Origin of the sequence: Streptomyces panaciradicis, assembly GCF_023516615.1 — a bacterium.
Taxonomy (GTDB): Bacteria; Actinomycetota; Actinomycetes; order Streptomycetales; family Streptomycetaceae; genus Streptomyces; species Streptomyces panaciradicis.
Genome location: NZ_JAMGBF010000054.1, coordinates 1 through 57,671 on the forward strand (window position 1 = coordinate 1; position 57,671 = coordinate 57,671).

At 71.1% G+C, this 57,671-nt stretch carries 43 protein-coding genes and 1 pseudogene (1 of these 44 running past the window's edge); 20 read left to right on the top strand and 24 right to left on the bottom strand.

Annotation, left to right across the window (positions count from 1 at the left end):
• A partial coding sequence (locus tag M8J74_RS19990; RefSeq protein WP_249837732.1) for an ATP-binding cassette domain-containing protein occupies positions 1-489 on the bottom strand: 489 nt, incomplete at its 3' end.
• A 211-nt stretch (positions 490-700) separates the two neighbouring features.
• Complete coding sequence (panB, locus tag M8J74_RS19995) at positions 701-1,576, bottom strand: 3-methyl-2-oxobutanoate hydroxymethyltransferase (RefSeq protein WP_058925680.1); 876 nt, start codon at positions 1,574-1,576, stop codon at positions 701-703.
• 182 nt (positions 1,577-1,758) lie between these two features.
• On the opposite strand from panB, the gene M8J74_RS20000 reads away from it, so the two are divergent.
• From M8J74_RS20000 to M8J74_RS20015, 4 genes and pseudogenes are all read left to right on the top strand, one after another.
• A complete protein-coding gene (locus tag M8J74_RS20000; protein WP_249837733.1) occupies positions 1,759-3,348 on the top strand; it encodes an MFS transporter in 1,590 nt (529 codons plus the stop codon).
• A gap of 63 nt (positions 3,349-3,411) precedes the next feature.
• Positions 3,412-4,053 carry a TetR/AcrR family transcriptional regulator gene (locus tag M8J74_RS20005; RefSeq protein WP_249837734.1) on the top strand — a complete coding sequence of 214 codons (642 nt, stop codon included), beginning with the start codon at positions 3,412-3,414 and terminating at the stop codon, positions 4,051-4,053.
• 268 nt (positions 4,054-4,321) lie between these two features.
• A pseudogene (locus tag M8J74_RS20010) lies at positions 4,322-5,303 on the top strand (endonuclease/exonuclease/phosphatase family protein).
• Between the two features lie 106 nt (positions 5,304-5,409).
• Positions 5,410-6,627 (top strand): MFS transporter, encoded by a 1,218-nt coding sequence (locus tag M8J74_RS20015; protein WP_249837736.1) that lies wholly within the window; start codon positions 5,410-5,412, stop codon positions 6,625-6,627.
• Positions 6,628-6,777: 150 nt separating this feature from the next.
• Here the strand turns inward: M8J74_RS20015 and M8J74_RS20020 are convergent, their stop codons facing one another.
• The 6 genes from M8J74_RS20020 to M8J74_RS20045 form a co-directional block, all read right to left on the bottom strand.
• Positions 6,778-8,820, bottom strand: coding sequence for an NAD(+) synthase (locus tag M8J74_RS20020; protein ID WP_249837737.1), 2,043 nt, complete (start codon positions 8,818-8,820; stop codon positions 6,778-6,780).
• Positions 8,821-8,941: 121 nt separating this feature from the next.
• The gene (locus M8J74_RS20025) at positions 8,942-10,558 is read right to left on the bottom strand and encodes a multicopper oxidase family protein (RefSeq protein ID WP_249837738.1); all 1,617 of its coding nucleotides are present in this window, start codon (positions 10,556-10,558) and stop codon (positions 8,942-8,944) included.
• 110 nt (positions 10,559-10,668) lie between these two features.
• Entirely contained in the window at positions 10,669-10,842 is a 174-nt protein-coding gene (locus tag M8J74_RS20030) for a hypothetical protein (protein WP_249837739.1), read from the bottom strand.
• A gap of 86 nt (positions 10,843-10,928) precedes the next feature.
• A complete protein-coding gene (locus M8J74_RS20035; RefSeq protein WP_249837740.1) occupies positions 10,929-12,866 on the bottom strand; it encodes a S53 family peptidase in 1,938 nt (645 codons plus the stop codon).
• A gap of 225 nt (positions 12,867-13,091) precedes the next feature.
• Complete coding sequence (locus M8J74_RS20040; protein ID WP_249837741.1) at positions 13,092-13,718, bottom strand: DUF305 domain-containing protein; 627 nt, start codon at positions 13,716-13,718, stop codon at positions 13,092-13,094.
• A gap of 1 nt (position 13,719) precedes the next feature.
• Positions 13,720-14,406, bottom strand: a complete 687-nt coding sequence (locus tag M8J74_RS20045) for a thioredoxin-like domain-containing protein (RefSeq protein ID WP_249837742.1) — start codon at positions 14,404-14,406, stop codon at positions 13,720-13,722.
• Between the two features lie 161 nt (positions 14,407-14,567).
• Between M8J74_RS20045 and M8J74_RS20050 the strand changes: the two genes are divergently transcribed.
• Complete coding sequence (locus tag M8J74_RS20050; RefSeq protein WP_249837743.1) at positions 14,568-15,002, top strand: RrF2 family transcriptional regulator; 435 nt, start codon at positions 14,568-14,570, stop codon at positions 15,000-15,002.
• 223 nt (positions 15,003-15,225) lie between these two features.
• Here the strand turns inward: M8J74_RS20050 and M8J74_RS20055 are convergent, their stop codons facing one another.
• Positions 15,226-16,413: a globin domain-containing protein gene (locus M8J74_RS20055; RefSeq protein WP_249837744.1), complete on the bottom strand. Its 1,188-nt coding sequence runs from the start codon at positions 16,411-16,413 to the stop codon at positions 15,226-15,228.
• 333 nt (positions 16,414-16,746) lie between these two features.
• On the opposite strand from M8J74_RS20055, the gene glnA2 reads away from it, so the two are divergent.
• Both glnA2 and M8J74_RS20065 read left to right on the top strand, forming a co-directional pair.
• On the top strand, positions 16,747-18,108 hold the full coding sequence (gene glnA2 / locus M8J74_RS20060) for a gamma-glutamylpolyamine synthetase GlnA2 (RefSeq protein ID WP_249837745.1): 1,362 nt from the start codon (positions 16,747-16,749) through the stop codon (positions 18,106-18,108).
• Positions 18,109-18,357: 249 nt separating this feature from the next.
• A complete protein-coding gene (locus tag M8J74_RS20065) occupies positions 18,358-19,119 on the top strand; it encodes a hypothetical protein (protein WP_249837746.1) in 762 nt (253 codons plus the stop codon).
• 15 nt (positions 19,120-19,134) lie between these two features.
• Here the strand turns inward: M8J74_RS20065 and M8J74_RS20070 are convergent, their stop codons facing one another.
• From M8J74_RS20070 to M8J74_RS20085, 4 genes are all read right to left on the bottom strand, one after another.
• Positions 19,135-20,157, bottom strand: a complete 1,023-nt coding sequence (locus M8J74_RS20070) for a TolB family protein (RefSeq protein ID WP_249837747.1) — start codon at positions 20,155-20,157, stop codon at positions 19,135-19,137.
• 82 nt (positions 20,158-20,239) lie between these two features.
• Positions 20,240-21,532: an MFS transporter gene (locus M8J74_RS20075; RefSeq protein WP_249837748.1), complete on the bottom strand. Its 1,293-nt coding sequence runs from the start codon at positions 21,530-21,532 to the stop codon at positions 20,240-20,242.
• 1 nt (position 21,533) lies between these two features.
• The gene (locus M8J74_RS20080) at positions 21,534-22,436 is read right to left on the bottom strand and encodes an alkaline phosphatase family protein (RefSeq protein ID WP_249837749.1); all 903 of its coding nucleotides are present in this window, start codon (positions 22,434-22,436) and stop codon (positions 21,534-21,536) included.
• A gap of 110 nt (positions 22,437-22,546) precedes the next feature.
• The gene (locus M8J74_RS20085; RefSeq protein ID WP_058925693.1) at positions 22,547-22,987 is read right to left on the bottom strand and encodes a VOC family protein; all 441 of its coding nucleotides are present in this window, start codon (positions 22,985-22,987) and stop codon (positions 22,547-22,549) included.
• Positions 22,988-23,285: 298 nt separating this feature from the next.
• On the opposite strand from M8J74_RS20085, the gene M8J74_RS20090 reads away from it, so the two are divergent.
• A complete protein-coding gene (locus tag M8J74_RS20090) occupies positions 23,286-26,282 on the top strand; it encodes a bifunctional [glutamine synthetase] adenylyltransferase/[glutamine synthetase]-adenylyl-L-tyrosine phosphorylase (protein WP_249837750.1) in 2,997 nt (998 codons plus the stop codon).
• Positions 26,283-26,322: 40 nt separating this feature from the next.
• Here M8J74_RS20090 and M8J74_RS20095 read toward each other — a convergent pair whose 3' ends face one another.
• Entirely contained in the window at positions 26,323-26,931 is a 609-nt protein-coding gene (locus M8J74_RS20095) for a TetR/AcrR family transcriptional regulator (RefSeq protein WP_249837751.1), read from the bottom strand.
• A gap of 171 nt (positions 26,932-27,102) precedes the next feature.
• Here M8J74_RS20095 and M8J74_RS20100 point away from each other — a divergent pair, with 171 nt between their 5' ends.
• Both M8J74_RS20100 and M8J74_RS20105 read left to right on the top strand, forming a co-directional pair.
• The gene (locus M8J74_RS20100; RefSeq protein ID WP_249837752.1) at positions 27,103-28,644 is read left to right on the top strand and encodes an APC family permease; all 1,542 of its coding nucleotides are present in this window, start codon (positions 27,103-27,105) and stop codon (positions 28,642-28,644) included.
• Between the two features lie 30 nt (positions 28,645-28,674).
• The gene (locus tag M8J74_RS20105) at positions 28,675-30,249 is read left to right on the top strand and encodes an amidohydrolase (RefSeq protein ID WP_249837753.1); all 1,575 of its coding nucleotides are present in this window, start codon (positions 28,675-28,677) and stop codon (positions 30,247-30,249) included.
• A 1-nt stretch (position 30,250) separates the two neighbouring features.
• Here the strand turns inward: M8J74_RS20105 and M8J74_RS20110 are convergent, their stop codons facing one another.
• Together M8J74_RS20110 and M8J74_RS20115 are read right to left on the bottom strand one after the other, a co-directional pair.
• On the bottom strand, positions 30,251-31,126 hold the full coding sequence (locus M8J74_RS20110) for a phosphatase PAP2 family protein (protein ID WP_249837754.1): 876 nt from the start codon (positions 31,124-31,126) through the stop codon (positions 30,251-30,253).
• A gap of 131 nt (positions 31,127-31,257) precedes the next feature.
• A complete protein-coding gene (locus M8J74_RS20115) occupies positions 31,258-32,292 on the bottom strand; it encodes a LacI family DNA-binding transcriptional regulator (RefSeq protein WP_058928455.1) in 1,035 nt (344 codons plus the stop codon).
• A 363-nt stretch (positions 32,293-32,655) separates the two neighbouring features.
• Between M8J74_RS20115 and M8J74_RS20120 the strand changes: the two genes are divergently transcribed.
• The 6 genes from M8J74_RS20120 to M8J74_RS20145 all read left to right on the top strand — a co-directional run bounded on the left by M8J74_RS20120 (position 32,656) and on the right by M8J74_RS20145 (position 39,873).
• Complete coding sequence (locus tag M8J74_RS20120) at positions 32,656-33,930, top strand: extracellular solute-binding protein (protein WP_058925699.1); 1,275 nt, start codon at positions 32,656-32,658, stop codon at positions 33,928-33,930.
• A 104-nt stretch (positions 33,931-34,034) separates the two neighbouring features.
• Positions 34,035-35,042 (top strand): carbohydrate ABC transporter permease, encoded by a 1,008-nt coding sequence (locus tag M8J74_RS20125; RefSeq protein WP_249837755.1) that lies wholly within the window; start codon positions 34,035-34,037, stop codon positions 35,040-35,042.
• A 13-nt stretch (positions 35,043-35,055) separates the two neighbouring features.
• Complete coding sequence (locus tag M8J74_RS20130) at positions 35,056-35,967, top strand: sugar ABC transporter permease (protein WP_249837756.1); 912 nt, start codon at positions 35,056-35,058, stop codon at positions 35,965-35,967.
• 139 nt (positions 35,968-36,106) lie between these two features.
• Complete coding sequence (locus M8J74_RS20135) at positions 36,107-37,792, top strand: glycoside hydrolase family 13 protein (RefSeq protein WP_249837757.1); 1,686 nt, start codon at positions 36,107-36,109, stop codon at positions 37,790-37,792.
• Between the two features lie 63 nt (positions 37,793-37,855).
• A complete protein-coding gene (locus M8J74_RS20140; RefSeq protein WP_249837758.1) occupies positions 37,856-38,374 on the top strand; it encodes a GNAT family N-acetyltransferase in 519 nt (172 codons plus the stop codon).
• A gap of 122 nt (positions 38,375-38,496) precedes the next feature.
• Positions 38,497-39,873, top strand: a complete 1,377-nt coding sequence (locus M8J74_RS20145; RefSeq protein ID WP_249837759.1) for an alpha-amylase — start codon at positions 38,497-38,499, stop codon at positions 39,871-39,873.
• 95 nt (positions 39,874-39,968) lie between these two features.
• Here M8J74_RS20145 and M8J74_RS20150 read toward each other — a convergent pair whose 3' ends face one another.
• The gene (locus tag M8J74_RS20150; protein ID WP_249837760.1) at positions 39,969-42,047 is read right to left on the bottom strand and encodes a carbohydrate-binding module family 20 domain-containing protein; all 2,079 of its coding nucleotides are present in this window, start codon (positions 42,045-42,047) and stop codon (positions 39,969-39,971) included.
• Between the two features lie 191 nt (positions 42,048-42,238).
• Here M8J74_RS20150 and pulA point away from each other — a divergent pair, with 191 nt between their 5' ends.
• The 3 genes from pulA (at position 42,239) to M8J74_RS20165 (ending at position 49,706) form a co-directional block, all read left to right on the top strand.
• The gene (gene pulA, locus M8J74_RS20155; protein WP_249837761.1) at positions 42,239-47,617 is read left to right on the top strand and encodes a pullulanase-type alpha-1,6-glucosidase; all 5,379 of its coding nucleotides are present in this window, start codon (positions 42,239-42,241) and stop codon (positions 47,615-47,617) included.
• Between the two features lie 71 nt (positions 47,618-47,688).
• A complete protein-coding gene (locus M8J74_RS20160) occupies positions 47,689-49,311 on the top strand; it encodes a fused response regulator/phosphatase (protein ID WP_249837762.1) in 1,623 nt (540 codons plus the stop codon).
• A gap of 35 nt (positions 49,312-49,346) precedes the next feature.
• A complete protein-coding gene (locus M8J74_RS20165) occupies positions 49,347-49,706 on the top strand; it encodes a 5-carboxymethyl-2-hydroxymuconate Delta-isomerase (RefSeq protein WP_249837763.1) in 360 nt (119 codons plus the stop codon).
• A 15-nt stretch (positions 49,707-49,721) separates the two neighbouring features.
• Here M8J74_RS20165 and M8J74_RS20170 read toward each other — a convergent pair whose 3' ends face one another.
• The 5 genes from M8J74_RS20170 to M8J74_RS20190 form a co-directional block, all read right to left on the bottom strand.
• Entirely contained in the window at positions 49,722-50,411 is a 690-nt protein-coding gene (locus tag M8J74_RS20170; protein WP_107416165.1) for a TetR/AcrR family transcriptional regulator, read from the bottom strand.
• Between the two features lie 56 nt (positions 50,412-50,467).
• The gene (locus tag M8J74_RS20175) at positions 50,468-51,484 is read right to left on the bottom strand and encodes a PDR/VanB family oxidoreductase (protein WP_249837764.1); all 1,017 of its coding nucleotides are present in this window, start codon (positions 51,482-51,484) and stop codon (positions 50,468-50,470) included.
• Entirely contained in the window at positions 51,484-52,368 is an 885-nt protein-coding gene (locus M8J74_RS20180; protein ID WP_249837765.1) for a metal-dependent hydrolase, read from the bottom strand. Before M8J74_RS20180 ends, M8J74_RS20175 begins: the two co-directional genes overlap by 1 nt.
• A gap of 88 nt (positions 52,369-52,456) precedes the next feature.
• Entirely contained in the window at positions 52,457-54,379 is a 1,923-nt protein-coding gene (locus tag M8J74_RS20185; RefSeq protein WP_249837766.1) for a hypothetical protein, read from the bottom strand.
• A gap of 51 nt (positions 54,380-54,430) precedes the next feature.
• Positions 54,431-54,970: a tetratricopeptide repeat protein gene (locus tag M8J74_RS20190; RefSeq protein WP_249837767.1), complete on the bottom strand. Its 540-nt coding sequence runs from the start codon at positions 54,968-54,970 to the stop codon at positions 54,431-54,433.
• A 92-nt stretch (positions 54,971-55,062) separates the two neighbouring features.
• Here M8J74_RS20190 and M8J74_RS20195 point away from each other — a divergent pair, with 92 nt between their 5' ends.
• The gene (locus M8J74_RS20195) at positions 55,063-55,482 is read left to right on the top strand and encodes a hypothetical protein (protein ID WP_249837768.1); all 420 of its coding nucleotides are present in this window, start codon (positions 55,063-55,065) and stop codon (positions 55,480-55,482) included.
• Positions 55,483-55,557: 75 nt separating this feature from the next.
• Here M8J74_RS20195 and M8J74_RS20200 read toward each other — a convergent pair whose 3' ends face one another.
• Both M8J74_RS20200 and M8J74_RS20205 read right to left on the bottom strand, forming a co-directional pair.
• A complete protein-coding gene (locus tag M8J74_RS20200) occupies positions 55,558-57,105 on the bottom strand; it encodes a DUF1996 domain-containing protein (protein WP_249837769.1) in 1,548 nt (515 codons plus the stop codon).
• A gap of 189 nt (positions 57,106-57,294) precedes the next feature.
• Positions 57,295-57,671, bottom strand: partial view of a LuxR C-terminal-related transcriptional regulator gene (locus tag M8J74_RS20205; protein ID WP_249837770.1) — the 3' portion only. Its footprint extends 277 nt past the window's final position; 377 of the gene's 654 nt are visible here — the last part of the coding sequence; its start codon lies beyond the right edge, outside the window; it ends in the stop codon at positions 57,295-57,297.

The following is a 57,671-nucleotide window of genomic DNA, read 5'->3' on the forward strand; positions in this document are numbered from 1 at the left end:
GCGCCCGATCATCGAGGCGGCGAGGTCGAGCCGCCGCCGCATGCCGCCGGAGTAGGTGCTCGCGGGCCGCTTGGCGGCGTCCGTCAGCGAGAACCGCTCCAGCAGTTCGTCGGCGCGGGCGCGGGCATCCTTGCGGGGCAGGTCGAGCAGCCGCCCGATCATGTACAGGTTCTCCCAGCCCGGCAGCTTCTCGTCGACCGAGGCGTACTGCCCGGTGAGGCCGATCACCCGGCGCAGCTGGCGGGGCTGGCGCAGGACGTCGTAACCGGCGACGGTCGCCTCGCCGGCGTCGGGGGAGAGCAGCGTGGAAAGGATCCGCACGAGGGTGGTCTTGCCGGCCCCGTTCGGCCCGAGCACACCCATCACGGTGCCCTCGCGCACGTCCAGGTCGACGCCGTCCAGCGCCTTGGTCTCGCCGTAGTGCTTGACCATCCCCCGCACGGTGACGGCGTTGCCGCCGCCGCTGGAGTTCTTGTCGATTCGCGTCATGAACAAGACGCTCCCAGCCCCCACCGACAAACGACCGACAGCCCACCGACAGCACCGACAGACCACCGACAGCGGTGAAATCCAGCCCGTCCGGCGCAGCCCCCAGGGGCGGTCACCCCCACAAAGCCAGCAGCCCGCCGACGGGGGAAGATCGGCGGGCTGCCTCTGTGCCGCAGTGGCTCAAGTGGACGCTGTGGCCCTGGTGAACGCCCTAGTGAACGCTGTGCTCCTCCAGCGGGAAGCCCCCGCCGACCACGTCCTGCGCGAACTCCTTCACCGCGTCGCCCATGACCTCACGCAGGTTCGCGTACTTCTTGACGAACTTCGGCACCCGGCCCGAGGTCAGGCCCAGCATGTCCGTCCACACCAGCACCTGCGCGTCCGTCTCCGGCCCCGCGCCGATGCCGACGGTGGGGATGTGCAGCACGCGCGTGACCTCGGCCGCCAGCTCCGCCGGGACCAGCTCCAGCACCACGGCGAAGGCGCCCGCGTCCTGGACGGCCTTGGCGTCCCGCAGCAGCTGCTGGGCCGCCTCCTCGCCGCGCCCCTGGACGCGGTAGCCCATGGCGTTCACGGACTGCGGGGTCAGCCCGATGTGGGCCATGACCGGGATGCCGGACTCCACGAGCAGCCGGATCTGCTCGTGCGAGCGCTCGCCGCCCTCCAGCTTCACGGCGCCCACCCCGGCGTCCTTCACCAGCCGGGTCGCCGAGCGCAGCGCCTGCACCGGCCCCTCCTGGTAGGAGCCGAAGGGCAGGTCGCCGACGATCAGGGCGCGCCGGGTGCCGCGCACCACGGCGGCCGACAGCATCGTCATCTCGTCCATGGTGACGGGCACGGTCGTCTCGTAGCCGAGGTGACAGTTGCCCGCCGAGTCGCCGACGAGGAGCACAGGGATGCCGGCCTCGTCGAAGACGGAGGCGGTCATGGCGTCGTACGCGGTGAGCATGGGCCACTTCTCGCCCCGCTCCTTGGCGAGGGCGATGTCGCGGACGGTGATGCGGCGGGTGCTCTTTCCCCCGTACAGCGCCTTGCTGCCGTCGGAGGGGGCGTTCTGCGCGGTCTGGGCAGCCGAGAGCTGCGTCATGGCAACGGCTCCTTCAGTCATCTCGAGGCGCCCTGACGGCGTCCCCGGATCACCCCCATGGTGGCACCTCGTGCCAGGCGCGGCCAAGAGGACCTGCGTCACGTGAGAACAATGAGTAAGGGGTGGGTAAAAACATTTTCGATACGGCACCGTCTCGTATCGATATTGCTTACGGTAGGGGCATGACCTCTCCTGCCGTCCCAGCTCCTCGCATACCCGAAGCGGTGCACCGGCGCCGCTGGGCGATCCTCGGCGTGCTGATGCTGAGCCTGCTGATCGTCGTCCTGGACAACTCGATCCTGAACGTCGCCATCAAGACCATCTCCACTCCGGCCCCCACCGGCCTGGGCGCCACGCAGAGCGAGCTGGAGTGGGCGATCAACGCCTACACCCTCGTCTTCGCGGGCCTGCTGTTCACCGCGGGGCTCATCGGCGACCGGATCGGCCGCAAGAAGGTGCTGCTCGGCGGTCTCGTCGTGTTCGGCATCGGCTCCGCGCTCGCCGCCGAGTCCGGCTCACCCGCACAGCTCATCGCCTACCGCGCGGTGATGGCGCTGGGCGCCGCGTTCGTCATGCCGGCCACCCTCGCCGTCCTGATGAACGTCTTCGAGCGCGAGGAGCAGCCCAAGGCCATCGGCATCTGGGCCGGCGGAGTCGGCCTCGCCATCGCCATCGGCCCGATCACCGGCGGTGTGCTCCTGGACCACTTCTGGTGGGGCTCGGTCTTCCTGATCAACGTGCCGATCGTGCTCCTCGCCCTCGCGCTGATGGTCTGGCTGGTGCCGGACTCCCGCGACCCGAAGCCCGGCCGCGTCGACCCGATCGGCGTGGTGCTCTCCGTCGTCGGTCTCGTCCTGCTCGTCTACGGCATCATCAAGGGCGGCGAGCTCGCCGACTTCACCGACCCGCAGGTGCTGGCCACCATCGGCGCCGGTGTGGTGATCCTCGCCGCGTTCGTGCTGTTCGAGAAGCGCAGCGACCACCCGTCCCTGGACGTCAGCTACTTCAAGAACAAGGTGTTCTCGGCCGCCATGGCCGCCATCGCGCTGGTCTTCTTCGCGCTGATGGGCGTGACCTTCTTCTCGGTCTTCTACACCCAGAGCGTGCGCGGCTACTCCCCGCTGCAGTCCGGCCTGCTGATGCTGCCGCTGGCCGCCGCGCAGATGATCTTCGCCCCGCGGGCCCGGCTCGTCGTCGACCGGTTCGGCCACAAGGCCACGACCGGCGGCGGCCTGCTGCTGCTCGCGGGCATGCTGGCCGCGTTCGCCGGGTTCGAGGCGGACACCCCGATCTGGGTCCTGGAGGTCGTGTTCTTCCTCATGGGCACCGGCATGGCCCACGTCATGACCCCGACGTCCGTCGTCATCATGCAGGCCCTGCCGCGCGAGAAGGCCGGCTCCGCGTCCGCGCTGAGCAACACCTTCCGCCAGGTCGGCGGCGCCCTCGGCATCGCCGTCCTCGGCTCGGTGCTGTCCACGGCGTACCGCAACGGCATCGAGGGCAAGCTCTCCCTCCTGCCGGCCGGCCTCAGGGACGCGGCCGGCGAGTCCATCGAGGCCACGCTCGGCGTCGCCGCCAAGCTCGGCCCGCGCGGCAAAGGGCTCGTCGGCTCCGCCAACGACGCCTTCCTGCACGCCATGCACGTCACCGCCCTGTGCGGCACGGTCGTGGCCCTGATCGGTGCGGTGGTGGTGTTCCTGTTCCTGCCCGGCAAGCCGCCCGCCCGCCAGGAGGGCGAGGAGCAGCAGCAGTTGGTGGCAGCGGCGGAATAACCCCTTCCGCTCCACCGGGTGGCAGCGGGGACAATCGCTCCAGTACGAGGAAGGGACGCAGCAGTGAGCCTTGCCGACAGCCCAGCCGCTTCCGGGGCCCCCGCACGGGGACGCCCCCGCAGCGAGGCGGTCGAACGCGCCGTCATAGAGGGCGTGCTGAAGCTCCTGGAGGACGGCGTGCCCCTCGCCGACCTCTCCATCGAGCGCATCGCCCGCACGGCCGGGGTCGGCAAGGCCACCATCTACCGCCGCTGGAGCGGCAAGGAGGAGCTCTTCGTCGACGTCGTACGCGCCGCCGAGCCGCCGGACCCCGAACTGCCCGGCACCTCCATGCGCGACGACCTGGTGGCCCTGCTGGAGCCGCTGCGCCAGCGCGGTGTCATGACCCGCAGCTCGGCGCTGCTGCACAACGTGTTCGCCCAGATGAAGAGCAGTCCGAAGATCTGGGCCGCCTACCACTCCTCCGTGGTCGCGCCGCGGCGCAAGTTGCAGATCGAGATCCTGCGCCGCGGACAGCAGACCGGCGAACTGCGCGACGACGTCGACATCGACCTGCTGCACGACCTGCTCGTCGCCCCGATGCTGGTGCGCACCGTGATGCGGCCGCACGCCGCCGTCGAGCCCGACCTCTCCGAGGGCCTGTCGGAGCAGATCGTGGACACGCTCCTCGAAGGACTACGGCCCGTCAGTTCGCCGTCCGCGTAACCCGAATGTGCGCGTTGTGTCACAGAGCGCGCTTTCCGCCCGCACCCACGGAACCCGTGACGGCGGCCCCCACGTCCCACTGCCCGTACGGCCGCCGCACGGCGGCAGGATCGACGCCGATCATCCCCTAGGGTCTTAGGAGGGCGTGCCCCTCCTCGGGGGACGAACGGTGTGCACGGCAGGCAGTGAGGCGACGCGGTATGGCGCAGCAGGCATACATGACGGAGACGGACAACGGCGGCTCGGGGCCCGAGCGTCCGGGAGCCCGATTCCGGCGCCTGATGAAGCGTCTGCTCTCCGGCTGGCGCGGCGACCCGAGAATCTGGCGCCGCGGCATCGTCCTCGCCGCCCTCGCGGTGGTCCTGGCCCTGGTCATGCTGCTGCACGCGAGGGTCCCCAACACCATCGGCAACCTGGGCAGTCTCACCGAGACCTTCCTGCCCTGGCTGGGCCTGCTGATCCCGGTCCTGCTCCTGCCGGCCCTGGTGCGCAAATCCGCCACGGCGCTGATCGCCCTGATCCTGCCGGTCGCCGTGTGGCTGAACCTGTTCGGCGGCCTGCTCACCGACAAGACAGGCAGCGGCGGCGACCTCACCGTGGCCACGCACAACGTCAACGCCGACAACCCCGATCCGGCGGGCACCGCCCGGGACGTGGCCGCCTCCGGCGCGGACGTGCTGGCCCTGGAGGAGCTGAAGGCCTCGGTCGTCCCGGTCTACGAGAAGGCGCTCGCGTCGACGTACAGGTACCACTCCGTGCAGGGCACCGTCGGCCTGTGGAGCAAGTACCCGATGAGCGGCGTCAGGGCCGTCGACATCAAGCTGGGCTGGACCCGCGCCATGCGGGCCACCGTCACCACCCCGCAGGGCCCGGTCGCCTTCTACGTCGCCCACATGCCGTCGGTCCGCGTGAAGCTGAAGGCCGGATTCACCGCCCGCCAGCGCGACACCAGCGCCGACGCCCTCGGCGAGGCCATCGCCGACGAGACGCTGCCGCGCAAGGTGCTGCTCGGCGACCTCAACGGCACCATGAACGACCGCTCCCTCAACGGCGTCACCTCCCAGATGCGCTCCACCCAGGGCGCGGCGGGCAACGGCTTCGGGTTCAGCTGGCCGGCCTCGTTCCCGATGGCGCGGATCGACCAGATCATGGTCCAGGGCGTCGAGCCGGTGAGCTCCTGGACGCTGCCGGCGACCGGGAGCGACCACCTGCCGGTGGCGGCCCGTGTGAACCTCGACACCCGCTCTTAACCTGCCGGAATAGTGGGCCTGAGAGACTTTGTTCCGCCAGTGAACATAGACTGGCGGAACACCCGTCCCTCTGACTTCCCGATCTCGGAAAGGAACAGGCCCCTTCATGCCCCTGGCCCTGCTCGCTCTGGCCGTCGGCGCTTTCGGTATAGGCACCACCGAGTTCGTGATGATGGGCCTGCTGCCCGACGTCGCGACCGACCTGCACGTCTCCATCCCCACCGCCGGTCATCTGGTCTCGGCGTACGCGCTGGGCGTGGTGATCGGCGCCCCGCTGCTCGCCGCGCTGACCGCGCGGATGTCCCGGCGCACGGTCCTGATCGGCCTGATGGCGCTGTTCGTGGCAGGCAACGCCCTCTCCGCGTTCGCCCCGGGCTACGACTCCCTGCTCGCCGCCCGCTTCCTCAGCGGCCTGCCGCACGGCGCCTTCTTCGGCGTGGGCGCGGTCGTCGCCACGAACATGGTCGCCCCCGAGCGCAAGGCACGCTCCGTCTCGCTGATGTTCCTCGGCCTGACGGTCGCCAACATCGCGGGCGTACCGGTCGCCACGCTCATGGGCCAGCACCTGGGCTGGCGGGCCACCTTCCTCGGCGTCAGCGCGATCGGCCTCGCGGCCATCGCCGCACTGGCCCTGCTCATCCCGCACGACCACACCCAGGCGCCGGCCGCCGGACTGCGCCGCGAGCTGACCGCCCTGAAGTCGCTGCCGGTGTGGCTGGCCCTGGGCACCACGGTCGCCGGCTTCGGCGCGCTGTTCTCCGCCTACAGCTACATCACCCCGATGCTGACGGACGCCGCCGGATACGCCGACACCAGCGTCACCCTGCTCCTCGCCCTCTTCGGCGTAGGCGCGACGATCGGCAACCTGCTCGGCGGACGCCTGGCGGACCACTCCCTGCGCGGCACCCTCTTCGGCGGCCTCGTCTCCCTGGCCGCCGTCCTGGCCCTCTTCCCGCTGCTGATGTCCGCCCAGTGGAGCGCGGCGATCGCGGTCACCCTGCTCGGCGCGGCGGCCTTCGTCACCGGCTCCCCGCTGCAGCTGATGGTCATGGAGAAGGCGTCGGCGGCCCCGTCGCTCGCCTCCTCGGCCAACCAGGCCGCCTTCAACCTGGCGAACGCCGGCGGAGCCTGGATCGGCGGCGTCGCCCTGGCCGCGGGCTTCGGGGTCACGTCCCCGGCCCCGGCGGGCGCGATGCTGGCGGTGCTGGGACTCGGCGTCGCGGCGGTGGCGTACGCGGTGGACCGGCGCCGGGTTCCGCAGAGCGGCAGGCAGCGTCTCGTCGCCGTCCATCTGCCGGAGGCCTCGGAAGTCCTGCACCGCTAGACGCCGTCGGGCATGCTCAGCCCGTCCGGCGTGTGAGGACGAGGCCCGAAGGGCCGACGGGGGGTCTGGGGGCGCAGCCCCCAGGGCCGCGCACCCCCACCCACCCGCACCCGCACCGACCCGACCCGCCCCGCACCGCCCCGCACAGACCTACTCGGCGGCCAACTCCTCGAACCGCTCCAGATCCCGCAGCCACGCCCGCGCCGAACTGTCGCTCGGCGCCCGCCAGTCGCCCCGCGGCGACAGCGAACCGCCCGCCGACACCTTCGGCCCGTTCGGCATCGCGGACCGTTTGAACTGCGCGAACCCGAAGAACCGCCGGCAGAACACGTCCAGCCAGCGCCGGATCTCCGGCAGGTCGTAGGCGACCCGCTTGGCGTCGGGGAAGCCCGGCGGCCAGTCGCCGGCCTCCGCGTCGTGCCAGGCGTGCCAGGCCAGGAACGCGATCTTCGACGGCCGGAAGCCGTAGCGCAGCACGTGGAAGAGCGTGAAGTCGTGCAGCGCGTACGGCCCGATCTTCGACTCCGTCGACTGCATCTCCTCGCCGGGCACCAGCTCCGGGCTGATCTCGGTGTCGAGGATCGCGGCGAGGGTCTTGCCGGTCTCCTCGTCGAACTGGCCGCTGCTGATGACCCACCGGATCAGATGCTGGATCAGCGTCTTCGGCACACCGCCGTTGACGTTGTAGTGGCTCATCTGGTCGCCCACGCCGTACGTCGACCAGCCGAGCGCCAGCTCGGAGAGGTCACCGGTGCCGAGCACGATGCCGCCGCGCTGGTTGGCCAGCCGGAACAGGTAGTCGGTGCGCAGACCGGCCTGCACGTTCTCGAAGGTGACGTCGTAGACCGGCTCACCGGCGGCGAACGGGTGGTCCATCTCCTTCAGCATCAGCCGCGCGGTCGGCGTGATGTCCAGCTCGGCGGAGGTGACGCCGAGGGAGTTCATCAGCTTGTGGGCGTTGTCCTTGGTGTGGTCGCTGGTGGCGAACCCGGGCAGGGTCCAGGCCAGGATGTCGCTGCGCGGCCGCCCCGCGCGGTCCATGGCGCGGGCGGCGACGATCAGCGCGTGCGTGGAGTCCAGGCCGCCGGACACCCCGATGACGACCTTCGGGCCGCCGATCGACACCAGGCGCTGCTGGAGGCCCGCGACCTGGATGTTGTACGCCTCGTAGCAGTCCTGGGCGAGCCGCTCGGCGTCGGCCGGCACGAACGGGAAGCGTTCGAGACGGCGCCTGAGACCCAGGTCGCCCAGGGGCGGCTCCAGTTCGAACGCCACCGTACGGAAGTCACCGGTGCGGTCCTGGTGCGTACGGCGGTTCTCGTCGAACGTGCCCATCCGCAGCCGCTCCTGCCGCAGCAGGTCGAGGTCCACGTCGGCCACCGCGTACTCGTCGCCCAGCGGGAAGCGCTCGGTCTCGGCCAGCAGCACGCCGTTCTCGTAGACCATGGCCTGGCCGTCCCAGGACAGGTCGGTGGTCGACTCGCCGAGACCGGCCGCGGCGTAGACGTACGCGGCCAGACAGCGGGAGGACGCCGAGCGGCACAGCAGCTTGCGGTCCTCGGCGCGGCCCACCGTGATCGGGCTGCCCGAGAGGTTGACCAGGACGGTCGCACCGGCCAGGGCCGCCTCCGCGCTGGGCGGCACCGGCACCCACATGTCCTCGCAGATCTCCGCGTGCAGCACCAGACCGGGCACGTCCTCTGCCGCGAACAGCAGGTCCACGCCGAACGGCACCGTCTCGCCGGCGACCCGGATCGTCCCACCGCGCTCGTCGGCGCCGTCGCCGATCTGCCGCCGCTCGTAGAACTCGCGGTAGTTCGGCGGGTACGACTTCGGCACCACGCCCAGGACGCGGCCGCGGTGCACGACCACCGCGCAGTTGTAGACCCGGTTGCGGTGGCGCAGGGGGGCGCCGACGACCAGGACCGGCAGCAGCCCGGCCGAGCCGGCCACCACGTCCCGCAGCGCGCCCTCGACCTCGTCGAGCAGGGCGTCCTGCAGCAGCAGGTCCTCGATCGAGTAGCCGCACAGCACCATCTCCGGGAAGACGGCGACCGCGACGCCCTCCTCGGCGCACCTGCGCGCGTGACGCAGCACCGCCTCGGCGTTGGCGGGCGGGTCGGCGATGACGGTGTGGCCCGTGCAGGCGGCGACCCGCGCGAAACCGTGCTGATAGATCGACCAGAAGTTCAACGGTGCTTCCTCGGGTGAAGGCGGAGTCGAGGCAGGCGCCCAGTGTAATCGTCAGAGCGACGCGATGGGGGTGCGGGGGGCGGCTCGCACCCCGTCCCGCGCCCCCGGGCGCCTGGCGTCCTCAGCTCTGGTACCCCACCACCGTCATCATTCCCGCCTCCGCGTGGTAGACGTTGTGGCAGTGCAGCATCCACAGGCCCGGGTTGTCGGCGTCGAAGTCGACCGAGAGCGTGCCCTTGGGCAGCACCAGCGCCGTGTCCTTGCGCACCCCGTCCTGGTCCCCCGCGGCCAGCGCGAAGGTGTGGCCGTGCAGATGGATCGGGTGCCACATGGACGTCCGGTTGGTGAAGCGCAGCCTGACCCGTTCCCCGGCGCGCACGGGGTGCCGCTGCGAGGCGTCGTAGGGCTTGCGGTCGAAGGCCCAGTCGTAGCGCGTCATCGTGCCGGTCAGCGACAGGTCGATTGTCCGGTCCGGCGCCTTCCGCTCCAGCGCGACCGACTCGTCGACCGTGAGCTTGTGCGCGGCCAGGAGCCTTCCGTCGAGCTCCTGCGGGCGGGCCTCGGCGGTGGGCGCCGCGCCGCCGCCGGTGCGCAGGACGGCCATCGTGGAGGCGTTCTTGCCCTCGGCCAGCGCGGTCAGCGGGAAGGCGCCGTCGCCGGCCGTCACGATCACGTCGTACCGCTCGCCCATGCCGATGAGCAGCGCGTCCCCCTGCGCGTGCCGCACCGGGTAGCCGTCGGTGTGCGTCACCGTCAGCTCATGGCCGCCGAGGGCGACGCGGAAGGCGGTGTCCCCGCCGGCGTTGATCAACCGGATCCGGATCCGGTCCCCCGGATCGGCCCGGAAGACCGAAGGAGCCTCCGCCGTACGCCCGTTGACGAGGTAGTACGGATACGCCACATCGCCGGGGTCGCCGCCCAGCAGGTCGCTGCGGGCACCCACCAGCCTCCGGGAGGGGCCGGACCCGTCCGAGGACGCCGACGCCGGACCCGGCGTCCGCATCGACATGCCGGACATGCCCTGGCCGGCGGACCCGGACCCGGACCCGGAGCCCGAGCCGTCCATGTCCATGCCGCGCATCCCGCCGCCCAGTTCGGCGAGCACGGCGTCCGGGGTGGAGCCGTCCACCCCGTCGACCCAGTCGTCCAGCAGCACGACCCACTCCCTGTCGTACGACAGGGGCTCCCTCGGGTCGTCGACGATCAGCGGGGCGTACAGCCCCCGGTCCAGCTGGACCCCGGTGTGCGGGTGGAACCAGAACGTGCCCGGATACGGGACGGTGAAGCGGTAGTCGAACGCCGCCCCCGACTCGATCGGGCCCTGGGTCAGGCCGGGCACGCCGTCCATGTCGTTGCGCAGGGCGATGCCGTGCCAGTGCAGGGAGGTGGTGTCGGGGAGGTGGTTGGCCAGGGTCAGGGCGAGGGTGTCGCCCGCGGTGACCCGGATCTCCTCGCCGGGCAGATCACCGCCGTACGACCAGGACCTGACGGTGTGTTCGCCGAGGTCCAGCCGGCTCTCGGTGGCGGTGAGGCGGTGCTGCCGGACGGTGCCGCCGCTCGCGGCGCGCCGCTGCTCGGCGGCGGCCACCTCCGCGCCGCCCGGACTCACATAGCCCGTGGGGGAGTTCGGGGTGGAGCCGCCTGACGTGCTCGCGGCCGCGTCCGGGGACGCGGCCAGGGCTCCCGCCCAGGCGAGGACGGACGCGCCGAGGACCGAACGGCGGGTGGGAAGGGGCATGATGTGCTGACACCTCGTCTGAGTGGTGCTGGGCAAAAGGCCGTACCGTACGGGTCTGCCGCTTCGGGGTGCCCCTCCGTGAGGGCGGGCCGAGGCGGCCGGTGCGAGGCCTATATGTGCAGCACCGACAGGCCGTCGAACGACGGTCTGCCGGGAGGTGGGGTCAGCCACGGGGCCCGCGGGGCGCGGGCGGGGCGGGACGGAACGCGCGCGATGACGAGGCCGAGGAGCAGGACGGCGAGCGGCAGCGGCCGCCGGTCCGTCGCGCTCCTCGATCCGGTCATGTGCGCACCCTACCCCCGCCGGGTATGCGAACGCCCGCTCCCCGGAGGGAACGGGCGCACGCTGTTTCGCCGGTGTCGCGAGGACCTCAGTGGCGCTTGTACGAGTCCACGTAGCCGTTCGCGGGCGAGCCCACGCCGGTCACGTCGTCGTAGCCCTTGACCGCGGACAGCGAGCTGTCCTTGCCGAGGCTGCGGACCGAGGTGACGAGACCGCCGGTGGCGTCGTAGCCGTTGGCGAAGTCCACGCGGGCGACCGCGAGGTCCTTGCCGGTCGGCTTGTCGGTCACGTCGTGGTACACGCCCTTGCCGTAACGGGCGTAGATCTCCGGGTTGGCGAAGCCGATCGCCTTGCCGCGCGCCTCCTGGGCCAGGGCCTGGACGGCGGCGATGACCGGGGCCGCGAGCGAGGTGCCGCCGATGCGGTACTCGTCGTAGGCCTGGGTCTTGCCGTCGGGCATGGTCTGCGTCTGGCCGACCAGGAAGCCGGTGTTGGGGTCGGCGATGGCCGCGATGTCCGGGACGACACGGTTGCCCTCGGCGTTGTTGGCCGTGGCCAGCGCGTTCGGGACGACGCCCTTCTGGTAGTACGGCTCGGCGACCGTCTTGCTGGTGCCGCCGCCCGCGCCCGAGGTGAAGGCGCCGGGGAAGTTGGTCCAGCTCTTGCCGTCGGCCGACAGCAGGGCCTTCTCGGTGCCCCAGCCGGTCTCCCACTGGTAGGCGTCGCTCTTGCCCACCGCGAGGGAGGTACCGCCGACCGCCGTCACCCAGGCCGAGTTGGCCGGGGTGTCGACCTGCTTCGTACCGGTGTTGGCGACCTCGTCGCCGTTGTCACCGGAGGAGAAGTAGAAGCCGATGCCCTCGACCGCGCCGAACTGGAACACCTGGTCGTAGGCGGCCGCGAGGTCCGGCGTCTGGTTGGCCTCGATGTCGCCCCACGAGTTGGAGACGATGTCGGCGAGGTGGTTGTCGACCACCTTGCTCAGCGAGTCCAGCAGGTCGTTGTCCATGCAGGACGCCGAGCCCACGTAGGTGACGTCCGCGGCCGGCGCGACCGCGTGCACGGCCTCGACGTCGAGGGTCTCCTCGCCGTACCAGCCCGCGGCCCCGCAGTCCTTGGTGTTCGTGTACTTCGCGGGCAGCACCTGGTGCAGCTGACCGGTCGTCCACTTGGCGTCGCCGTGCTTCGTCGCGTACGTCTGCGCGTCGAGGGCGATGGTCGGCGAGGCGTAGGCGTCCGTGATGGCGACGCGGACGCCCTTGCCGGTGTAGCTGCCCGCGCCGTACGCGGCGCGCAGCTGCTTGCCGGTGTAGCCCTTGATGGCGTACGGGATCTTCGAACCGTACGCGTCCGGCAGCGTGCTCGCGATGTTCGAGCCGTAGTACGAGGAGAACGGCCCGGAGTTGCGGAACACGGTCTCCGGCGGCGGCAGCTGGTCGTCGTGGGTCGCCTTGTGCGGGGCGTTGTCCAGGCCGGTGACGGTCAGGACGGCACCCTTGAGGCTGTCGGGCACCGAGGCCGTCTTCGACGGCGCGCGGTAGGTCTTCGAGCCCTTGGCGAAGTTGTGCAGCTGGGTGCCGAACGCCTTCTCGGCGGCGGCCACGTCACCGGAGACGGAGACGTAGTGCCGGGTGACGCCGGTGACCTTCAGGCCGTTCGACTTCAGCCACGACGTGACCGCGGCCACCTGGGCCTTGGTCGCGCCGAAACGTGTCTGCGCCTTCTTGGAGCTGAGGTACTTGCCGTAGAGCGGCGAGCTCGGGTCGGACACGGCCCTTGCGTAGGCCGCGAGGCCCGCCGCGTCCTTGCCGGCCAGGTAGACCCGGAGGGAGACCTGGGCGCCGTTGGAGGCATCGCCCTTGTCCGCCTTGGCCGTCGCCCACGCGGGCTTGGTGCCCGCGAGCGCGTCCCTGGCCGGGTTGTCCGCGGCGTGCGCCGCGGGTATGCCGAGCGCCAACGCGCCGGCGAGCATGGGCAGAGTTGCCGCCATGCTCGTGGCACGCAGTCTGGCGCGGTTGGATCTCATAGAACCCCCTGCGATGCGGTTCTTCGCATGTGTGGTCGTCTCGTCGCAGTGATCCGCGTAGACATCCCGCTCCGCGGCGGAGGGGCGGGGTGTGGATCAAGCGATGGGGGCCACTCTTTCGATGAACCGTTCATGCCAGGGGAAATCGCAGGCCAAGAGAACCCCAAGGAACGGTCAGGACGGGCGATTTGGGGTTTTCGTCCCTACGCTCGCAAGCCCGAAATGCTAGGAACGCGCTTTCGCGCCCCGCTCCTTGAGCATGTCCGCCATCAGCTGGATCTCCGACCGCTGCGCCTCGACCATGCCCTGCGCGAGCCGCTTCTCCACGCCCACCGTGCATTTGGCGACGCAGCCCTCGGCCATGTGGACGCCGCCCTTGTGATGCTCCGTCATGAGCTGCAGGTACAGCACCTCGGCCTGCTTGCCGCCGAGGGCCGACAGCTTCTTCAGCTCGGTGTTGGTGGCCATCCCCGGCATCAGCGCGCCGTCCTTGCCGGACGCCATGCCGCCCATGCCCATCCAGGTCATCGGCGGGTCCGCCGACACCTTCGGCAGCCCCCACAGGTCCAGCCAGCCCAGCAGCATGCCGCGCTGGTTGGCCTGCGTCTGGGCGATGTCGTAGGCGAGCCGCCGTACTTCCTCGTTCTTCGTGCGGTCCCGCACGATGTACGACATCTCCACGGCCTGCTGGTGATGCACCGCCATGTCCCGCGCGAACCCGGCGTCCGCGGAGTCGGCGGACGGCGTGCCCGGGCCGGAGCCGTCGTCCTCGGCGACCGCGTACGTGACCGCGCCGGCCGCGACCAGCACCGCCGCGGCGGCCCCCGTGATCCAGCCGATGTGCCGCTTCACGTCACATCGTCCCGCCGGTGCACGAGGCGCCCGGCTCGGGCGTCTGCTTGCCCTGCACGTACGTCTCGAAGAACTTCGCGACCTTCGGGTCGCTCGCGCTCGTCACCCCGAGCTGGTGCCCCCAGGCCGACAGCTCGATCGGCGAGGTCTGGTTCTCGTACGGGCTCATCAGCGAGTACGGCGTCTGCTTCACCTTCGCCGCGAGCGTGTCGACGTCCGCCTTCTTCGCCTTGCTCGTGTACGTCACCCACACGGCGCCGTGCTCCAGCGCGTGCACGGCGTTCTCGTCGTGCACGGCCTTGGTGTAGACGTCGCCGTTGCAGTTGAGCCACACCTGGTTGTGGTTGCCGCCGACCGGCGGGTGCATCGGGTAGTCCACGGTCCCGGTGACATGCGTGCGCGCCAGCTTGCCCGTCCAGGTCCGCACGCCGTCCTTGCCGGTGACGAAGTGGCCGGAGTCCCCGGAGTTGCCGCCCTTGGAATCGCTCGCGGTGTCGTTCTTCTTGCCGTCGTCGCCGCTCTGGGACTTCACGACGAAGACGCCGCCGACGACCAGACCGGCGACCACGACCACGCTCGCCGCGATGGTCAGGATCCGGTTGCGCCGCTCGCGGGCCTGCTCGGCGCGCCGCATCTCCTCTACGCGCGCTCTGCGTGCCGCGCTGCTGCTCTTGTTGCCGGAAGCCATCGCGGTGTCCTTCTGGGGAAAAGAGACGATCGGGTGGCCTGATCGTAGTGGGGCGGGGGAGTGATCCAGCAGACGGGTCACAGCCAATCGATTCCGACCGGCGCACGACCGATGCCGACCGATAATTTGAACCGCAGATGCGCATTATCTACGCTGGCTTCATGCGGCTGCTGCGCTCCACCGACCTCGCCCTGCGCGTCCTGATGCGGCTCGCCGTCGCGGGCGACTCCAGCCCCACGACCCGCGAGGTCGCCGCCGGCGTGGACGTGCCCTACACCCACGCGGCGAAGGTCGTCGCCGAACTGCAGCACATGGGGCTCGTCGACGCCCGGCGCGGCCGCGGCGGCGGACTCTCCCTCACCGACCGGGGGCGTACGGCGTCCGTCGGCGCCGTCGTGCGCGCCTTCGAGGGCGACGGCGACGTGGTCGACTGCGAGGGGGCGACGCCCTGCCCGCTGAACTCCGCCTGCCGTCTGCGCGGCGCGCTGCGGCGGGCCCAGGAGGCGTTCTTCGCCGCCCTGGACCCGCTCACCGTGGCGGACATCGTCGCGGAACCGACGGGGCCCCTGCTGCTCGGGATCTCCCGGGCGTCCTGAGTCGGGGCCGGACTTTCGCACCCTTGGGGCGGGAGCTCGGACGGTCCGAGCCGGATGGGCCACTGGGTGCCTGAAGCGGGCGCGGAGCCGCAGCGGGTCCCGACATGGGCCCGGGGCGGGCGGTATCCGCTCTCCCGGGCCGTGTCCCGCACCGCGGACCGGACCCGCTCCGCGGGCGTCCTGGATCAGGCCCGGGCCTGGCCGGGCGCGGCTCAGGCGCGGCTCAGGCCCGGCTAAGCCACAGGTCGGGGCCGAAGACCTCGTAGTGGATGTCGGCCGGGGCGACCCCCCTGTCGATCAGCTGGGCGCGCACCGCCCGCATGAAGGGCAGCGGTCCGCACAGGTACGCGCGCGTGCCCGCCGCCACGTCGACGGCGTCGAGGTCGACCAGGCCGGTGCGGGCGCCCGGGGTCGCGTCCCGCTCGTACCAGAAGTGCACGGCCGCGTCCGGGAGCTTGCCGGCGTAGGCCTCGTGGTCGGCGCGCAGGGCGTGGTCGGCGGGGGAGCGGTCACCGTGGACGACCGTGACCGGGGCGCGGTGGCCGGTCTCCGCGAGGCGCGCCAGCATGGCGACCATCGGCGTCACGCCGATGCCGGCGGAGGCGAGCAGCAGGGGGGTGCCGGCGGCGTCGTCCAGGACGAGGTCGCCGTACGGGGCGGACAGCTCCAGGACGTCGCCCTCGCGCACGCGCGCGTGCAGATGGTTCGACACCTCGCCGTCGGGCGCGTCGCCGTCGTCCCGGACCCGCTTGACGCTGATCTGCCGCAGGGTCGAACCGGGTGCCCCGGACAGGCTGTACTGGCGTATCTGGCGGGCGCCGTCCGGCAGCTCGGCGCGCACGGAGACGTACTGGCCGGCGCGGAAGTCGGCGACCGGCCCGCCGTCGGCCGGGCGCAGCCGGAAGGTGACCACGTCCGCGGTCTCGGCGACGCGCTCGACCACCTCCCAGTTCCGCCGGCCCGGTTCGCCGGACTCCTCGTACAGGCGCTTCTCGATCGCGACGAGGGCGTTCGCCATCAGCCAGTAGACCTCGTCCCAGGCGGCCGCGACCTCGGGGGTGACGGCCTCGCCGAGGACGCCGGCGATGGCGGCGAAGAGGTGCTCGTGGACGAGCGCGTACTGCTCGGGTGTGATGCCCAGGGAGGCGTGCTTGTGGGCGATGCGGGCCAGCATCGCGTCCGGACGCGACTCCGGGTGCTCCAGGAGGTGCGTGGCGAAGGCCGCGATCGAACCGGCGAGCGCCTGGCGCTGTGTGCCGGCCGCCTGGTTGCCGCGGTTGAACAGGTCGCGCAGCAGCTCGGGGCGGGCGGTGAACAGGCCGGCGTAGAAGCGCTCGGTGATCTCGTCGAGGTGCGCGCCGACGGCGGGGAGGGTGGCGCGGACGGTGACGGCGGCTGACTCGGACAGCATCGGGACTCCTCTTGGTCCTCCGAGCCCGGTCCTGCGAACTCGGCTGATCGGAACCGTAGTTAAACTTGCATCTGAGATGCAAATTATCGAGGAGTGGCGTCGCTCACGGACGAAGCGGGTCCGGGCGTTACGGATGTCGGTCCGAGCAGGCAAGATGGGCTGCGGAGCCGTACACCCGCCGCCGTGCGTGAGGCGTTCAGCCCGAGGCCGTTTCGACGATCAAGGTCGGCAACGCGCATGAAATGCTGTTGTGGTGTGATGCTCAGGTGCCCGACCGCCTCCTGCGGGACACGGAGACAGGCGGCCTGACCAGCAAGGATGGGGAAGCGGAAGATGGACAAGCAGCAGGAGTTCGTGCTCCGGACCTTGGAGGAGCGCGACATCCGGTTCGTACGCCTGTGGTTCACGGACGTGCTGGGCTTCCTCAAGTCCGTCGCCGTGGCCCCGGCCGAGCTGGAACAGGCCTTCGACGAGGGCATCGGCTTCGACGGCTCGGCCATCGAGGGCTTCGCCCGCGTATACGAGTCCGACATGATCGCCAAGCCGGACCCGTCCACCTTCCAGATCCTGCCCTGGCGCGCCGAGGCCCCCGGCACCGCCCGCATGTTCTGCGACATCCTCATGCCGGACGGCTCCCCGTCCTTCGCGGACCCGCGCTACGTCCTCAAGCGCGCCCTCACGCGCGGCTCCGACCTGGGCTTCACCTTCTACACCCACCCCGAGATCGAGTTCTTCCTGCTGAAGGACCGCCCCCTCGACGGCACCCGCCCCACCCCCGCCGACAACTCCGGCTACTTCGACCACACCCCGCAGAACATCGGCATGGACTTCCGCCGCCAGGCGATCACCATGCTGGAGTCGATGGGCATCTCGGTCGAGTTCTCCCACCACGAGGGCGCCCCCGGCCAGCAGGAGATCGACCTGCGCTACGCCGACGCCCTCTCGACGGCCGACAACATCATGACCTTCCGCCTGGTCATGAAGCAGGTGGCGCTGGAGCAGGGCGTCCAGGCGACGTTCATGCCGAAGCCGTTCTCGGAGCACCCCGGCTCCGGCATGCACACCCACCTCTCCCTCTTCGAGGGCGACCGCAACGCGTTCTACGAGTCCGGCTCGGAGTACCAGCTCTCCAAGGTCGGCCGCTCCTTCATCGCCGGCCTGCTCCGCCACGCGGCGGAGATCTCCGCGGTCACCAACCAGTGGGTCAACTCCTACAAGCGCATCTGGGGCGGTTCCGAGCGCACCGCCGGCGCCGGCGGCGAGGCCCCCTCCTACATCTGCTGGGGCCACAACAACCGCAGCGCCCTGGTCCGCGTCCCCATGTACAAGCCCGGCAAGACCGGCTCCGCGCGCGTGGAGGTCCGCTCCATCGACTCCGGCGCCAACCCCTACCTCACCTACGCCGTCCTCCTGGCCGCGGGCCTGAAGGGCATCGAGGAGGGCTACGAACTCCCGCCGGGCGCCGAGGACGACGTCTGGGCCCTCTCCGACGCCGAACGCCGCGCGATGGGCATCGAGCCGCTCCCCCAGAACCTGGGCGAGGCCCTGACCCTGATGGAACGCAGCGACCTGGTCGCGGAGACCCTGGGCGAACACGTCTTCGACTTCTTCCTGCGCAACAAGCGGCAGGAGTGGGAGGAGTACCGCTCCGAGGTGACGGCCTTCGAGCTGCGGAAGAACCTGCCCGTGCTGTAGGGCGGTTGAGTGAGCGGGTGGGGTCGGCGGTCATGGACCGTCGGCCCTTCTTCGTCTTCGGGCGGTGGGGTGGCGGGGTGTGCAAGGGGCCGCATGGTGCTGATGTGCGGCTTTCGTGCCCTTCCTGGTGGTGGGGCGTGGCCGAACGCTGGAAGGGCCGGGGTTCGACTTGCGTGCGGGCGGGGCGTCCTCGTTCCGGCGGGTTCGGATGTCACGGCTGAGGGTTCACCCGAGAGAAGGTGTTCGAGCATGGCGACAGCTGTGGAGCGGGCCTCGTCGAGGAGGAGCAAGAGTCTCGCGGTTCCCCTCGCGTGGCTTTTCGAGGCGCTCGGAGTGCTGAACCAGGGGTCGAGCCGGGCGCCGGCCAACCCGTCCCCGGAGGAGGCGGCCAGGACCGTCGGCGTGAGCACGAACACGCTGAACGTCACGCGGGTGCTGGGGCTGGGGGCGTTCATCACCGTAACGGGCGCCGCCGCTCTGGGACTCTTCGCCGTCGACAAGAAGACGGACGCGGCGTCTGTCGTGGTCGCGGCCTATGCCAGTGTCGGTGTCATCGTCGCCGCGGCCCTGCTGACGGCGGCGATCATCGTCAGCGCCGACATCCGGGCCCGCGTGGCCGTGAACGCCCCCACCGCGCTGACCGCTCTCGGCAGGAGGTCCGCGGTACAGGGTGTTTCCGCCGGGGTCAGCGACACCCAGGCGTTTGTCGCGGCCTGGCACGACGCGCTGGACGTCCTCAGGGGTGCCCTGAAGGAGTCCGAGCAGTACGTCGACGATCAACTCACGGCCTGGCTCGACGCCTGCGCCAGCACCCACCGCACGGCGCAGTTGCAGCCGGCGGAGGAGCAGCGGGCCATGCACGCCCGGCTCCAGGCCAGTCAGCGGCTCGTCCTGGGCAGGTTCGAGAGCCTGATCGGGGAAGAGGACGCGAGGGCACGGATGAGGTCGCGGGCCGAGATCGCGTACGTGCTCGAGGCCATGGACCGGAGCATTCACCTGCTCAAGGTGTAGCCGCCGCGCGGGTGGCTACGGGCCGGTGTACGCCGGGGACACCGCCGCGGTGCTGATGCGTCGGGGCTTTCCGCCGCCGTCCGCCGGGATCGTGTACAGGTCCGCGCCGTAGTCGCCGGGCAGGGCGTAGACCAGGGTGTGGTCGTCGCGCCAGACCGCCTGGTCGTCGACGCTGCGGGGTTCGGCCAGGGGGGTTTCCCGCATGGTGCGCAGGTCCAGGACGTACAGACGCCAGGGGGCGTCCTTGGGGAGGCCCTTCACCCGTTTCTTGAAGGCGATCCGGGTGCCGTCGGGGGACAGGGACGGGCACTCCACGTCGGTGTGGAGCGTGGTGAGCGTGCGGGCGCGCAGGTCGCCCCGGACCAGGTAGGTTTGGCCCTTCGTCGCCATCGTCGCGTAGAACGTGCGGTCGTCCGAAGCGAACGTCACGCCCCAGAAGTTCAGGTCCGCCGCGCGATAGGGGCGGCCGTCCTTCAGCACCCGGTAGGCCTCCAGGGACGGGGTCAGCTTCCCGGAGCGGACGTCCACGATCGCCGCGCGGGTCGAGAAGTTCGTGCCGGCGTACGAGTCGCCGCCCACGAAGGCCGTCCACGCGGCGAAGTGGCCCGTCGGGGAGACGCGGGCGCGGGACGGGATGCCCGGCACGTCGTACCTCGACCGCTCCTTCAGGTGGGCGTCGAGGACGACCGCCCGGTAGGTGTCGGAGACGGCGCCGTGCACCGCCTGCAGGCACACTCCGGTGCCCGAGGCGGCGTAGAAGCGCAGGCACTTGACGCCGGAGGCGGTGCGCGGGCCGGAAGGGTCGGTCGCCCGGACCGTCGTCAGCTCGTCGCGGTGCGGGCCCCAGGCCATGTTCCGGAAGACCATGCGGCCGGGGGTGGTCAGGGTGACCGTTCCGGAGGTCACCCGGGGGCCGCCGGGCTGGGCCTGGTCACGGCGTTCCGCGCGGGCCGAGGCGTGCAGGAGCGAGGCCACGGCGACCGCCGCGAGCGCGACCAGGGCCGCCAGCAGGACGAGGATGCGGTTGCGCAGGGTCATGCGGGGACCTTCCGGGCGGCGGCACGGCGCGAGACGGTGAGGGGCGGGAGCGCGGGCGGGGTCGGGGTCGGGGCCGGGGTCATCATGCGGCCGCCCCCGTTGCCTTAGGTCCCGCAGGTGCTCCAGGGCGCAGAAGGGCCAGGGACACCGCCGCGCACAGCGCCAGCGTCACCGTCGACGCCAGCAGCGCCGTACGGTCGCCCCACAGCGACCACGCGGCGCCGAACCCCAGCGAGCAGGCGAACCGGGCGAGTGCCTGGCCGGTCTGCACGACCGCGAGGCCCGACGACCGCAGGTGCTCCGGCACGCCGTCCGAGGCCGCCGCCATCAGCACGCCGTCGGTGGCCGCGTAGAACGCGCCGTGCAGGAGGAGGACGGCGCAGGGGAGCGCGGGGCCGTGCCAGGCGGTGAGCAGCAGCGCGTACGCGGTCAGCAGGGCGCCGTGGCCGGCGAGGAAGACCCGCCACCGGCCCACCCGGTCCGCCAGCCTGCCGAGCGGCACCGCGAGCAGCAGGAACGCCGCCGCCGTGCCCAGCGGGAGCAGCGCGAACCAGCGGTCGGGGACGCCGAGGCGGTGTTGCAGGAGCAGGTACACGAAGGAGTCGCTCACGGTCGCCAGGCCCAGCAGGAGCGCGCAGACCGTGACGCGGCGGACGTCGCGGCGGCGCAGCAGGCCGACCGCGGCGCGCAGCGTGGGGCGTACGGCGGCCTCGAGCGCCGGTGCCGTCGACGACCCCGGCACGAACAGCACCAGGACCAGCACCCCGAGCGCGGCCACGCAGAAGCTGACCGTGAACACCGCGTCGTAGCCGTCCACCGTCGCCCGCAGGATCAGGAAGGCCACCAGCGGGCCCAGCAGCGCGCCCGCCGTGTCCATCGCCCGGTGCACGCCGAAGGAGCGGCCCCGGGTCTCGGGTGTCGACGACAGGGAGATGAGCGCGTCCCGCGGGGCCGTGCGCAGGCCCTTGCCCGTGCGGTCGGCGGCCAGGACCAGGCCGATGGGGGTGAGGGAGTGGGCCAGCAGCAGGAGGGGCTTGCAGAGGGCCGAGATGCCGTAGCCCAGGCCCGCCACCGCCTTGTGGCGGCCGCCGCCCCGGTCGGCGAGATGGCCCCCGGCCAGGCGTACGAGCGCCGAGAAGCCGTTGTAGACGCCGTCCAGGAGCCCGAAGCCCAGCGGGGACAGGCCGAGGCTCGTGACGAGGTACAGGGGGAGCACCGCCGTCACCATCTCCGACGAGACGTCGGTGATCAGGCTGACGGTGCCGAGCGCGAGGACGGTGGGCGCGACCGCGGTGCGGCGCCACCCGGCCCGTGCGGGCCGGGCGGCGCCTTCCGCGGACGCCGGCGGGGCCGCGCGGCTGTCCGCTACGTACACGTCAGGACGCCCAGATGCCCGTGATGTCCGTCGCGGAGGCCGCGTTGCCCGCGTGCGTGGACAGGCCCTGCGTGTCCTCCAGGGTGCGCAGCAGGTCGTAGTGGTTGTAGGTGGCCGAGGACGAGGAGCCCGCCGTCACCGGCTGGCCGTACAGGACCGTCGGGATGCGGTTGCCCGACAGCCGGTTGTCCTCGTCGAAGGTGACGACGAGCAGGCTGTTGTGGGTCTTGGCCCAGGTGGCGTAGCCGCCCAGGTTGTTCTTCAGCCAGGTGTCGCCGGTGGACACCGAGCAGTCGTGCATGTCGCTGCACAGGTTGGGGGTGACGAAGGAGATCTGCGGCAGCGTCGAGTAGTCGGTGGGGAACTGCGCGAACGTCTTCGCGGTCGACGTCGGCACGTTCTTGAAGCCGAACCACGGGTCGTGCTTCTGTGCGTAGTTGCCGCTGCTGCACGTGGTCGAGCCCTGGCTGGGCAGCGACTCGTTGTAGCTGGCCCAGGTGCGGCCGGCCGCGATGGCCTCCGAGGCGAGGTTGGCGGCCGAGGAGAAGCCCGGGGTGACGCAGCTGTCGTCGGTGACGCCCTGGGTGGAGCCGGAGAACAGGGCGTAGTAGTTCGGCTGGCTCGGGTGGGTGATGCCGTACGACTGGGTCAGGTTCGCCCCGCCGGTCTTCAGCGAGTTGATGTACGGCGCGCTGGAGGAGCCGATGACCTGGCTGTAGGCGTGGTTCTCCATGACCACGACGACCACGTGGTCCGGGGTCGGCACGGCCGAGGCCGCGGACGAGGAGCCGCCGAGGCCGGTCCACAGACCGACGGCCGCGGCCGTGAAGGCGAGCGTGGACGCGAGTGCGGCGCGGCCGCGGCGGGCCCTCGGACGGGCAGGACTTGCGGTACTGCCGGACACATCAACCTCCGGAGGGGGGAAGGGCGGGGCTGGCGGTGCGGACAGAGCATGCACACGCCAACATGCCCGCGCCCCACCGTGCCCAACCGGAGGGATGAAGAGCGGGTGAACTACTGCCGCTCGGCGGCCTGCCGCGCCAGCACCTCGTGCAGCGGCTCGGTCGCGCGGCGGCGGTACTCCTGGATCGCCCATCCGTTGCCGTCCGGGTCCTTGAAGTACAGGAAGGTGGCCCCGTCCTGGTCGGTGAACCGCTGCGGCTCGCTCACCTCGAGACCGCGCGCGGTCAGCTCGTCGTACGCGGCCTTCGCGTCGCTCACACAGAGCTGCATCCCGTGGTACGTACCAGGCTGCGGCATGCCGGTCGGCACCTGCAACCCGTCGACCAGCGCGATGGAACAGCCGGAGCCGGGCGGGGTGAGCTGGACGATCCGCACGCCCTCCATCACCTCGCCGTCGAGGTCCACGTGGAAGCCGACCTTGTCCCGGTAGAACTCCTTGGCGCGGTCCACGTCGGAGACCGGCAGCAGGATCACTTCGAGGCTCATGTCCATGAAAACGACTCCCTCGTCGTCGTACGGCTCCTCAACACCGAAGCGCGAAAACCGTCCCGGGCGCCACCGAATACCGTCCGGCGCGCCGCCGACCGACCCCCCGGCGCGCCGCCGACTGACCTCCGGCGCGCCGCCGACCGACCTCCGGGGCACGACCGATCCACGTCCGGCACGCCACCGATCGACGTCCGGCGCGCCACCGAACAGCGCGAAGGCGAGGGGCTCCGCCCGGGCGCCCGTGTCGGTGGCTGCGGTTAGGCTCGGGCCAGTACGACCTTGATCCGAGGGGAGGCCGCGGATGACGGCGCCGGGGCGCAGGAGCAGTACCTTCACACGACTGCTTCGGCACGGCTTCACCGATGCCTCGGCCGCCGAGCGGCTGCTGGACAGCGACGAGCTGATGCCCGTGCGCAATGACCCGGTGCTGCTGGAGGCGCTGGGCGCCACCGCCGACCCGGACCAGGCGCTGCTCGGTCTCGTCCGGCTGCTGGAGGCGCAGCCCGACCCCACCGCGCGCCGCGAGCTGCTCGACACCCTGATAGCGGCCAAGCCGCTGCGCGACCGCCTCCTCGGCGTGCTCGGCGCCTCCGCCGCGCTCGCCGACCACCTCGCCCGGCACCCCAGGGACTGGCACGCCCTGGTCACGTACGAGCCGCGGGACCTGCACCCGGGGGTGGAGGAGTTCGAGCGGGGCCTCGCCGAGGCCGACGACCCGGTCTCCCTGCGGGTCGCCTACCGCCGCTGTCTGCTGTCCATCGCCGCCCGTGACGTCTGCGGCACCACGAACGTCGCCGAGACCGCCGCCGAGCTCGCCGACCTCGCCACCGCGACCCTGCGCGCCGCCCTCGCCATCGCGCGCGCCGCCGCGCCCGAGGACGCCGCGCTGTGCCGGCTCGCGGTGATCGCGATGGGCAAGTGCGGCGGCCACGAACTGAACTACGTCTCCGACGTCGACGTCATCTTCGTCGGCGAGGCCGTGGACGGCGCCGACGAGGGCAAGGCGCTCCGGGCCGCCACGAAGCTGGCCTCGCACATGATGCGGGTCTGCTCGGAGACCGCGGTCGAGGGCTCGATCTGGCCCGTCGACGCCAACCTCCGCCCGGAGGGCAGGAACGGCCCCCTGGTGCGCACCCTCTCCAGCCATCTCGCCTACTACCAGCGCTGGGCCAAGACCTGGGAGTTCCAGGCGCTGCTCAAGGCCCGCCCGGTGGCCGGCGACATCGAGCTCGGCGAGGAGTACGTCATTGCCCTGGAACCCCTGGTCTGGCAGGCCGCCGAGCGCGAGAACTTCGTCGCGGACGTGCAGAAGATGCGCCGCCGGGTCGTCGAGAACATCCCCGCCGCCGAGGTCGACCGCGAGCTGAAGCTCGGCCCCGGAGGGCTCAGGGACGTCGAATTCGCCGTCCAGCTGCTGCAGTTGGTGCACGGGCGGGCGGACGCGTCGCTGCGCAGCGGGACGACGCTCGACGCCCTCCAGGCGCTCGCCGCCGGCGGGTACGTGGGACGGCAGGACGCCGTGCAGCTCGACGACGCCTACCGCTTCCTGCGGTCCATGGAGCACCGCATCCAGCTGTACCGGCTGCGGCGCACGCACCTCGTCCCCGAGGACGACGCCGACCTGCGCCGCATCGGCCGCTCCCTCGGCCTGCGCGCCGACCCCGTCGCCGAGCTGACCCGTGAGTGGCGGCGCCACACGGCCGTCGTACGCCGTCTGCACGAGAAGCTCTTCTACCGGCCGCTGCTCGACGCCGTGGCCCAACTCGCGCCCGGTGAGGCCAGGTTGAGCCCCGAGGCGGCGCGGGAGCGGCTGGTCGCGCTCGGGTACGCCGACCCGGCCGCCGCGCTGCGCCACCTGGAGGCGCTGGCGTCGGGGGTGACGCGCAAGGCCGCGATCCAGCGGACCCTGCTGCCCGTGCTGCTGGGCTGGTTCGCGGACTCCGCCGACCCGGACGCGGGCCTGCTGAACTTCCGCAAGGTGTCGGACGCGCTCGGCAAGACGCCCTGGTACCTGCGGCTGCTGCGGGACGAGGGCGCCGCCGCGGAGAACCTCGCGCGCGTGCTGTCCGCCGGCCGGCTCGCCCCCGATCTGCTGATGCGGGCGCCCGAAGCGGTGGCGCTGCTCGGCGACGGCGACGCCGGGGGGCTGGGCCCGCGTGGCCGGGACCATCTGGAGCAGGAGATACTCGCCGCGGTCGGCCGCGCGGAGGGCGCGGTCCAGGCGGTCACGGCGGCGCGCGGCGTCCGGCGCCGGGAGCTGTTCCGCACGGCCGCCGCGGACATCGTGGGCTCGTACGGCACCGAGACGCACCCCGCCGAGGCCGATCCGGGCGCCCTGGTGGACCGGGTGGGCGCCGCGGTGTCCGACCTGACCGCGGCCACCCTCGCGGGCACCCTGCGCGCGGTGGTGCGGGACGGCTGGGGCGAGGAGCTGCCGACCCGGTTCGCCGTCATCGGTATGGGCCGCTTCGGCGGCCACGAACTGGGCTACGGCTCCGACGCCGACGTCGTCTTCGTGCACGAGCCGCGCGAGGGCGTGGGCGAGCGGGAGGCCGCCGACGCGGCGAACAAGGTCGTCTCCGAGATGCGGCGGCTGCTGCAGATCCCGAGCGCGGACCCGCCGCTGCTGATCGACGCGGACCTGCGGCCCGAGGGCAAGTCGGGCCCGCTGGTGCGGACCCTGAACTCGTACGAGGCGTACTACCGCCGCTGGTCGCTGGTGTGGGAGTCGCAGGCGCTGCTGCGGGCCGAACCGGTCGCGGGCGACGAGGACCTCGGCCGCCGCTTCGTGGAGCTGATCGACCCGCTGCGCTACCCGGCGCGGGGGCTCGGGGACGAGGCGGTGCGCGACATCCGGCGGCTGAAGGCCCGTATGGAGGCCGAGCGGCTGCCGCGCGGCGCCGACCCCAAGCTGCACACCAAGCTCGGGCCCGGCGGGCTGTCCGATGTGGAGTGGACCGTGCAGCTGATGCAGTTGCGGCACGGCCACGCGGAGCCGGGACTGCGGACGACCCGGACGCGCGCGGCCCTGGCGGCGGCGCGTGCCGCCGGGCTGATCCGGGCCGAGGACGCGGAGACCCTGGACGAGGCGTGGGTGCTGGCCACGCGCGTGCGCAACGCCGTGATGCTGGTGCGCGGCCGGGCCGGCGACACCTTCCCCTCGGACGGCCGCGAGGTGGCCGCCGTGGGCCGCTACCTGGGCTACGGCGACGGAATGGTCGGCGACATGCTGGACGCCTACCGCCGCACGGCACGCAGGGCGCGGTCGGTGGTGGAGGAGCTGTTCTACGGGGGCTGACTCCATGGGGGCTGAGCGAGGTCCCGCCCGGGGCGCGGGCTCAGTCCCCGGCCAGCAGCGCCCGCGCGTGCCCCAGGAACCCCGCCAGCCCCACCTCGAAGGCCCGGTCCGCCCGCCCCTCGCCCACCGCCGCGAGCGCCTCCGCCAGCCGGGGCGTCGGGGTGTGCTCGGTCAGCTCCCACATCGTCTCCGGCGCCGCGAGGTCCAGGGCCGAGCCCAGGACCAGGTTCTCCAGGGCGATGATCAGCGGCATCACCTCGCCCGGTGCGAAGCCCGCGGCCAGCAGGAGGGTCACCGCGCGCTCGTACTGCTCCAGAACCCGGGGCGCCCGCACGGGTGAGGTCATGAGCAGCGGGATCGCCTTCGGGTGGGCGGCGAAGGCCGCGCGGTAGGAGCGGGCCCAGGCCTCCAGCGCCGTGTCCCAGGGGACGAGGTCCAGCGTCCCGGGGTCGATCGCCTCGGCCACCCGCTCCCGCAGCAGCTCCACGATCCCCTCGCGGCCGTCCACATGGTGATACACCGAGCCGGTCTGCGCCCCCAGCCGCCTGGCGATCTGCGGCACGCTGAAATCCCCCTGCTCGTCGACCAGTTGCAGAGCCGTCGTCGTGATGCGCTCGCGGTCGAGGAGCGGTGTGCGCGGCCGTCCCATGGTCTGCGGTCCCCCTTGAGGTCTTCCCGGATGCCCAGGAGGAGGCTACATTGCCGAAACCGAAAGCCTTTAGGTTTACGGCCCCGGGGTCGCCATCCCCGTGCCCGGGGGCCGTCGACCGACCCGCACGTCCGGAACCCTCCCCGTCCGCCGCGCCCGAAGGGCTTGCCCATGTCCGTCACCACCCCCGAGGAGAGAACGCCGACCGCCCCGGCGACTCTGCGCTCCGGTTCCCTCGGCACCGCCGACATCGCCTTCTTCGTGGTGTCCGCCGCCGCCCCGCTCACCGTCATGGCCGGCGTCGCGCCGCTCGCGATCCTGCTCGGCGGCATCGGCGCCCCGGCCGGCTACCTCATCGCCGGCATCACCCTCGCCGTCTTCGCCGTCGGCTTCACCACCATGAGCCGCCACGTGAAGAGCGGCGGCGCCTTCTACGCGTACATCACCCGCGGCCTCGGCCGCCCCGCCGGCATCGGCGCCGCCCTGCTCGCCCTGATCGGCTACAACGGCATGGAGATCGGCGTCTACGGCCTCCTCGCCTCCGCCACCAGGGACACCCTGCACGCCCTGTTCGGCACCGGCGTCCCCTGGCTGCCGATCTCCCTGGCCGGCCTGCTCCTCATCGGCTACGGCGGCTTCCGCTCGATCGACTTCGGTGCCAAGGTGCTGGGCGTCCTGCTCCTCGCCGAGACCGGCATCCTGGTGCTCCTCGCGGGAGGGGTGCTGCTCAAGGGCGGCGCGCACGGACTGTCGGGCGCCTCCCTCGCCCCGGGCCACGTCCTGGTCCCCGGCACGGCCGTCGTCCTGGCCTTCGCCTTCGCCGCGTTCACCGGTTTCGAGTCCACCGTCATCTACCGCCGCGAGGCCCGCGACCCCGACCGCACCATCCCGCGGGCCACCTACGTGGCCGTCGCCTTCCTCGGCCTCTTCTACGCCTTCATCGTCTGGATCGTCATCCAGGCCTTCGGCGACGCCGACGTGATCGCCGCGGCCGCCAAGGACCCCGGCGGCCTGTTCTTCGCCGCGATCACCACCTACGTCGGCGGCTGGGCGGCCGACCTGATGCACGTCTTCATCGTCACCAGCGTCATCGCCTCCCTCCTCGCCTTCCACAACGCGATCAACCGCTACGCCCTCGCCCTCGCCGAGGAGGGCGTCCTGCCGAAGCCGCTGGGCCGCGTGCACGCCCGCCACCGCTCCCCGTACGTCGCCGGGATCGCCCAGACCGTCCTCGGCGCGGCCGTCGTCGTCGCCTTCTGGGCGGCCGGCGCCGACCCCTACCAGCAGCTCCTGCTGTGGGTGAACACCCCCGGAATGATCGGCCTGTTCCTGCTCCAGCTGCTCGCCGCGATCGCCGTGCCCTGCTACTTCCGGCGGGTGCGCCACCAGGAGGGCGCCCTGCGCACGATCGTCGCGCCGGTGGCCGCGGCGGTGCTGCTCGCCACCGCCATAGGGCTCGTCATCACCCACATCGACCTGTTCACCGGCGCCTCGCCGACCGTCAACACCGTCCTGATCACCACGGCCCCCGCCGTGTTCGCCGCCGGCCTGGTGCTGGCCTGGTGGCTGCGCCGCGAACGGCCCGAGGTGTACCGGGACTTCGCCGCCGAGCCCGCCGAAACGGCCGAGCCCGCGGAGACACCCGAGCCCGCCGAGACACCCGAGCCGACCGGGCCCGCCAAGGCCGCCGAGCCGGCCGGGCCCGCCGTATAGACCTACGAGACAAGGGAGTTCACCCCACTCATGCACGCCCCCGACTTGATCCTCACCGGCGCCGAGATCCGCACCCTCGACCCCGAACGTCCCTACGCAGGCGCCGTCGCCGTGAGCGACGGGGTGATCGCGGCGGTCGGCGACGAGGCGGACGTACCCGCCTGGCGCGGACCCGGCACCGAGGTCGTGGCCCTGGAGGGGGCGCACCTCGTGCCCGGGCTCGTGGACGCGCACAGCCATCCCGTGTGGGGGCTGGACATGGCCACCGGGGTCGACCTGTCGGGCGTGCGGGACCTGGCCGGACTGCGGTCCGCGCTCGCCGGGGCCGAGCGGATCGACGGGTGGGTCGTCGGGTTCGGCCTCGACCACAACGCCTTCGAGGGGCGGCCGATCGACCGCGCGCTCGTGGAGGACGCGATCGGGGCGGGAACCCCCGCCTTCCTCCGCCTCTACGACGGCCACTCCGCCCTCGCGACCGGTGCCGCGCTGGCCGTGGCGGGCGTGACCGGGCCCCGCGTCTTCGCCCAGCGCTCGGAGGTGGTCTGCGACGCCTCCGGGCGCCCCACCGGGCACCTTGTCGAGCACGCGGCGATGGATCTGCTCACGCGGGTGCTGCCGCGGCCCTCCCACGCGGTCCGCCGGGCCCGCCTCGTCGATCTGCTCACGGCGATGGCCGCGACCGGCCTGACCGGGGCGCACGTCATGGACGCGGGGGACATGGAGCTGGTCGGTTCGATCGCCCGGGAGACCGTGCTGCCGGTGCGGCTGCGGTTCGCGCCCTGGTGCATGCCCGGCGCGGACACCGCCGCGCTGGAGGAGCTGATCGCGGTGCAGGGGCGCGGGGGCCGGCACTGGCGGGTCGGCGGGGTGAAGTTCTTCATGGACGGCACCGTGGAGGGCGGCACCGCCTGGCTGGAGCACGCCGACTGCCACGGTCAGGGGACCGAGGCCTTCTGGCCGGAACCGGAGGCCTACGAGGTCGCCGTGCGGCACCTGCACGCCGCCGGTGTCCGCACCGCCACGCACGCCATCGGGGACGCCGCGGTACGGCACGTCCTGGACGTGGTGGCCGGGCTCGGCCCCGACGCCCGGGGCCGGCACCGCGTCGAGCACATCGAGACGGCGCCCGACGCGCTGCTGCCGCGGTTCGCCGAGCTCGGGGTGGCGGCCGGCATGCAGCCGCCGCACACCGCGTACACCCGGGCCGACGGCACCGACGAGTGGTCCCGCCGCCTGGGCACCGCCCGCGCCGGGCACGCCTGGCGGCTGCGGGACCTGCGGGACGCGGGCGCGACGGTCGCCCTGGGCTCCGACTGGCCGATCGCCCACTACGACGTGCGGGCCGTCCTGGCGACGGCACGGGCGCCCAGAGGGGCGGCCTCCGCGCGGGCCGGGCTGACGGGCCTGGAAGCTCTGGAGGGCTGCACCAGCCATGCGGCGCGCGCGGCGGGGGAGGAGCGTGCGGCGGGGCGGATCGCCGTCGGGTACCGGGCCGACCTCACGGCCCTGGGCCTGGACCCCGTGAAGGCCCCGGCGGACGAGGTGGCCGAGGCGCCGGTACGGCTGACGGTGACCGGAGGCCACGTGGTGCACCGGGCGTGCTGAACTACGCCTTCGCCGGCCGCGACTCGCTCTTCTCGCGTTTCTCCGGCACCGTCCTCGGCAGGGCGTACGGCAGCCTGCCGTACCAGGCCCACGCGACCGCGAACCCGAACGCCAGGCACAGCAGGCCGCCCACCGCGTCGAGCCAGAAGTGGTTGGCCGTCGCGACGATCACGATCAGCGTGGCCACCGGGTACAGCAGGCCCAGCACCCGCACCCACGGCACGCTCGCCAGCGCGAAGACCGTCAGTCCGCACCACAGGGACCAGCCGATGTGCATGGACGGCATCGCGGCGTACTGGTTGGACATGTGCTTGAGGTCGCCGGAGGCCATCGAACCCCAGGTCCGGTGGATCAGGACGGTGTCGATGAAGTGGCTGCCGCGCATCAACCGCGGGGGAGCGAGCGGGTACAGGTAGTAGCCGACCAGGGCCACGCCCGTCGCCGCGAACAGCACCAGCCGGGTCGCCGCGTAGCGGCCGGGATGACTGCGGAACAGCCACACCAGCACACTCAGGGTCACGATGAAGTGCAGTGTGGCGTAGTAGTAGTTCATGCCGACGATCAGCCAGGACACCGAGTTCACCGTGTGGTTGACCGACTGCTCGACGGCGATGCCCAGTCGGTGCTCGGTCCTCCAGATCCAGTCGGCGTTGCGCAGCGCCTCGACACGCTGCTCGGGGACCGCGTTGCGGACGATGGAGTACGTCCAGTAACTCACCGCGATCAGAAGGATCTCGAACCACAGACGGGGACGGCGGGGGGTGCGCAGCCGGCGCAGATGACGCGGGCTTCCGGCCTTCCCCTCCACGGCCGTGGGGGAGTCCGGAACGGCCGCCTGCTCACGGTCTCCCAGACTGGTCACGGTCGAGTCACCCATGGGCACAGAGTCTGCCAGAAATGCCTTCCGCCACCGATCATCCCCCGGTTGGGTTCAGGTCGCATTTCCTACAACGCACGGACCCCCGCGCCTACTCCCGGCGCACTGCCGAAACCCCCGGATTCTCCGCCCTAGGGACGATGGCGGTCCCCAGGGGCCGAAGCGGTCGAACCCCGTACCACCAGTTCCGGCATGAACACGAACTCACTGTGGGGCGCGGGCGTTCCGCCGATCTCCTCCAGCAACGTGCGTACCGCCGCCTGCCCCATGGCCGGGACCGGCTTGCGGATCGTGGTCAGCGGCGGGTCGGTGAACGCGATCAGCGGGGAGTCGTCGAAGCCGACCACCGAGATGTCCTTGGGGACGTCCAGGCCCTGCTGCCGCGCCGCGCGTATCGCGCCGAGCGCCATCATGTCGCTCGCGCACACGATCGCCGTGCAGTCGCGGGCCATCAGCGCGGTGGCGGCGGCCTGACCGCCCTCCAGGGTGTACAGCGAGTGCTGGACGAGGTCGTTCTCGACGGTCTCCGCGCTCAGGCCGAGCTGGTCCTGCATCGCGCGCACGAACCCCTCGATCTTGCGCTGCACGGGCACGAACCGCTTCGGGCCGAGGGCGAGGCCGATGCGCGTGTGCCCCAGGGACGCCAGATGCGTCACCGCCAGCGTCATCGCCGCGCGGTCGTCGGGGGAGATGAACGGCGCCTGCACCTTCGGCGAGAACCCGTCCACCAGGACGTAGGGGACGCCCTGCGCGCGCAGGCGCTCGTAGCGCTCCATGTCGGCGGTGGTGTCGGCGTGCAGCCCGGAGACGTAGATGATGCCGGCGACCCCCCGGTCGACGAGCATCTCGGTCAGCTCGTCCTCGGTCGAGCCGCCCGGCGTCTGCGTGGCCAGCACCGGGGTGTAGCCCTGCCGCGTCAGCGCCTGCCCGATCACCTGGGCCAGAGCCGGGAATATCGGGTTCTCCAGCTCGGGGGTTATCAGCCCCACCAGGCCCTCGCTGCGTTGGCGCAGCCGCACGGGACGCTCGTATCCGAGCACGTCCAGTGCGGCCAGCACGGACTGGCGGGTGGTGGCGGCGACGCCCGGCTTGCCGTTGAGGACGCGGCTGACGGTCGCTTCGCTCACCCCCGCCTGAGCGGCGATGTCGGCAAGCCGTGTGGTCACGGCACCGGACTGTACCGGCCGTATCGTCATCGCGGTCCCTCTGTTCTGGTCGGTGCCCCTTGTCCCGCAAGGGGATGATTCCCGCGCCGGAGCCGGATGGCAAGAGCTTGCAGAGTCTTGCACAACCCGGCCGTATCCCGCTCAGGCCTGGCGAGCAAGGGTCTCGTGACGGTCGACAGGCGGTCACGGCGACGTAACTTCCGCAGCCTCTTGCACTTTTTTGCTGCAAGGTCTTTCGCAACGCTTTCAACGCTGTTACGTTCCCTGACGCCCGGCCGCCGCAACGGCGCAGTCGGCAACACAGCGGGAACGGCGGACGGGGCCGCTCCCGCACCACACGGGCTTAACCCTCAAGGAGAACTCATGCGGCGTGGCATAGCGGCCACCGCGCTGGTGGCGTCCCTCGCCCTCGCGGCGACGGCCTGCGGCGGAAGCGACAGCGGCAGCGACAAGAGCAGCGGGCCGGTCACCATCACCTGGTGGGACACCTCCAACGCCACCAACGAGGCGCCGACGTACCAGGCCCTGATCAAGCAGTTCGAGGCCGCCAACAAGAACATCAAGGTCAAGTACGTCAACGTCCCCTTCGACCAGGCGCAGAACAAGTTCGACACCGCCGCCGGTTCCAAGGGCGCCCCGGACATCCTGCGTTCCGAGGTCGGCTGGACCCCCGCCTTCGCCAAGAAGGGCTACTTCCTGCCGCTGGACGGCACCGAGGCCCTCGCCGACAAGGACAAGTTCCAGTCCAGCCTGATCACGCAGGCGCAGTACCAGGGCAAGACCTACGGCGTCCCGCTGGTCACCGACACCCTCGCCCTCGTCTACAACAAGGCCCTGTTCAAGAAGGCCGGCATCACCGAGGCCCCCAAGACCTGGGACGAGCTGAAGGCCGACGCCGCCAAGGTCCAGGACAAGGCCAAGGTCGACGGTTACTGGGGCTCCACCCAGGCGTACTACGCCCAGAGCTTCCTCTACGGCGAGGGCACCGACACGGTCGACGCCACCGCCAAGAAGATCACGGTCAACTCGCCCGCCGCGAAGAAGGCCTACGGCACCTGGCTGAGCCTCTTCTCCGGCAAGGGCCTGCACAAGGCCGACACCACCGCCGACGCCTACGCCCACATCCAGGACGCGTTCGTCAACGGCAAGGTCGCCTCGATCATCCAGGGCCCGTGGGAGATCACGAACTTCTACAAGGGCTCGGCCTTCAAGGACAAGTCCAACCTCGGCATCGCCACCGTCCCGGCCGGCTCCACCGGCAAGGCGGGCGCCCCGACCGGCGGCCACAACCTGTCCGTCTACGCGGGCTCGGACTCGGCGCACCAGAAGGCGGCCCTGAAGTTCGTCAACTTCATGACCTCCGCCAAGTCGCAGACGGAGATCGCGCTGAAGAACTCCACGCTGCCCACCCGCGCCGACGCCTACACCGCCGAGGTCAAGGGCGACCCGGGCATCGCCGGCTACCAGGGCGTGCTGTCCGCCGCCCAGCCGCGGCCCGCGCTGCCCGAGTACAGCTCCCTGTGGGGCCCGCTGGACACCGAACTGCCGAAGATCGCCGGTGGCAAGGAGTCCCTGGACAAGGGCCTGAGCAACGCCGAACTGGCCATCGCCAAGCTCGTGCCGGACTTCAGCAAGTAAACCCGAGCGGCCGTCGGGTCCGCCCTGACAAGGACGGACCCGACGGCCACCGGTCTGCGCCCAGCCTCTTCTCAGAGCCGTAGAACTTCCAGAAGGTGTCGAACATGACAGTCGCCATCGACCGCGCCACCGGCAAACGCCGTGGCGAGCGCGGGCCGCGGCCCGGGCTGGGCCAGCGCCTCAAGCACAGCTACCAGAAGTACTGGTACGCGTACGCGATGATCACCCCGGTGGTGATCGTCCTCGGCGTCCTCGTGCTCTATCCCCTGGTGTACGGGCTCTACCTGACGCTCACGGACGCCAACAGCCTCAACACCGCGCGCACGATCGGCGTCAACCACATCGACGCCACCTACAAGTTCATCGGCCTGGACAACTACAAGGACATCCTGTTCGGCCCGCTGTCCTACGACCGCTTCTGGTCGCACTTCATCTGGACGGTCGCCTGGACCGCCCTGTGCGTCGCGCTGCACTACTCGATCGGCCTCGGCTTCGCGCTCCTGCTCAACCAGAAGCTGCGCGGCCGCACCCTGTACCGGCTGCTGCTCATCGTGCCGTGGGCCGTGCCGACCTTCGTCACCGTCTTCGGCTGGCGGATCATGCTCTCCGACGGCGGCATCATCAACACCGCCCTGCACGCCCTGCACCTGCCACAGCCGTCCTGGCTGGAGGACACCTTCTGGCAGCGGTTCGCCGCCATCATGGTCAACACCTGGTGCGGTGTGCCGTTCATGATGGTCTCGCTGCTCGGCGGCCTGCAGTCCATCGACGCCTCGCTGTACGAGGCCGCCGAGATGGACGGCGCGAGCGCCTGGCAGCGCTTCCGCTACGTCACCCTGCCGGGGCTGCGCTCGGTCAGCTCCACGGTCGTCCTGCTCGGCATCATCTGGACCTTCAACCAGTTCGCCGTGATCTTCCTGCTGTTCGGCGCGACCTCCGCCCCGGACGCCCAGATCCTGGTCACCTGGGCCTACTACCTCGGCTTCGGACAGCAGCCGCGCGACTTCGCGCAGTCGGCCGCCTACGGCATCCTGCTGCTGGCCATCCTGATCGTCTTCACCTCGTTCTACCGCCGCTGGCTGAACCGCAATGAGCAGCAGCTCGCGATCTGAGGCAGGAGTTCCCATGAGTACGACCACTGTCCAGACCTCGTCCGCGGCGACCGACGACCGTCCGGCGCCGGCGGCCTCCGGCAAGGCGCGCGGGCGCGGCCAGCGCGGCCTCGGCGCCTCGCTCGCCTCCCACGGCATCCTGATCGCCGGAAGCGTCGTCGCGCTGTTCCCGATCGCCTGGCTCGTCTTCCTCTCCCTCGGCCCGGACAAGGACGACTACCTCCACCCGGGTGGCATCTGGAAGAAGATGACGTTCGACAACTACTCGTTCGTCCTGAACCACACGAGCTTCTTCGACTGGCTGAAGAGCTCCCTGATCGTCTCGCTCGGCACCACCGTGCTCGGTGTGATGGTCGCCGCCACCACCGGATACGCGGTCTCCCGCATGCGTTTCCCGGGCTACCGCAAGTTCATGTGGGTGCTCCTGGTCACCCAGATGTTCCCGGTCGCCGTCCTCATGGTGCCGATGTACCAGATCCTGGGCGACCTGGGCCTCATCGACAGCTACCTCGGACTCGTCCTCGTCTACTGCTCGACGGCGGTGCCGTACTGCGCCTGGCTGCTCAAGGGCTACTTCGACACGATCCCGTTCGAGATCGACGAGGCCGGCCGCGTCGACGGGCTGAGCCCCTTCGGCACCTTCGCCCGGCTGATCCTGCCGCTGGCCAAGCCCGGCCTGGCGGTCGCCGCGTTCTACAGCTTCATCACCGCCTTCGGCGAGGTCGCCTTCGCCACGACGTTCATGCTGGACGACCAGAAGTACACGCTCGCCGTCGGTCTGCAGACCTTCATCAGCGAACACGACGCCCAGCGCAACCTGATGGCCGCGACCGCGGTACTGATCGCCGTACCGGTCTCCGCCTTCTTCTACCTCGTGCAGAAGAACCTGGTGACCGGCCTCACCGCGGGCGGCACCAAGGGCTGACGCCCTGCGCGGGCCCAGGACCCGAGGCGGTCGCGGTCGCCATCCGACCCCGCTGCGACCGCGGCCGCCTCGCCGCCCGACCCGCCGCCGTACCGCACCACAGCCCATGACCCCACCCCAGTCACGTATCAAGGACGCCATGAGCCAGCAGCACACTGCCGCCGACCCGGCCCCGACCTCCGCCGTAGCCACCGTCGCCGAGCGCCGGGACTGGTGGCGCGACGCGGTGATCTACCAGGTCTACCCGCGCAGCTTCGCCGACAGCAACGGCGACGGCATGGGTGACCTGGAGGGCATCCGCTCCCGACTCCCGTACCTGCGCGACCTCGGCGTGGACGCCGTGTGGCTGAGCCCCTTCTACGCCTCCCCGCAGGCCGACGCCGGCTACGACGTGGCCGACTACCGTGCCGTGGACCCCATGTTCGGCAACCTCCTGGACGCCGACGCGCTGATCCGCGACGCCCGTGAGCTGGGTCTGCGGATCATCGTCGACCTGGTCCCCAACCACTCCTCCGACCAGCACGAGTGGTTCAAGCGGGCCCTGCGCGAGGGCCCCGGTTCCCCGCTGCGGGAGCGCTACCACTTCCGTCCCGGCAAGGGCGAGAACGGCGAACTGCCGCCCAACGACTGGGAGTCCATCTTCGGCGGCCCGGCGTGGACCCGGGTCACCGAGCCCGACGGCACCCCCGGCGAGTGGTACCTGCACCTCTTCGCCCCCGAGCAGCCCGACTTCAACTGGGAACACCCGGCGGTCGGCGACGAGTTCCGCTCCATCCTGCGGTTCTGGCTCGACATGGGCGTCGACGGCTTCCGCATCGACGTCGCGCACGGCCTGGTCAAGGCCGCGGGCCTGCCCGACCTCGGCGCCCACGACCAGCTGAAGCTGTTGGGCAACGATGTCATGCCGTTCTTCGACCAGGACGGCGTGCACGAGATCTACCGCCAGTGGCGGCTGATCCTCGACGAGTACAGCGGCGAGCGGATCTTCGTCGCCGAGGCCTGGACGCCGACCGTCGAGCGCACCGCCAACTACGTCCGCCCCGACGAGCTGCACCAGGCCTTCAACTTCCAGTACCTGTCGACCGCCTGGGACGCGGCCGAGCTCCGCGAGGTCATCGACCGCACGCTGGAGGCGATGCGGCCGGTGGGCGCGCCGTCCACCTGGGTGCTGTCCAACCACGACGTCACCCGGCACGCCACCCGCTTCGCCAACCCGCCCGGCCTCGGTACCCAGATCCGTCTGGCCGGCGACCGCGAACTCGGCCTGCGCCGGGCCAGGGCCGCGTCCCTGCTGATGCTGGCACTGCCGGGATCGGCGTACGTCTACCAGGGCGAGGAGCTCGGCCTGCCGGACGTCGTCGACCTCCCGGACGAGGTCCGCCAGGACCCCGCGTACTTCCGCGGCGCCGGCCAGGACGGCTTCCGTGACGGCTGCCGGGTGCCGATCCCGTGGACGCGCGACGGATCGTCGTACGGCTTCGGCAGCGGTGGCAGCTGGCTCCCGCAGCCGTCCGGCTGGGGCGAGCTGAGCGTGGAGGCCCAGACCGGCACCCCGGGCTCCACCCTGGAGCTCTACCGCGCCGCCCTCGCCCTCCGCAGTGCCCACCCCGACCTCGGCGCGGGCGACGCGGTGGAGTGGCTGCGGGCCCCCGAGGGCGTCCTCGCCTTCCGGCGCGGCGAGTTCGTGTGCGTGGCCAACACGACCGGCGAGTCGGTGACCACCCCGACCTACGGCCGCGTCCTCCTCACCAGCGAAGAGGTCACGAAGGCGGACGGCGAGACGAAGATCCCGTCGGACACGACGGTCTGGTTCACCACGGCCTGACCACCCCGACCCAGAGGCCTGCCGCTCCTCCCCGACCGGCAGGCCTCTGCCATGCTCTCCCTCATGTCCGCCCCCGCCGCAGCCACTTGGTGGCCCCACTCCCTCACGACCCGCCGCCTGCTCCTGCGGCCCGTCGAGCGGGCGGACGTCCCCGTCCACCGCCGCATGTGGACCGACGCCGAGGTCCGGCGGCACCTGGGCGGACCGGTCGACGCGGAGGTGGTCCGGGCCCGCGAACGGCTGTGCGTGGGCGCACGGGGGCTGCTGAGCGTCGTGCGCCGGGCAGACGGCCGGGTGGTGGGCTCGGTACTGCTGGAACCGGACGCCCGGAACGGCCGTACCGAGGTCTCGTACCAACTGCTGCCCGAGCACTGGGGCCACGCCTACGCCCGCGAGGCCGTCTCGGCCGTCGCGGAGTGGGCTCAGGCCGCCGTGCCGGGCCGGGACCTGGTCGCCGTCACGCAGGAGGCCAACACGCGCTCGCGCCGGCTTCTTGAGGACCTGGGCGCCGTCGCCGTCGAGGAGTTCGTCGAGTTCGGCAGTCCGCAGGTGCTGTATCGGCTGTCCGCTGCGGCAGTCTGAAATTTCTTGCATCAACTTCATGTTGCCCGCTGCCTTTTCAGGCAACGGGCCTTTAACATCTCCGTCATCGCAAGTTGGTTGAAAGCTTGCAGCAAAAACCTTCAACGGTGAAGGAACCCCACATGGCATCACGCAGAATCCTTTCCATGGCCGTCGCCGCCTCCACGGCGGCCCTTGTCATGGGCACGACCAGTGCGCAGGCGTCCCCGCCCGGTACCAAGGACGTCACCGCCGTCCTCTTCGAGTGGAACTTCGCCTCCGTCGCCAAGGAGTGCACCAGCACCCTCGGCCCCGCGGGCTACGGCTACGTGCAGGTCTCCCCGCCCGCCGAGCACATACAGGGCTCGCAGTGGTGGACGTCGTACCAGCCGGTGAGCTACAAGATCGCCGGCCGGCTCGGTGACGCCACCGCCTTCAAGAGCATGGTCAACACCTGCCACGCGGCCGGGGTGAAGGTCGTCGTCGACACGGTCATCAACCACATGGCGGCCGGCAGCGGCACCGGCACGGGCGGGTCGTCGTACACGAAGTACAACTACCCCGGGCTGTACTCCTCGTACGACTTCGACGACTGCACCTCCCAGGTCTCCAACTACCAGGACCGCTGGAACGTCCAGCACTGCGAACTCGTCGGCCTGGCCGACCTGGACACGGGCGAGGAGTACGTCCGCGCCACCATCGCCGGCTACATGAACTCCCTGCTCGGCTACGGCATCGACGGTTTCCGCATCGACGCCGCCAAGCACATCGACACAGCCGACCTCGCCAACATCAAGTCCCGGCTGAGCAATCCGAACGCCTACTGGAAGCAGGAGGTCATCTACGGCGCCGGCGAGGCCGTCCAGCCCACCGAGTACACCGGCAACGGTGACGTGCAGGAGTTCCGCTACGCCTACGACCTCAAGCGGGTCTTCAACAACGAGAACCTCGCCTACCTGAAGAACTTCGGCGAGGGCTGGGGGTACATGAGCAGTTCCGTGGCGGGCGTCTTCGTGGACAACCACGACACCGAGCGCAACGGCTCGACCCTCAACTACAAGGACGGCGCCAACTACACCCTCGCCAACGTCTTCATGCTCGCCTGGCCCTACGGCGCCCCGGACATCAACTCCGGCTACGAGTGGTCGGACGCCGACGCCGGCCCGCCCAACGGCGGCCAGGTCAACGCCTGCTGGCAGGACGGCTGGAAGTGCCAGCACGCCTGGCCCGAGATCATGCGCATGGTCGCCTTCCGCAACGCCACCCGCGGCCAGGCCGTCACCAACTGGTGGGACGACGGCAACGACGCCATCGCCTTCGGACGCGGCTCCAAGGGCTTCGTGGCCATCAACCACGAGTCCGGCTCGCTCAGCCGCACGTACCAGACCTCGCTGCCCGCCGGGACGTACTGCAACGTGCAGAACAACACGAGCGTGACGGTGAACTCCAGCGGACAGTTCACGGCCACCCTGGGCTCCAACACCGCCCTGGCGATCTACGCGGGCAAGTCGTCCTGCTGACCGCACGCGAAACGACCGTCGCGGTCAGCGGGGGCGCGCTGACCGCGACGGTGTGCGGCGAGGTCATCGCTGACCCGCGCCGTCGGGCGACGACCTCACTTCCAGGTGTCGCTGGTGGAGTACCCGGACGAACTGCCCGTCGAGTACGAGCGGTTCGTCCCGGACTCCCAGGTGACGTTCCCGGAGCCGTCCTTCTTGATGTACTTGTACGTGAAGGCCGTACTCTTGGGCACGATCACCAGCTTGCTCCACGTCGGGTACGACTCCGACGACAGCGGGATCGCGTCGGCGGTGTTCCACGAGCCGAGGGAGGCGACGGAACCGACGACGTAGACGTTGGTGCCCCAGTCGGTCGTCGCGTACTCGTTGAAGGTGACGTCGGTGGCGTCCGCGTCGGCCACGTTCCAGGAGTTGTTCAGGGAGATCGCCGAACTCGCGGTGGTGGCCGACCTGTTGGCGTTGGACTCCCAGGTGACGTTCCCGGACGCGTCCTTCTTGATGTACTTGAAGGTGAACGACGTGTTGATCGGCACGCTCACCTCGCCCGACCAGACGGGGTACCCGGACGACGACAGCTTGACCGCCTTGGAGGTGTCCCAGGCGCCCAGTGCCGCGATCGAGCCGACGACGTAGACGTCGGTGCCGCTGGACGTGGGGGCGTACTCCTTGAAGGTCGCGCTGACCGTGGAGCCTGAGGAGCCGGAGCCGCCGCCCGTGTCGCCGCAGCCCACCGTGCAGGTGTAGGAGGCGTTGTAGAAGGCGACGGCGCTCTTGGCGGGGATGGTGAGCGAGGCGCTGCCGCCGGAGACGGTGACCTTGGTCGCGCCGCCGTCGACGACGTTGCTGTAGGTGCCGTCCGCCATGCCGGTGGTGAAGGTGTAGGTGGCCGACGAGGAGCCGTTGTTGAGGGCGAAGAAGCCCGCGCCGGAGCGGCCGAAGCCGATCACGTTGGAGGACTTCGTCTGCCAGTCGGAGACCGCCGCGGTGTCCACCGCGTTGTGCCAGGCCACCATGCCGACGACGCCCGTGTCACGGTCCAGGCAGTACCAGGAGCCGTTCGAGCAGTCCGTGTTGCTCACGAAGCCCGAGGAGTTGGGCGGGGCCTGGTCGCTCTGGGTCCACTCCCAGCTGGCGTAGACGGTGGGGGTTGACCACTTGTAGGCGAGCTGGAAGAGGTTGGCGAGCTTGTAGGTGTCACCGTCCTTGTACGACATGTGCAGGCCGTTGCGCTCGGTGTCGTGGTTGGTCACGAAGGACACCGAGTTCGCCGCGGGCAGGATGCCGCTGCTCGCCAGGGAGGACAGGTCGCTCACGTTCCCCTGGAAGGCGGACTTCATCCTGCTCGCGTAGGTGAAGTCCAGGACGTCGCCGGAGGCGTAGTAGTCCGAGGGCTGCGGGGTCGAGCCCGGGTAGATCTCCTGGAAGACGTACGGCGCCGAGCCCGCCTTGGTGTTCGTCAGCTTGGACTCGATGGCCGCCATGTCGGCCTCGGGGATGTGCTTGGCCGCGTCCACCCGGAAGCCGTCGACGCCGAGCGCGAGCTGCGCGTTGAGGTAGTCGGCTATGCCGGCGCGGACCGTGTCGGAGCCGGTCCTGAGGTCGGGCAGGCCGAGCAGTTCGCAGTTCTGGACCTGGGTGAGGTTGGAGTAGTCCTGGATGGTGAGGTCGGAGGTGGGGCAGTCCGAGGAGTCGTGGTAGTCGGTGCGGTTCCACTCCGGGGTGTCGTACTTGTTCGTGACCGTCGTGCCGTTGTAGCCGGTGCCGGTCTGGGCCGCGGTGTGGTTGATCACCGCGTCCGTGTAGACCTTGACGCCGGCCGCGTGGCAGGCGCTGATCATCGACGCGAACTTCGCCTGCGATCCGAAGCGGCTGTCGAGGTCGTAGGAGTACGGCTGGTAGACGTCCCACCAGTAGTACGAGGACTGCTTGAGGGACTCGGAGGGCGGGGCGACCTGGACCGCCCCGTAGCCGGCCGGGCCGAGGACGTTCGTGCACTCCGAGGCGATGGAGTCCCAGTTCCATTCCCAGAGGTTGGCGATGACGTCGCCCTTGGCGGTGGTGTCGGCGTGCGCGTCTGCGGCGGGCAGTGCGACGGCGCCCGCCAGGGCCAGCGTGCCCGCGGCGACGGCCGTGGCCGTGCGCCGGAAGACACCTGGGGGTCGGTGTCTGCTCATGTGCGGCTCCGTTGAGGGGGTGTTGGGGTTTCAACCAGTGGCGAGCGTGGGGGAGTTGAGAAGCACACGTCAAGGTTGCGGTTGAAACTTCTTGCTGTGAATTTCAAGCCTCTTGCTGTAAACCTTTCGTCGGCGGTACGGTCACGCGGGGTCGGACCCACCAGAGCCGTCATCGCAAGGAGTTTCCGCCTGTGATACCGAGAGCGAGACGGGTCGCGGCCGTCACTGTCGTGGCTGTTGCCGCCGCCCTGATCCAGCCACTGGCCGCGCAGGCGGCCTCCCCGCCTCCGCCTCCCTCGGACGCGAAGCTCGCGGCCGAGCCCGCCCGGCACGACGACACCCGGGAGCAGTTCTACTTCGTCATGCCGGACCGTTTCGCCAACGGCGACACCGGCAACGACGAAGGCGGTCTGACGGGTTCACGCCTGAGCACCGGCTACGACCCCACCGACAAGGGCTTCTACCAGGGCGGTGACCTCAAGGGCCTGACGAAGAAGCTGGACTACATCAAGGGCCTGGGCACCACCGCCATCTGGATGGCCCCGATCTTCAAGAACCAGCCCGTGCAGGGCACCGGCTCCAACGCGTCGGCCGGCTACCACGGTTACTGGATCACCGACTTCACCAAGGTCGACCCGCACTTCGGCACCAACAAGGACCTCGCGACCCTCATCTCCAAGGCGCATGCCAAGGGCATGAAGGTCTTCTTCGACGTCATCACCAACCACACCGCCGACGTCGTCGACTACGAGGGCAAGTCCTACGACTACCTCTCCAAGGGCGCCTTCCCCTACCTGACCAAGGACGGGCGGCCCTTCGACGACGCCGACTACGCGGACGGCACGAAGAGGTTCCCGCCCGTCGACACCGACTCCTTCCCGCGCACGCCGACCGTGCCCGCCGGGAAGAAGAACCTCAAGGTCCCGTCGTGGCTCAACGACCCGACGATGTACCACAACCGCGGCGACTCCACCTACGCCGGCGAGAACGCCACCTACGGCGACTTCTCCGGCCTCGACGACCTGTGGACCGAGCGTCCCGAGGTCGTCAGCGGCATGGAGAAGATCTACGAGCGCTGGGTCAGGGACTTCGGCGTCGACGGCTTCCGCATCGACACGGTCAAGCACGTGAACATGGAGTTCTGGACCCAGTGGGCGACCGCGCTCGACGCGTACGCGGCCGCGCACGGGCGGAAGAACTTCTTCATGTTCGGCGAGGTCTACTCCGCCGACACCTCCATCACCTCGCCGTACGTCACCCAGGGCCGCCTCGACGCCACCCTGGACTTCCCCTTCCAGGACGCGGCCCGCACCTACGCCTCGCAGGGCGGCAGCGCGCAGAAGCTCGCCTCGGTCTTCGGTGACGACTACAAGTACACGACCGACAAGGCCAACGCGTACGAGCAGGTCACCTTCCTCGGCAACCACGACATGGGCCGGATCGGGTACTTCCTGAAGCAGGACAACCCCAAGGCCACGGACGCCGAACTGCTCGCCAAGGACAAGCTCGCCAACGAGGTCATGTTCCTCAGCCGCGGCAACCCCGTCGTCTACTACGGCGACGAGCAGGGCTTCACCGGCTCCGGCGGCGACAAGGACGCCCGCCAGCCGATGTTCGCCTCGAAGATCGCCGACTACCTCGACGACGACGAGATCGGCACCGACCGCACCGCCGCGAGCGACGCCTACGACACGAAAGCACCGCTCTACAAGCAGATCAGTGCTCTCGGCAAGCTGCGCAAGGCCAACCCCGCCCTGACGGACGGCGTCCAGACCGAGCGCTACGCGGCCGACGGCTCCGGCGTCTACGCGTTCTCCCGCACGGACGCCACGTCCGGCCAGGAGTACCTCGTCGCCTTCAACAACGCCGGCGAGGCGAAGACCGCCACCTTCGCGGCCGGCTCGGCCGACATGAAGTACCGCGGCATCTACGGCACTTCGGCCACCGTCACCTCCGGCGCCGACAACAAGGTCACCGTCACCGTCCCGGCCGGCTCCGCCGTCGTCCTCAAGGCGGCCGGCAAGCCCGCCAAGCCGGCCACGGCACCGACCGTCACCCTCAAGGCCCCCGACGCCGGCGCCACCGGCACCGTCGAGGTGTCCGCGGGCGTGGACGGCGGCCGGCTGAACCGGGTCGTCTTCGCTGCCCAGGTCGGCAACGGCGCGTGGCGCGTCCTCGGCTCCGCCGACCACGCCCCGTACAAGGTCACCCAGACCCTCGGCAAGGACGTACCCGCCGGAACGGCCCTGCGCTACAAGGCGGTCGTCGTCGACTCGGCCGGACACACGGCGTCCGCCACGGCGGCCTCCACCACCGGCACCCCGCCCGCCCCGGAGATCCCCACCGCCTCCTCACGCGACTACGCGGTCGTCCACTACAAGCGCACCGACGGCGACTACGACAAGTGGGGCCTGTACGCCTGGGGCGACCTCGCCGACGGCGAGTCGACGAACTGGCCGGCCAGCCACCCGTTCACCGGCCGTGACGCCTACGGGGCCTTCGCCTACGTCAAGCTGAAGCCGGGCGCCTCCAACGTCGGGTTCCTCGTCATCGACAAGGACGGCAACAAGGACGTCTCCGCGGACCGCTCCATCGACGTCACCAAGACCGGTGAGGTGTGGATCGAGCAGGGCAAGGACACCGTCCAGACCACCCGCCCCGACTACCCGGCGCAGGACAGGACCAAGGCCGTCATCCACTACCACCGGGCCGACGGGAACTACGACGGCTGGGGCCTGCACGTCTGGACCGGCGCCGCGAACCCCACCGACTGGCCGAGCCCGCTGAAGCCGGTGCGGACGGACGCCTACGGCGCCGTCTTCGAGGTGCCGCTCACCGACGGCGCCACCAGCCTCAGCTACATCATCCACAAGGGCGACGACAAGGACCTGCCCGCCGACCAGTCCCTCGACCTCAAGGCCGACGGCTACGAGGTGTGGCTGCTGAACGGCCAGGAGAAGTACCTGCTGCCGCAGCCCGCCGGCTCGGCCGCCGCCCTCGACCTGACCACCTCCAAGGCGGTCTGGATCGACCGCGACACCGTCGCCTGGAACGGCTCCGACGCCGCCGCCTCCACCCAGCTGCTGTACTCCCGCGACGGCTCCATCGCCGTCAAGAACGGGACGCTGACCAGCGACGACGAGCGCTGGCTGCGCCTTGGGAAGACCACCCTCACCGACGCCCAGAAGGCGAAGTTCCCCTACCTGAAGGACTACACCGCCTGGTCCGTCGACCCGCGCGACCGGGACCGGGTGCGCGAGGCCCTCAGCGGGCAGATCGTCGCCTCCCAGCGGGCCGCCAACGGCGCCGTGCTGGCGGCGACGGGCGTGCAGATCGCGGGCGTCCTCGACGACGTGTACGCGAGCGCCACCAAGGCCGACCTGGGGCCGTCGTTCCACAAGGGCCGTCCCACGCTGTCCGTGTGGGCGCCGACCGCGCAGCACGTCTCGCTCGAACTCGACGGTTCCCGCAAGGCGATGCACCGCGACGCCGCCACCGGCGTCTGGTCCGTCACCGGCCCCGCGTCCTGGAAGGGCAAGGAGTACCGGTACGTCGTGAAGGTGTGGGCGCCCAGCGTCCGCAAGGTCGTCACCAACAAGGTCACCGACCCCTACTCGGTCGCCCTCACCGCGGACTCCGGGCGCAGCGTCGTCGCCGACCTGGACGACAGGTCGCTGGCCCCCAAGGGCTGGTCGGCCTACGCCAAGCCCAAGGCCGTACCGCTCAGGGACGCCCAGATCCAGGAGTTGCACGTCCGGGACTTCTCCGTCGCGGACAAGACCGTGCCGGCCAAGGACCAGGGCACCTACCTGGCCTTCGCCGACAAGGGCAGCGACGGCTCGAAGCACCTGCGTGAACTGGCGAAGGCGGGCACCTCCTACGTCCACCTGCTGCCCGTCTTCGACTTCGCGACCGTGCCCGAGAAGAAGGCCGACCAGCAGAGCCCCGACTGCGACCTCGCCTCCTACGCCGCCGACTCCGACAAGCAGCAGGAGTGCGTGAGCAAGACGGCGGCCAAGGACGCCTACAACTGGGGCTACGACCCCTACCACTACACGGTCCCCGAGGGCTCGTACGCCACCGACCCGGACGGCACCGGGCGCACGGTGGAGTTCCGCAAGATGGTGAAGGCGATCAACCAGGACGGGCTGCGGGTCGTCATGGACGTCGTCTACAACCACACCTCGGCCGCCGGTGAGGCGGACACCAGCGTCCTGGACCAGATCGTGCCCGGCTACTACCAGCGCCTGCTCGCCGACGGTTCGGTCGCCAACAGCACCTGCTGCGCCAACACGGCCACCGAGAACGCCATGATGGGCAAGCTGGTCGTCGACTCCGTGGTCACCTGGGCCAAGGAGTACAAGGTCGACGGCTTCCGCTTCGACCTCATGGGGCACCAGCCCAAGGCGAACATCCTGGCCGTGCGCAAGGCCCTCGACGCGCTGACCCTCAAGAAGGACGGCGTCGACGGCAAGAAGATCATCATGTACGGCGAGGGCTGGAACTTCGGCGAGGTCGCCGACGACGCCCGCTTCGTCCAGGCCACCCAGAAGAACATGGCCGGCACGGGCATCGCGACCTTCTCCGACCGGGCCCGGGACGCGGTGCGCGGCGGCGGCCCCTTCGACTCCGACCCCGGCGTCCAGGGCTTCGCCTCCGGCCTCTACACCGACCCCAACTCCTCGACCGCGAACGGCACGACGGCCGAGCAGAAGGCCCGTCTCCTGCACTACCAGGACCTGATCAAGGTGGGCCTGTCCGGCAACCTCAGGTCGTTCGCCTTCACCGACACCGACGGCAAGGAGGTCAAGGGCTCCGAGGTCGACTACAACGGCCAGCCCGCCGGATATGCGGACGCCCCCGGCGACGCCCTCGCCTACGCGGACGCGCACGACAACGAGTCCCTGTTCGACGCGCTGACGTACAAGCTGCCCCCGGGCACCCCGGCCGCCGACCGGGCCCGGATGCAGGTCCTGGCGATGGCGACGGCCACCCTCTCGCAGGGCCCGTCCCTCTCCCAGGCCGGCTCCGACCTGCTGCGCTCGAAGTCCCTGGACCGCAACTCCTTCGACAGCGGCGACTGGTTCAACGCGATCCACTGGAACTGCGCCGACGGCAACGGGTTCGGCCGCGGACTTCCGCCGGCGGCCGACAACAAGTCCAAGTGGGCTTTCGCCAAGCCCCTGTTGAGCACGGTGAAGGTGGGATGCCCGCAGATCGAGGGCGCCTCGGCCGCCTACCGTGACCTGCTGAGGATCCGTACGACCGAGCACGTGTTCTCGCTCGGCACCGCCGGACAGGTGCAGTCGAAGCTCTCGTTCCCGCTGTCGGGCAAGGACGAGACGCCCGGAGTGATCACCATGGAACTGGGCGACCTGGTCGTCGTCTTCAACGCGACGCCGGAGAAGCAGGAGCAGAGAATCGGTTCGCTGGCCGGTACGGCCTACCACCTGCACCCGCTGCAGGCGTCCGGAGCGGACCCTATCGTCAAGTCCTCCTCCTACGAGCGGGTATCGGGCACCTTCGCCGTTCCGGGGCGCACTGTCGCCGTCTTCTCCCGTACTGACTGAGACGGCATTATTTTGGTGGGACGGACCCCGGGACCCGGGGGCCGTCCCACCGGCCTGTCCAAGGGCAGAGGATGGACGACAACGGCAAGCTGACAGGCACGACCGTGCTGGTCGTGGACGACGTGGCCGCCAGCCGCTACGCCATGGGCACAGTGCTGCGCCGGGCCGGCCACGAGGTCGTCCCGGTCGCCAGCGGCGGCGAGGCGCTGAACGAGCTCGACGTACGGCTGCGCAAGGGCACCATGCCCGACGTGGCCCTCGTCGACGTGCACCTGCCGGACATGAGCGGCTTCGAACTGTGCCGCCGGCTCAGGGAGCGCCCGCACATGTCCGGCCTGCCCGTGGTGCACTTCTCCGCGCTCGCCGCACCGCCCGCCGGCCGCTGCCAGGGCCTGCTCGCGGGCGCCGAGGCGTATCTGACGGTGCCGGCCGAGCCGGAGGAGATCGAGGCGGCGGTGCGGGCCGCGGTGCGCGCCGCCCGGCTGCGGGCCGACGACCAGGCGCTCGTCAAACGGCTGCGGCTGCTGTCGGAGACGATCGTCACCATCCAGGCCGCCCGCTCGCTGCAGGAGCTCGCCGACGCCGCGGCCGACGGCACCGCACGCCTCCTCGGCTGCCCCGCCGCGGTGTTCGTCCTCGACCGGGACGACCGGCTGTACCGCGGCCTGTACCGGGCGCGCACCCGGCTGTCCCTGCCGGACGAGGGCGCGCACCAGGCCGTCGCCGCGCTGTTGCGGCGCCTGACCCGCGGCCAGGCCGGGGTGCAGATCACCACCGTGCCGTCGCCGCTGTGGCCCGCCGGCTTCTTCCGGCCCGGCGTGCAGCACGACGCCCGCCTCGCACTCGTCCTCACCCAGGGAGGCCGGGCCCCGGTGTGCCTGGCCACCCCCACCCGCGGCCTGCGCCGGGTCAGCCCCGAGGGCGAGGCGCTGCTGGCCCAGCTGGCGCAGGCCACCGCGCTGGCCGCCGAACCGCTGCTGATGTACCAGGCCGAACGGCACGTCGCCCTCACCCTCCAGCACAGCTTCCTGCCCGAGCCGCACCGGCTGCCGGAACTGCCGGGCATCGACATCGCCGTGCGCTACGTGCCCGCCTCCCGGGAGACCGAGATCGGCGGCGACTTCTACGCCGCGCTGCACCTGGACGACGGTGTGCTCACCGCGGTCGGCGACGTCGTCGGGCACTCGCTGGACGCGGCCACGGTCATGGTCGAGATCCGGCACGCGCTGCGCGCCTACTGCGTCGACGAGAGCGACCCGGCGGTGCTCGCCGAACGGCTGGACCGGATGCTCCAGCGCTTCCACCCCGATGTGACGGCCACCGTGTGCCTGGTGCTGATCGACCCCGCCACCGGACGCACCCGCATCGCCAACGCGGGCCACATCCCGCCCCTGCTGCTGCGGGACTCCGGCGACGCCGAGTACGTCAAGGCGTCCGGCCCGCTGATCGGCGTGGGCCTTCCGCACCCGGCGCCCACCGAGCTGTACCTGGACCCCGCCGACCGGCTCCTGATGGTCACCGACGGCCTGATCGAGACCCGCGGCGTGGACCTGTCGGTCTCCATGGAACAGCTGCGGGCCGCAGCCGTCGGCGCCCTGCCCGGACTGGACGCCCTGTGCGACACGCTCCTCGCCTCCTTCGGCAGCGACCACGAGGACGACATCGCCATGCTGGCCCTGCAGCTGGGCAACTAGGGTGAGCCTGTCGCTGTCGTAGAACAGGAGTGCCCATGCCGCAGATCATCGTCGACCACTCGAAGCACATCGACTTCGACCGGGAGGGCTTCGCGCGGGAGCTGCACGCCTCGCTCGTCGAGATCGCCGCCGCCAAGCCGGAGGCGTGCAAGACGCAGTTCCGCGCCTCGGAGGTCACCGCGTTCGGTTACGAGGAGCCGGGCGAGCTGGGCCACGCCGTGGTGCACGTCATGATCGGACTGCTCGCCGGCCGCACCGAGGAGACCAAGGCGAAGCTCACCGAGACCGTGCTGGAGCTGCTGAAGAAGCACGTGCGCGAGGACGGCCACAGCGTTCTGCACGCCTCCGCCGAGGTGCGCGACCTCGACCCGTCGTACCGCAAGTTCGAACGCTGAGGGCGCGGCCCGGCTTCAGGACGCGAGCCCGATCAGCCGGGCGGCGAGGTCCGCGAAGGCCCCGTCCGGCGGCTCGTCCTTGACCATACGGCGCACCACCGCCGCCATCTCCTCGTCGTAGGCGGCGCTCACCGCGGCAAGCGCGGCGAAGTCGTGCACGAGCTGCCTCTCCAGCTCCGCGCGCGGGATGCGGCGGCCGTCCAGCCAGATCAGCGCGGTCGACTCGGCGAGCGAGATCCAGGAGCGCACGACCAGCTCCAGCCGCGCGGGCGGGTCCTCGACGTCGAGGTGCGAAAGGATCTGGACATAGGCGGCCTGCCGTACGGCGTCGATCAGCGCGTTGGTCGCCGAGGAGCCGACCGCCGGGCCGCCGCGCATCAGCGCCGAGAAACCCGGGCCGTGCTCGTCGACGAAATCGAAGAACCGGCGCATCACGCGCCGCAGCCGGTCACCGAGCGGTCCCTCGTGCGGCTCGTCGAAACGGCCCGCGAGGTCCTGCGCGGCACGTTTCAACGCGGCTTCGTACAGGCTGAGTTTGCCGGGGAAGTAGTGGTAGACCAGCGGACGGGAGATGCCCGCGGCGGCTGCTATCTCGTCGATCGAGACCTCGTCGGGAGAGCGTTGGCTGAACAGTTCGAGGGCGACGCCGATCAACTGCTGCCGCCGCTCCTCGACTCCCATCCTGCGGCGTACCCCGGTACTCATGCGAACACCTTACCGATCGGATCCGGCCCCGAACGGGCCGGTCCGGCCATCGGCGTTCACATGTCCAGCACAAGCCGATCACTTCGCGCCCGCGAAACGCAGATCAGCATCGAGTCGTCACGCTCCGCGTCCGTCAGCAGCTCGTCCCGGTGCTCCACCTCTCCCTCCAGCACCCGCTGTTGACAGGTCCCGCAGAACCCCTGCTCGCAGGAGTAGAGCGTGTCCGGCAGCTCGGCCCGCACCGCGGCCAGCACCGTCGAGTCGGCCGGCACCGTCAACGTCCGCCCGCTGCGCCGCAGTTCCACCTCGAAGGCCGCGCCGCCGGACGTGCGCGGCGCGAACCGCTCCAGACGCACCCGCTCGAAGCGCTCCGCGACGGCGGCCATCAGCCCCTCCGGGCCGCAGCAGTAGACGACGGCGTCCTCGGGCACCCGCAGCGCGTCGAGGTCCGGCACCCCGGTGACCACCGTGACCCGGTCCGGGCCCAGCTTCTCGACGTCCGCCACGTACGGCATGGACTCCCGCGACCGCCCGCAGTACAGCAGCCGCCACTCGGTCCCCTCCGGCAGCGCCCGCAGCATGGGCAGGATCGGCGTGATCCCGATGCCGCCGGCGACGAAGACGTACGACGGCGCCTCGACGAGCGGGAACCGGTTCCTCGGCCCGCGGACCTCCAGCTCCATCCCCTCCGCCAGCTGCTCGTGCACCTCGCGCGAGCCCCCTCGCCCGTCCGCGACCAGCCGCGTGGCCACCGTGTACGAGGAGCCGTCCGCCGGGTCCCCGCACAGCGAGTACTGCCGCACCAGCCCCGACGGCAGCACCAGGTCGAGATGCGCGCCGGGCTCCCAGCGGGGCAGCTCCGCACCTTCCAGGCGCAGTTGGACGACGCCGTCGGCGACCGTCTCGCGCGAGGCGACCAGCAGCCGCAGCGCCCGGGTGCGCGGCCGGCCGGAGACGGGCGGGTCCAGCGCGGGCATCGGCCACAGCGGCGAGACCCGGACGCGCCGGCGCAGCGCGCGCCGGGTGAGCAGCGCGGCCGTGGCGAGGGCGGCGACGGTGAGCGGCTTGGGCATCAGGCGGCGCCCTTCTCTGCGGCCGTGGCGGCGGGGGAGGAGGCCAGATAGGCGACCGCCTGCTCGGTGGAGCCCTCCTGGGAGGGGTGGTAGGCGCGGCTCAGGTAGCGCGGGATCGACCTGAGCAGGTCGCCGGACGCGGGCAGGGTGCCCCTTCGGCCGCTGACGTAGAAGTCCTTGAAGGACGCCTTGCCGTCGGTGAGCGTCGGGTCGTTCGCCATGAAGAAGCGGGAGCCGCGCTGCCACAGGAACACCAGGGCCGTGAAGGCGGTCGCCCAGGTGCGCACCCGCCGCCGGTAGCTGCCGTCGACGTGCATGAACAGGTCGAAGGCGACAGACCGGTGCTCGACCTCCTCCGCGCCGTGCCAGCGCAGCAGGTCCAGCATGGTCGGATCGGCGCCCCGCCGGTCCAGTTCGTCGGCGTTGAGCACCCAGTCGCCCAGGAAAGCGGTGTAGTGCTCGATCGCCGCGATCAGCGCGACCCGCTCCAGCAGCCACCACCGGCGCGCCCGGCCGGGCGGCAGGGTCCGGTCGCCGAGCAGCTTCTCGAAGAACCAGTCGACCTGCGCGGTGTACGGCGTCGGATCGAGCCCCAGCTGCCTCAGGTGCGGCAGCACCTCGTCGTGGGCCTGCGAGTGCATCGCCTCCTGGCCGATGAACCCGATGACGTCCGCGCGCAGCCGCTCATCCCGGATCAACGGCAGGACCTGCTGGTAGACGTGCACGAACCACCGCTCACCGGCCGGCAGCAGCAGGTGCAGCACATTGATGGTGTGCGTGGTGAACGGGTCCCCGGGCACCCAGTGCAGCGGCGTGTCCTCCCACGAGAAGGACACCTTCCGCGCCTTGAGGTCGACCCGCTCCGAGGCCTGCGTGTTAGACATGGCGTCAATGTACTGACGGGTAGGGCCTCGCGGAACCCTCCTGCGCCGACTTGTTGACGCCAGTGTCAACTAGGAGCTCGTCCCGCTCCTACCGCAGACCGCCGATCACCCGGCCGTCGTCGAGCGTGCCCTTCAGCTCGGCCTGCCCGCCCTGCTTCGCCGGAACCGCCAACTCGTTCCCGCGCGCCGATGCCTCGATGCCGCCCGTCGCGGTGACCGACGCCGTCCCCGGCCCACCGGCCGCCAGCAGGTACCAGCCCTTGGTCTCCGACTTCCACAGCACCCCCGCGAGCACGTGCGGGTCCTTCGGACCGCAGGCCGCGGCGTTCTCGGCCTTCGCGGCCACCGCCCCGTACCTGCCGCCCGGCGTGCGGAACTGCGCCAGCACTCGTGTGCCGCCGCCCCGCCAGGTCTCCGCGCGCGTGCAGACCCAGTCCGCCGACCCGCTTCCGTCCGGCAGCGGCTGCGCGGCGTACGCCCAGGCGTTGACGGTCCGCACGCCAGCCGAGCGCACCGCGGCCAGCGAGCAGCCGTACGGCGCCCAGGCCCGCAGCGTCCGGGCCGCGGAGGCCTGCCCGGACGAGCCGGGGCGGCCGGTGGTGAGCCGGGCCGGGACCAGCTCGCCGAGGTCGGTCAGCAGCCAGGTGCTCGTGCCGTCGGTCAGCTCCAGCACGTTCCACGACGCGCAGGCGCCGGTCTGCTCGGCCGGGCCGGCCAGCGGCGACGTGATCCCCTTGGCGAGGCCGAGGTCCGTCGCCCCGGCGTCCGGCTTGAGCAGGTCCCGCTCGGCGGCCTTCGTCACCCAGGGCGCCGTCAGATAGCGGACGTTGCCGTCGGCCCTGCCCAGCACCACCGCGCTCGCCCCCGCCCGGTCGGCGCCGTCGACCCGCGCGAAGTCCAGGGCGGCGCCCTGGGTGCCGTCGGCCGGCTCGGCGTAGCGGACGATGCGCAGACCGTCGTAGAGGATGACCACCCGCGCGCTGTCGACCTTCCCCGCGTACAGCAGCTGGGGCGGGCCGGACGGGCCGCCCGAGGGGGTGCCGGGCGTCGCGGAGACCCGGACACGCTCGCCGGGGCGGGCCCAGACGGCGAGGGCGCGGCGCAACAGGGCTCTGTCGCCGGTCAGTTCACCTCGGGCGGGCCAGACGGAGAAGTCGGTCCGCGACGAGGACTCCCACGCGGTGGGAGCCACCTTGGTGAGCCGGCCCGGGTTCAGGGCGGCCTCGGCGGCCGGGTTCTGCGCGTAGGCGGGGGCCGCCGCGCCGTCGGGCCCCCAGCCGTCGCCGGGCATGCCGAGCAGCGCGCCCGTCACGGCGAGCGCCGCCGCGGCCACGAGCGCGGCCTTGGTGTGCTGGCGGCGGCGCATCAGATCGGTGGGCCGGGCCTGCAGCGAGCACGGGTCGAACTCGGGGGACTCCAGCAGGGGATGGTGGGCCGCCGGCACCTCGTCGGCCTCGCGCAGCGCCCGCTTGGCGTCGTCGCAGCCGGCGGCCGTGAGGATCTCGCGCACGTCGGCGTCGGGCAGCTTCTCCAGGCCGCGCAGCACGTAGGCGGCGCGGGCCGGCCCGGACAGGGTCGACAGGCGCTGGTCCAGGGCGAGTTCGTCGGCGCCGCCGGAGCGGGGGAACAGCCGCAGACCCCACACCTGGGGGAGCAGCGGCGGAAGCTGGGACCGCCTGGGCAGCGCCGTGAAGCGCAGCGGGCGCCCCGCCTCCAGGGCGTTGCGCAGCACCTGGAGGCGGACCACGGCGTACCCGGGGTCGCCGTCGCGGCCCGTGGACTGGGCCGGGACCACAGTGGTCTGGGCGCGGCCCTTGGGCAGGGCGCGCTGGGTGAGGGCGTGCGCGGTCACCACGCGCCGGTTGCGGCCGAGACTCGGCGGCAGCACGAGGTAGGCCAGCCGGACCAGCCGGGGGTAGTGCTCGACGAGCGCGGCCTCGGCCCGCTCGACGTCGACGGCCGGGTCGCTGGAAGAGGCTGCGGGGCGCGGGGCGACATCCTGTGACTGCACGTTCAGCAGAACGAGCGAATCGTCGGATGGTCACCGTCGCACCCCGCCCGCTCAGTCCTCCGGCTCGACCAGCGCCCGCGCGTAGTTGGCCATCGACCGCTGGTAGCGCGGCAGATGGGGCGCGAGCGCGCCCAGGACGAGGGACAGCCCCTCGCGGTCCCGGCCGAGGCTCGACAGGCACAGCGCCAGACACGCGCGCACCGCGTCGTCCAACTCGTCCGAGGGGGCGTCCAGTTCCGGCGTCAGCAGCTTGACGCCCTCCTCCGCCTGCCCGATGTTGCGCAGCGAGCTCGACAGCTGGATCTTCGCCCGCCTGCCCTTGTAGCCGCTGGCCTCGCTCAGCCCGGCGGCCAGCGCCTCCCGGTACAGCGGAGCCGCCTTGTCGGAGTGGCCCGTCGAGTCCCAGGCGCAGGCCTGCTCGAACGGGCCGAGCGGGCTGCCCGCCGGCAGTTCGGCGACGAGCGCGTCGATCACCGCCCGGAACTCCGCCGCCCGCTCTTCCGGATATTCGTCGAAGGTGGCCCAGGCGGCGGCCACACGGTCTTCCCAGTCCTGATTCACCGGCCTACCCTCGCACACCTGTGGCCACATCCCCCAGTCGGATTGAGCGCCCCGTGCCCGGCAGCCGTATCGAAGGGAACGGGCCCGTGGGGCCTGGCCAACAGAGCGACCCGGAGGAACAGATGAGGTTGACCCGACCGATGCTCGCCGCGGCCGGTGCCGTGGCCGTTCTGGCGCTGGCGGGCTGTGGATCCGGAGACAGCGACGCGGCCGCGAAGATCCCGACGGCCGCCACCGGCAGTCTGGAGAGCCTGGCGGCCAAGGTGAAGTGCAGGCCGAACATGCAGATCGACTCCGACGAGGTCCGCCAGGCCATCTGCAAGACCTCCGACGGCAAGTACGTCTTCGCCACCTTCGCCACCGACCGCGGCCAGCGCGAGTGGATCAACGACGCGAAGGACTACGGCGGTCACTACCTCGTCGGCCGCAAGTGGGTCGCCGTCGGCACCGACAAGGTCGTCAAGGCGCTGCAGACCACGCTGGGCGGCGAGGAGGAGATCGGCACCGACCACAGTGCGCACGGCTCGTCGCACACCGGCTGAGCCGCACGGCACAGACGAAAGGCGGGCGGTGGGAGATTCCCACCGCCCGCCTTTCGCGGGTCTGTCAGCCGTGCGTCACTGGCACTGCCTGCCCTGGTTGATGCAGTTGGCGATGGTGTTCGCCAGGTTGTTCTTGAAGACCGCGATGAAGTCGTCGTGGTCCGTGGCCGCCTTGTGCAGCTGCTCCGGGAAGCCGTCCACCGCGTAGGCGTTCTTGACCTGGCCGTTCTGCAGGACCGGCGGGGCGATCTTGTAGACCAGGCGCATGGTCAACTGCGGGATCGCCTTGAAGCCGTTGCCGCAGTTGCCGTTGGCGTCGGCGAACGCGACGTGCGTGCGGTGGTTGGCGCTGTCGATGTTCTTGCCGTCCCAGCAGGACTGGAAGGCGAACGTGCGCACCACGTTGCTGCCCTGCGGGCAGATCGGGTACTGCGTGGTCAGCTGGACCTTGTTCTCGAAGCCGGTGCAGGACCAGTGCGCGTTGGCGTTCGCCAGACCGTTGGTGGTGGTCTTGGCGTCACCGGTGATGATGCGCAGGAACTGCGGCATCGCGGTGACCTTGCTGGTGGGGCTGCCGACGTACTTGATCTGCGCCTGGACCGGCGTCAGGATCTTGCCGACGTTGCCCTCCTTGCCGCCGCCGTCCGCGTTCTGGTCGAAGTCCTGCGTGCCGTTCTGGAGACGCACCACCGGCCAGTAGTAGGCCGACAGGTCGCCCCGGTTCTGGCAGCTGGTCTGGTCCGCGATCAGCGAGTTGTTGGTGGAGAACGCGTTGACCTTCTGGTTGCCGACGTAGTCGTGCAGGTGGTGCGCGCCGTTGTTCACGCCGGGCGCCACGATGACGTTGTCGGTGTTGTGGTTCTTGTTCGCGTTCACACCGCAGCGGGTGACGAAGGTGCCGTTGGAGGCGTTGCCGGTCTTGCGGGGCTTCGCGGCGACGTTCGGCTGGACCTTGGTGATGTCCACGAAGTCGGCCGCCACGGGGCCGTTGCCGGCCTGGCCGCCGATGTTCTGGCCGGCGCCGGCCTGGCCGCCCTGCTGCTGGCCGCCGTTCTGCTGCTGGCCGCCCTGCTGCTGGCCACCGTTCTGCTGCTGGCCGCCCTGCTGCTGGCCGCCGTTCTGCTGCTGGCCACCGGCCGTGGTCTGGTTGGCGGACTGCGTGGTGCAGGCGGCGAGCGCGCTCAGGCCCGCCGCGTCGACCTGGCCGCCCACCCGCTGGATGTCGATGCGGATCCGGTCGAGGGTCGCGGCCCGCTTCTCCTTGAGGGGGCCGACGATCGCGTTCTGCACGAAGCCGGCGTCCTGCGTCTGCGCCTGGCGCGTGGAGGCGAGCCGGGCGTAGGCCTCGGTGATCTGCTTGTCGAGGTTCGCGAGCTCCGTCGCCACACCCTGACGGGCCTTCTCGGGCACGTTCGTCAGCTTCTGCTGGACGTCGGGACAGGCGATCGTCGCCACCTGGCCGGCGGCGGCCTTGGTCTGGTTCTGCCCGGAGTTGTTCGACTCGTGCGCCGAGGCGTAGAAGTTCGCCCAGATCAGCCCGCCCCCACCGAGCGCTAGGGCCGCCGATGCGGCTATGGCCTTGGTGGCCAGCGGCGTACGGCGTTTGCGTGTGTTGCGTCCCATGGAACTCCTCTGACTTCCTTGCGGGCTTGGCGGGGCTTCGAGGCGCCCGACAGGAGTGAAGCGGCTCCCACTCATACGGGCGTCGTCCCAGAGGTGTTCAGCAGCCTCACGAACAAATCAGAGGTTTACTCGGCTTTTGCTTCCCAACCGCCCTCTGAGCAGGGGAAGTTACGGAAAATCAGCGACCGTTCACCGGCCCTGGTCCAGGTAGGCGAGGACCGCCAGAACGCGGCGATTGTCATCGTCCGACACCTCGAGGTCCAGTTTGGCGAAGATGTTGGAGGTGTGCTTGGCGATCGCCCGTTCCGTCACCACCAGCTGCCCGGCGATCGCCGCGTTGGAGCGGCCCTGCGCCATCAGCTCCAGGACCTCCCGCTCCCGGGGGGTCAGCCGTGCCAGCGGCCGGTCGTCGGCGGCCCGCCGGGACAGCAGCTGCTGGATCACCTGCGGGTCCATCGCCGTACCGCCCGCCGCCACCCTGCGGACCGCGTCCACGAACTGCTCCGCGTCGAACACCCGGTCCTTGAGCAGATAGCCCACCCCGCCGCTGCCGTCGGCCAGCAGTT

What these genes read in the sequence shown, in the direction of transcription:
- M8J74_RS20160 (WP_249837762.1), top strand. Translation starts at nt 47,689, where the DNA reads ATGGACGACAACGGCAAGCTGACAGGCACGACCGTGCTGGTCGTGGAC.
- M8J74_RS20035 (WP_249837740.1), bottom strand. Translation starts at nt 12,866, where the DNA reads ATGAGATCCAACCGCGCCAGACTGCGTGCCACGAGCATGGCGGCAACT.
- M8J74_RS20195 (WP_249837768.1), top strand. Translation starts at nt 55,063, where the DNA reads ATGAGGTTGACCCGACCGATGCTCGCCGCGGCCGGTGCCGTGGCCGTT.
- M8J74_RS20025 (WP_249837738.1), bottom strand. Translation starts at nt 10,558, where the DNA reads ATGCCCCTTCCCACCCGCCGTTCGGTCCTCGGCGCGTCCGTCCTCGCC.
- M8J74_RS20120 (WP_058925699.1), top strand. Translation starts at nt 32,656, where the DNA reads ATGCGGCGTGGCATAGCGGCCACCGCGCTGGTGGCGTCCCTCGCCCTC.
- M8J74_RS20125 (WP_249837755.1), top strand. Translation starts at nt 34,035, where the DNA reads ATGACAGTCGCCATCGACCGCGCCACCGGCAAACGCCGTGGCGAGCGC.
- M8J74_RS20045 (WP_249837742.1), bottom strand. Translation starts at nt 14,406, where the DNA reads ATGGCTTCCGGCAACAAGAGCAGCAGCGCGGCACGCAGAGCGCGCGTA.
- M8J74_RS20110 (WP_249837754.1), bottom strand. Translation starts at nt 31,126, where the DNA reads ATGGGTGACTCGACCGTGACCAGTCTGGGAGACCGTGAGCAGGCGGCC.
- panB (WP_058925680.1), bottom strand. Translation starts at nt 1,576, where the DNA reads ATGACGCAGCTCTCGGCTGCCCAGACCGCGCAGAACGCCCCCTCCGAC.
- M8J74_RS20085 (WP_058925693.1), bottom strand. Translation starts at nt 22,987, where the DNA reads ATGGACATGAGCCTCGAAGTGATCCTGCTGCCGGTCTCCGACGTGGAC.
- M8J74_RS20030 (WP_249837739.1), bottom strand. Translation starts at nt 10,842, where the DNA reads ATGACCGGATCGAGGAGCGCGACGGACCGGCGGCCGCTGCCGCTCGCC.
- M8J74_RS20180 (WP_249837765.1), bottom strand. Translation starts at nt 52,368, where the DNA reads ATGTCTAACACGCAGGCCTCGGAGCGGGTCGACCTCAAGGCGCGGAAG.
- M8J74_RS20170 (WP_107416165.1), bottom strand. Translation starts at nt 50,411, where the DNA reads ATGAGTACCGGGGTACGCCGCAGGATGGGAGTCGAGGAGCGGCGGCAG.
- M8J74_RS20100 (WP_249837752.1), top strand. Translation starts at nt 27,103, where the DNA reads ATGTCCGTCACCACCCCCGAGGAGAGAACGCCGACCGCCCCGGCGACT.
- M8J74_RS20140 (WP_249837758.1), top strand. Translation starts at nt 37,856, where the DNA reads ATGTCCGCCCCCGCCGCAGCCACTTGGTGGCCCCACTCCCTCACGACC.
- glnA2 (WP_249837745.1), top strand. Translation starts at nt 16,747, where the DNA reads ATGGACAAGCAGCAGGAGTTCGTGCTCCGGACCTTGGAGGAGCGCGAC.
- M8J74_RS20050 (WP_249837743.1), top strand. Translation starts at nt 14,568, where the DNA reads ATGCGGCTGCTGCGCTCCACCGACCTCGCCCTGCGCGTCCTGATGCGG.
- M8J74_RS20055 (WP_249837744.1), bottom strand. Translation starts at nt 16,413, where the DNA reads ATGCTGTCCGAGTCAGCCGCCGTCACCGTCCGCGCCACCCTCCCCGCC.
- M8J74_RS20165 (WP_249837763.1), top strand. Translation starts at nt 49,347, where the DNA reads ATGCCGCAGATCATCGTCGACCACTCGAAGCACATCGACTTCGACCGG.
- M8J74_RS20190 (WP_249837767.1), bottom strand. Translation starts at nt 54,970, where the DNA reads ATGTGGCCACAGGTGTGCGAGGGTAGGCCGGTGAATCAGGACTGGGAA.
- M8J74_RS20070 (WP_249837747.1), bottom strand. Translation starts at nt 20,157, where the DNA reads ATGACCCTGCGCAACCGCATCCTCGTCCTGCTGGCGGCCCTGGTCGCG.
- M8J74_RS20000 (WP_249837733.1), top strand. Translation starts at nt 1,759, where the DNA reads ATGACCTCTCCTGCCGTCCCAGCTCCTCGCATACCCGAAGCGGTGCAC.
- M8J74_RS20175 (WP_249837764.1), bottom strand. Translation starts at nt 51,484, where the DNA reads ATGCCCAAGCCGCTCACCGTCGCCGCCCTCGCCACGGCCGCGCTGCTC.
- M8J74_RS20095 (WP_249837751.1), bottom strand. Translation starts at nt 26,931, where the DNA reads ATGGGACGGCCGCGCACACCGCTCCTCGACCGCGAGCGCATCACGACG.
- M8J74_RS20200 (WP_249837769.1), bottom strand. Translation starts at nt 57,105, where the DNA reads ATGGGACGCAACACACGCAAACGCCGTACGCCGCTGGCCACCAAGGCC.
- M8J74_RS20130 (WP_249837756.1), top strand. Translation starts at nt 35,056, where the DNA reads ATGAGTACGACCACTGTCCAGACCTCGTCCGCGGCGACCGACGACCGT.
- M8J74_RS20145 (WP_249837759.1), top strand. Translation starts at nt 38,497, where the DNA reads ATGGCATCACGCAGAATCCTTTCCATGGCCGTCGCCGCCTCCACGGCG.
- M8J74_RS20015 (WP_249837736.1), top strand. Translation starts at nt 5,410, where the DNA reads ATGCCCCTGGCCCTGCTCGCTCTGGCCGTCGGCGCTTTCGGTATAGGC.
- M8J74_RS20090 (WP_249837750.1), top strand. Translation starts at nt 23,286, where the DNA reads ATGACGGCGCCGGGGCGCAGGAGCAGTACCTTCACACGACTGCTTCGG.
- M8J74_RS20065 (WP_249837746.1), top strand. Translation starts at nt 18,358, where the DNA reads ATGGCGACAGCTGTGGAGCGGGCCTCGTCGAGGAGGAGCAAGAGTCTC.
- M8J74_RS20135 (WP_249837757.1), top strand. Translation starts at nt 36,107, where the DNA reads ATGAGCCAGCAGCACACTGCCGCCGACCCGGCCCCGACCTCCGCCGTA.
- M8J74_RS20150 (WP_249837760.1), bottom strand. Translation starts at nt 42,047, where the DNA reads ATGAGCAGACACCGACCCCCAGGTGTCTTCCGGCGCACGGCCACGGCC.
- M8J74_RS20105 (WP_249837753.1), top strand. Translation starts at nt 28,675, where the DNA reads ATGCACGCCCCCGACTTGATCCTCACCGGCGCCGAGATCCGCACCCTC.